Here is a 48,457-nt window from a genome sequence, read left to right on the forward strand (position 1 = left end):
GGCGTGTTTTTGATCACACTAGCAGCAGGCCTCTCCTTCGCTATTCCCCAGGTGATTATCGCGCGATTCCTTGGTCCTGAACTACCAGCGATTCTCGGCTCACTTGTGACCCTTGGCACGGTAATTCTGATTGCTAGCAAAATGAAGAAGAAAAACGCTGGTTTTGACTTTGCCAAGACCCAGGACGATACCGCGCAACCAAAGCTGACGTTCAGTAAGGCGCTGAACGCTTGGGCACCGTTCATTCTCGTGTTTACATTCATCATCCTAGCCTCCCCACTCGTCCCGCCAATTAACCAGGGGCTGAAGAGCATCACAACCTCTATTTCCATTTACCAGGGCACGGGGCATGCGCCATTAGTTGTGGATTGGCTTGGTAATCCGGGCACACTCATTATTCTCGCTACAGTAATAGGCGGTTTAATTCAGAAGTTGTCATTCGGCCAAATATTCCAGACACTTTGGCAGACAATCGTTCAGCTGCGCAAGTCTGCGGTAACCGTCATGGGAATTGTGGGTCTGGCCAAAGTAATGACGTACAGCGGCATGATTGGCTCCATCTCAACGTTCTTAGTTGCAACCACCGGGCCAATCTACCCGATTATCGCCCCAATTATCGGCGCCCTTGGCACGTTCATCACCGGTAGTGATACATCAAGTAACATCTTGTTCGGTCGCCTGCAGGTCGATGCCGCCAACTCACTAGGCGCCAACCCCTACTGGATCGCGAGCGCGAACATGGCTGGTGCCACTGCCGGCAAAATGATCTCACCACAGAGCATCTCGGTAGCCACGGCCGCCACCGGAATGGTTGGCGAGGAAGGAAATATCTTGAAACGGGTGGCAAAATACTGTTTCATCTACGTCGCCCTTATCTGTATCGTGGTTTACGGCGTGGGCCTAATTGCCCACTTGGTCTAAGCTTAAGCAACGCATAACCATATTAGAGTACAAACCAAAAAGACATTAACCAATCGGAATTAATTTCGATCAAGTTAATGTCTTTTATTATTAATTTTTTCGCTAAATAGAGTCGACTATTGTATTAGTACAACTAGGATTAAATTCCTGCAAAGAGATCGTTAAACGTCTCCGCCATCGTTGGGTGGGAATAGATTTGGTCACGGAGTGCAGTTGCTGGAATCTGCTGGTTCATCGCAAGCGAGATGAGATTGATAATCTCGTATGATTCTTCGTCGTAGATAGTTGCACCAAGAATCAGCTTCGTCTTCTTGCCTACGATAGCTTGGAAAATTCCTCTTGGATCGCCAATTACCTTATATTTCGGCGCGGTTTTGGTCAGAACAGAGACCACATCAACAGCCAAATTCTGTTCCTTCGCAGCTTTCGCACTCAGGCCAATGGTCGCTACTGCTGGGTGTAAGAAAGTTGTGTTTGGATAGATTGGGCGATTGGTCAACGTTCTTGTCTGATCGCCAAACAGTTGGTTATTGACAATTCTGTAGTCATCGAGTGAAATATAGGTAAACTGTGGTCCACCGTTCAAATCACCCAATGCCCAAACACCGGGTACATTAGTCTCCAGCTTCTCGTTCACAGGTACGCTACCGCGTGGACCAACATTTAGGCTGGTATTCTCAAGCACTAATTCCTTGGTATTCGGTGTTCTACCAGTAGCCACCAGCAAGCCGTCAACCACGAGCTTCTCACTTACGCCACCAACCTCATAGGTTAATTCGACTTGGTCAGCGACATCGCGTACTTGTTTCAGACCGGCACCAACACAAGTGGCACAACTGTCCAAGCCCTTCCAGGCGAACAGATTCATGAAGAGCACACTTTTAAATTAACAGCTCTTGGTAACAAAAAACTGCCAATCACCGGTCAGACCGTGACCCTATACTTACCACCACAAACAACATTTGTACCCCGCTCACTAAAGATTAACGGCCAAACTTACACGACTAACATCACCACCACTGGTAATAAAATCACTCTGCCAAACGGTTTGGTTAAGCTAAATGATGAGGTCAAGCTTGAGTTTGACTACAAGATGAATACGACCTTTAATTCGACTGTGCAGACTCACGTTGGTAGTTTCGACGGTAGCGTCACAAGTGGCGCAACAACAAAGCCAATTATCGCTTCCAGCAATACTAATACAATTACATATCCTGCTGAGGAATTGACCTTGCTAGAGGCTCCAAAGAGCGTGAACTTCGGCAGTCAAGAACTACCATTTCGGCGGACCACCTATAACGCTCAAGCTGCTGTAGGTGGTCGTAATATTGCTCCATCTCCTGCTAGTAGCCCGGTGAAGCCGTACGAAGGATATAGGCGCTTCTAGCACCGCAGACAGTAATATCCAGGTGAGGTACATCTTGGACAATTTCCAGCACCTTAGCAACCCGTGCCGCACTGAAGAAGTGAGTTTGATAGATGTGGTCCATCGACCTGATGTACGCGCCGTTCTCCGCAATATAAATGGTGTCTGGATATTCCGCAAAAAATGATTGGAGTTTATAATATTGGTTCCCGCTAGCAACCACAAACTTGATTCCCTGGGCCACCATCTGCTGGTGCACATCAGCAAATAACGATCTGTCGTATGTCTTGTCATCGCGCAGAAATGTCCCATCCATATCGGTGGCAATCAATTTAATCATCGCAGTTAAATCCTCTTCCAGCATCTAATTTACCTTCACATTACCAGATGGAGCTAGCTATGGTAACGGATAGTTGATACTTAGTTTCTTAGCTAGTGAGAAGGCGCGGAGATACTCCTCTTCCCATTCGTCATAAAAAAGCCCCCAAACTGGAGGCTTTTCTTTTAGGGATTTTTCCAATCAAGTATTCACCAACAACCCTTGCTCCTGTAGTTCCTCAACCTCAGGTTGGATGCGTTGGTACTTCTTGACCGTATTCTCGTAATCGACGAAATACAGCTTATACCAAGTCAGAAAAGTAAAGACAGTCCAGACCTGGCGCCGCTTCGAACCATCACCATGATAGTTATCATCGAGTAACTGCAGCACCTTTTCTTGGTCAAATATGTCATTGACAAATGGTTCTGCGAATAATTCGCGTATTTGTTTATAGTATTGTTCATCATGGAGCCATTCCTTGACTGGTACCGGGAAACCCAGTTTAGGTCTGTTAGACCATGATGCCGGCAATACGCTCTTACTTGCTTCGCGTAACGCATACTTGGTGTCATGGCTGTTCATCAGGTAGCTGGTTGGGATTGAGTTCGCAAGTTCTGCTACCTTGCGATCTAGATACGGCACTCGCAACTCCAATGAATGGGCCATCGATATTTTATCCGCTTTTTGCAAAATATCGTTCACCAAGAAGTGATGGAGGTCAATATATTGCATCTGCTTTACCGCATCAGCATCCTTAACCTTCACGAAATCTTTCTTGTAAAGGAGGTTTGTAGTTAATTTATTCCTATATGTCGGCTGGAGGATATCATTCGCATCCTTTGCAGTAAAGACCGTTGGGTAGTTCATGTCGTAAATCACGGATTGACCAACGAAATATTCTGACGGTTCCGCTAAGTTAGTATAGAAATTGACTTTGCCATGGAAATCAGACAGCTTACGAACACCACGGGCTAGCTTGCCTTTAATACCCTTAGGTAACTTCTTCAATCCAGCGGTGAAGACCTTGATGACAGAGCTATGTGTGTGCATCCCGTAGTTCACGTAGCCGGCAAATAACTCGTCGGCCCCCTCACCAGACAACGCCACAGTTACATGCTTGCGCGCCAATTTCGTTAGGTACCATAGTGGTACCACGCTTGGGTTGGCATCCGGTTCATCCATGTGATACTGCATCTCCGGAAAATCCCGGAAGGCCTCCGCACCACTAACGCGATCCTCGTAAAATTCGAAGTTTTTGAGCTTAGCTAAGTCCCGTGCGTTTTTGACCTCATCAAAAGTCCGGTCGTCAAAGCCGATGCTGAAAACCTTCTCCGGCTTCAAAACACTGGTAACATAGCTAGAGTCAATTCCCTCGGATAAGAAACTGCCCACGGGTACATCTGCGATATTATGGAGCGCAACGGATTCTTCGATTGAGTCCTGAATTCGCTCCACTGTCTCCTCGAAGCTCAGGCTGTTCTCAACGTAACTTGCATCCCAGTATTGGTTAATATCCATCTGACCATCTTTAAAGCTGAACCAATTTCCAGCAGGAAACTTGTGCACACCCTTAAAGAAGGTCTCGTTCAAATCGTTGTATTGATTCATCAAATATGGCTTCACAGCAGTCATATTAAGCTCTTTAACGAAACCAGGATATGCGAGAAATGACTTAATCTCGCTTCCAACAATTAGTTCCTGACCGTCTTGATAGTAGTAAAGTGGCTTAATACCAAAGAAGTCGCGTGCACCAAAGAGTGTCTTGATGTTATCGTCCCAAATCATGAAGCCAAACATTCCGCGAACCTTCTGCAACAAGCCGTCCATTCCATATTCTTCATAGCCGTGAAGTAAAACCTCAGTATCGGATTTCGTCGTGAACACATGACCAGCCTGGATTAATTCTTCTCTTATTTCTTGGTAATTATAGATTTCACCGTTAAACGTGATTGCACGCGAATGATCCTCATTATAGATAGGCTGCATTCCACCAGTTAAATCAATGATTGAGAGACGCCGAAAGCCAAGCGCCACCTCATCATTGGTATATTCACCAGAGCTATTAGGACCACGATGCTTAATCGTATCCATCATCTTATTAATTGCGGTTTTTTTATCATCAATTTCTGGATTCACAAAGCCGATTATTCCACACATATTTCCAACTCCGGTTTTATTTATTTAATACCCCTCGTTATTTGACGTAACTAGTTTCAGTATAATGTTAATTTGCAGTAATTTACAATTAAATTCTAAATACCCGACGAAAACTAGCTGCGCCATAGCCGAATACCTGCAGTATTTGGCGCTCTAAGTCGACATTCAGCACGTAACCGGTAGCCTCTGACGGATGGTCAATCTTCCTATCCCAGCGTTTGTTATAGGAAGTAGTGAGGGCATAACCCTTGCCCATCAGTGCACTACAGTTTAGGAGAATGTACTGAATACCGTTGATTTTGTACTGATCTTCGACGTGCCGGTGCCCACAGACATAGGCGAAGATTCGGCTGTCTGTAATCTGCGAGAAATCAAAACCGTTATACAGCTCAAACTCTTCTGGTACGTCACTAGTATGCAAGTGCCCCTTTGCCCGCTGATTATACGCTACCAGTAGCTCGTGCAACGTCCTACCATTGTATTTTAAGACGTTATTACCCTTGCGGTTAATGATATTCGCATGGCCTAACACCATAATCTCTTTGCCAGAGCTCTCCGATAGCACTTCGATTAGCTCCTCTATCTGATCTTCTCTTACTGCAAGCGTCAGTTTGGTGTCGTACTTTTTGATGCCATTCTCATTCACCAAGTAGGGTACGTCACTGGTGTTGATGAAAATAACCCGTAATTTACCGAAGTCAAAATAGCCCAAGCCATTTTTCTTCGTCACATACCTGATTGAAGGCTGGCGGTACATCGCTGGCCACATGATTGACTCAAATTCACCCTCAGAGAAACTGACGAAGCGGTCATTATGCTCATCGAACTTATCGTTGTCATCGTGGTTGCCCTTAACATTAATGTATGGTGTCTTATTACTAGCAAAAGCATCGCGGAGACCCACTAATCTTTCCGCAGAGACGAAGCCGGCATCGGAACCGTCAATCCAGTCACCTAGGTGAGCCTTCAGATCTAAGATACCACTACTTTCTAGGCGATTAAACTCCTTCACATGCTGCAAGCCATTGGTCCCATAAAAGTCGATGGCATCGACATCCTTGTCATGTGTATCGGTAATAACGCCAATATTGATAGAGTTTGCCGTAATCGAATCCTGTACCCGAGTCGCAAATGAATCAAGGTACTTTTCTACACGATAGCGTGTGCCTTTATTCACATTATAAAATGCCCGAAACCGGTGAATTCGCTTATCAAAGACCCGCACATACTCAGGGGTCAAATCCTGTGCACCGCTCGGAACAAGCGACTGCACTAATTCATCATTATTATTCTTGGTCACCACTAGCTGGAATTCCTTGCCATCAGGGGTGACCTCCGCTGAATCAACATTATAAACACCTGGCTTAGTGTAGTGCTGCATCTCATCAAATGGCACTGTTTTCTGCAATCCAAGCTTACGGCTTAAAGTACGCATTCTAATTAACATAGACGAATCATTCTTCCATAATTTCATAAATTAGCTCCTCTGCAGGCGGCTGGACGGCCGATAAATGATATGCCTGATGGATACTACTTTGTACTTGGTCATCATCGAAACTATTGGCATGGACGGTGACCAGTGGCTCACCTCGATGCACATAGTCCCCTACTTTCTTGTGGATCACTAGACCCACGCCCGGATCAATCTTATCTGTTTTCTTAAGCCGGCCACCACCCAGGTAGACAACCAGCATCCCTAGATCATTAGTATCAATTGCATTCACGTAGCCATCATCTAGCGCAGTAACCACAATCTGATTCTTGGCGTGGGGCATGAGTTGGTAGTTGTCAACAACGCGTACGTCTCCACCTTCTGCCTCAACCAGCTCCTTAAACTTAGCTAATGCACTACCGTCTGCAATCTTTTCCTGCAGGATCGTCCTCGCTGTCTGAATATCCTTTGCTTGCTCTGCCAGAACCAGCATGTACGCCCCTAACTCAATCGTTAGTTTCGTCGTATCCTCTGGACCCTGACCCTTCAGGATATCGATCGACTCCTCTACCTCAAGTGTATTGCCCACCTTCACACCGAGGGGCTGATTCATGTTCGTGATTAAAGCAACCATCTTGGTTTGATGCGCCTGACCGATATCTAGCAGCTGCTTAGCTAATGAACGTGCGTCATCGAAATCCTGCATAAAGGCACCCGAGCCGGTTTTGACATCCAGCACGAGAGCGTTGGTCCCAGAAGCCAGCTTCTTACTCATAATGGAGCTAGCGATTAACGGGATGGAATCCACGGTACCCGTCGTATCCCGCAGCGCGTAAATTTTCTTATCTGCCGGCGCAACATCCTGCGTGGCACTGATAATAGCTGTACCGATGGCCGATACCTGGTCAATAAAATCATCCTCGGTCAAATTAACATTAAAACCGGGAATTGCCTCTAGTTTATCAAGCGTCCCGCCCGTGTGACCAAGGCCACGCCCTGAGATCATCGGATTTTTGACACCAGCCGCCGCAACAAGCGGTGCGAGTGGAATACTAATCTTATCACCCACGCCACCGGTAGAATGTTTATCAACCTTGATTCCCGGAATTAAGCTCAGGTCGAGGACGTCACCGGAATGGAGCATGCTGTCGGCCAAAATACTGGTCTCCTTCGCCGTCATGCCGCGCAAATAAATGGCCATCAACAACGCGCTAGCCTGATAGTCCGGAATCTGACCTTTCGTGTATTCGGTAACGAAGAATTGCAGTTCTGCAGCTGTCAGTTCGTTCCCATCTCGTTTTTTCTTAATGATATCAAGTATCTGCATATTTTTACCAAAAAAGGTCCAGACAAACGTGTCCAGACCTCCCCTCTATTAAGCTTGGTGCTCCAATGCGTAAGTAGCTAATCCAAGCGACAAAATTGCGTCTTTAGAAACATGTTGTTTTAATGCCTCTACACCAATGACCGGCACAACCGCGCCAATCACTTTGAGTCCATAACTAAGAACGTGGAAGTCGACTTTACGGTCATACTTACCTTCCGCAAACGGATCCTCATGATTATAGGTGAAATTGATCTCGCCCTGATTGACGAAGCCGTCTACATGGTTGGTCAGAATTCTGTCAGTAGTTGCTTTAATGGGTTGGTCAAGATTCTGAAGCGTCAGTTTATGATCGGCTTCCTCCTCATAATACTGTTCCTGTGTTAGCTCAAAATACTCGTTGATTGGTCGATTGAGCACCTGCATATAATCAAGCACAGCATAGATGCGCTTACTATCAAGAAATTGTTGGTGTTTGATGATGGCCTCGGCTGAGATAGTTAGGTCGTCAGCTAACGTCATTACGTCTAAATTATCCATGTTTGCCTCCCAAATTACTGATTCCAGTATACCAAAGTGGGACTCAATTTGCAGTTATATTAGCGACTTATCTGCGCCCAAGTCTGTGTGGTCAAAATTAATTTGGACGGTGACGTCCCCTAGTTTCTTGCGCAAATCTTGATTAATTTCTACCAGCCATTCCTCGTCCGAGAACCGGGAATTCTCGGGCACGACAATGTCAAACTGCAGCAGGAAATCACCATTTTTCAACCGTTCAACGTGAAAATCATGAATCTTGAGCCCTGCATGGTAGCCGTTAATCGTCTCCTGACTAATAACGAAAAAACGGGAGAATTTCTTAGAATGGATGTCGATTGGATCAACGTGCACGACCATACTAATTGCATATTTGCGCTGGAAATCACGCTCAATGTGGTCGACAATCTCGTGGGCATAGTCTAAGCTAAAGCTACTATCAAGTTCGATATGCACGATTGCATAGACCATATCGGGACCGTATTGATGAATCATCAAATCATGGAAGCCCAGAATATGGTCGTATTCATCTAGTTGTTGAGTTATTTCTTCAATTAATGCATCATTCGGACGTTGTCCCATCAGCGAATCAATGAAATTCTTAATCAGTAGCACACTAGAGATCACAATAAATAGCGCCACAACAACACCAATGTAGCCATCCAAATTCAAATTGGTCGTCACAGAAATCACAATTGCGATTAAGATGCCAAACGTCGTGAGTGCGTCGTTTCTGGCGTCGCTCGCTGCGGTCATAATCGTCTTTGAGCCGACACTTTGACCGACCTTGCTGTAAATCAGGCGTTGCCACAATTTGATGACAATTGAAAGGAGTAATAATCCGACAGACCAGTAGTTGAGCTCGACAGCAACGGGATGGAGGATTTTCAAGATCGATGAATAGATAAACTGTAATCCAACGTACAGCATAATCATCGCAGTGATGAACCCGGCAATATCCTCAAAGCGTTGGTGGCCGTAGGGATGGCCCTTATCCGGTTGTTTCCCTGAAACGTAGAATCCAACAACAGTCATCACGGATGAAACGAAGTCGAACAGCGAATTGACGGCATCGGCAATAATCGCTACCGAACCCGAGATTAGTCCTACGAAAATTTTGATTGCGAACAAAAGGACGTTAGAGAATAGGCCAACAATGCCCACACTAACCCCGGCACGAACACGCGAATATAACTTATTTCGTGATTGCGCCTTTTGCGTAATTTTGTCTAAAATAAACTTAGTAAACATCGCTAATCCCCACGTCTTACTAACTTTAATTATATCATCACAACAAATGAAAGAAGATAATTATGACTACTAAAAAAAACGAATTAAGTTCAACTAAAGCACTAGTGCGCTGCTCCTGGGGTGCGACTAACGAACCATTAATGCAGGAATACCACGACCAAATTTGGGGTAAGTTCACCACCAACGATACTGAATTATTCGAGTATCTTACTTTAGAAATATTTCAGGCCGGTCTCAGTTGGTCAACTATTATTAATAAGCAAGCTGCATTCAAAACCGCTTTTGCCGGCTATGACTTAAGTCAGATTGCCGCTTTCTCAGATAAAGAGGTAGCGCGATTGTTAAATAATCCGGCAATTATTCGTAATCGCCTCAAGATTAACGCAACCATCAATAATGCAAGAATCGTGCAAGTTCTACAGCAAGAATATGGCTCCTTCAACGCCTATCTCCTATCCGTTTGGCCCGAGATTGTCGACAACCAACCAACAACCGACGAAGAGGTTCCCGCCATATCTGAAGCGGCGATTGCGTTAACCAAGCAACTAAAAAAAGCCGGTCTGAAATTTATCGGACCGACCATTACCTATTCATTTTTAGAAGCAACCGGAAGAATTAACGATCACCTCGTTAGTTGCTCGTTCAAGTACTAACCACTCGCACAAGCACTCTTCTCTAGTGCTCAGAAGCTAACCGTTCGCACAAGCACTCTTCTCTAAATGTGCTTCGCCTTGCAACACTCTCCGCACAACTTATCACCATTCAAGTCACTCTGTGACTTTCTGGTAATCTTGTTGTTGCTCGGTGTAACCCGCAAGTCATTGCACTCTTCTCTATATTAGTCTCTTTCTAATCGTCCCTGAGACATAGTCCACCAATGTGACCATTACAATAATACCCAACAAGATGATACCGACCCGACTCCAGCTTCTTGTCTGCAAAGCAAAGATGAGCGGTGTACCAATACCACCAGCACCAACAATACCAAGAATTGAAGCCGACCGAATGGCCAATTCAAATCTATAAAGTGTGTTTGAGACCAGTTCCGGTAATAACTGTGGCATTGTAGCGAACATAATGACGTTAAACTTCGAACCCCCCGTTGCTACAACGGATTCGTTTGGCCCATCCTCTAAGTTCTCTATTGCCTCACCGAAAAGCTTCGCAAGCATCCCCACAGAGTGGGTACCAACGGCAAGTACACCCGCAAATGCTCCAGGACCTACCGCCTTCGTAAACATTAACGCCAGTACGATTTCTGGGAAAGTCCGCACAAATGACAGGAAGAACTTACCCGAGCCAGAAACAAGCCAGTTAATCCTACTGTTCTTATTTCTCGCCGCCCAAAAGGCGAATGGCAAACTAATGATCGCCGAGATAAATGTCCCAAGAAAAGCAATTGCCACCGTTAGTAGCAGCGTAGTAATCAAGTCTTCACCATCACCGCGCCAGACGTAGCCCCAATCGGGATGAATCAAGCCCTCGAATATTGCTTGACTAACTTTAACAGCATTATCCTTAATCCCGTCAAAGGGGATGTCGGTAAATGACCAAATTAACAGAGCAGCGAGGACCACGATAACGGCCCAGTTTCTAATCTTACGGATTTTTGCTTTAGGTGGTTGTGGTAATAATTTCATTTCCATTATTTGATCAACGCCTCCCGCGAAATGTTACTTACATAATCGATCACCAGGACAACTGCGAAAATCACAAGTACAATTAATCCCGTTTGATCATAACGATAGAGACTAAGACTGCGTTGCAAGAACATTCCGATACCACCGGCACCGATGTAGCCAAGCACCGTTGAGGCACGAATATTTATTTCGAATGCATACAGGACGTAACTAATGAAATACGTCTGGATCTGAGGGAAAACGGCGTACTGAATAATCTGGAGCTTGTTAGCACCGGCGGCCGTCAGCGCCTCAATTGGACCCTCGTCAATCGTCTCGACAGCCTCATAGAACAGCTTACCCACCATGCCAAAAGTGAAGAACGCGAGCGAAATAATACCGGCAACCGGTCCGATCCCAACGATAGCGACGAATATCGCACCAAGAAGCAAGTCAGGGATTGTCCTGACAATATTGAGAATAAAACGAAAGATACTCGTTACGATTTTGTTCTTAACAATATTACGCGAGATGAGTAAAGCGTACGGAAATGCGAGTGCGGCGCCAATCACCGTACCCAGGATGGCCATCTTAATCGTCTCAATCAGCGGCGCAATCACATAGTATGAATAAGACCAGTCGGGGCGAGCCATTTCACCGAAAATCGCACCAAATTGGTCCAGATTACTAAAGAATTCGCCAAAATCTGCACCCGTTGCGCTGATCGAAACAAACAGCCCAATCACCATGACAGCCGTCAGAATCCACTTAGTCGGCCGCAGTGGCCGCTTAGGTAAAGAAATCTCAGGTTTATCCATTATGATTCCTCCACTTGACCCGCGTAGATTTCAGCGATTTGGGCATCGCTAGTCTCGCTCACAGGTCCGTCAAAAACGACCTCTCCGGCACGAATCCCAATAATTCTCGTCCCAAACTCTTTCGCAAGTTCTACGCTGTGGAGGTTTACGATCACAGTCATACCCAGCTCTTGGTTGATCTTTTTCAGGTCAGTCATCACTTTGTGTGTTGTCTGTGGATCAAGCGAAGCCACCGGTTCATCTGCCAGGATGATCTTCGGCGCCTGGCTGAGTACTCGGGCAATCGACACACGCTGTTGCTGCCCACCACTGAGCTCATCCGCCCGGTTATAAACTTTTTCTGCCATATCAACCCGTTGTAGAGCTTCATAGGCCCTTTGTTTATCTTCTTTAGAGAAGAGGTTGAACGTTGTCTTGTAGGCTGGGTAGTATGCCACCCTGCCAGTCAGCACGTTCCGCAAGACTGATGCTCGCTTCACCAGGTTGAAGCTTTGGAAAATCATGCCGATATCGCGGCGAATGTTTCTCAACGACTTACCACGCGCTTCCGTGATGGATTCACCATCGATTAAAATATTACCCTTCGAAATATCGTGTAGTCTGTTGATTGCGCGAAGCAACGTACTTTTGCCGGCACCGGAAAGGCCAACGATCACAACGAATTCACCGTGATTAATATTTAAATCAATGTCTTTTAGACCAACCGTACCATTAGGATAAATCTTTGTAACATGTTGAAGCTCAATAATCGGTTTTGCAGCGACGTCCGCCATTAGTTTTCCCCCAATAAATGTCAATAATTATCATTACTAATGATATCAAATTTTCGCCAAAATTATAGTGGCAAATAACTCTCATTTTGATTATTTACATACATAAAAACAGGTCTGTCGTAAACGGAACAATTTACGTCAGACCTGTTACTTTAATTTAATGGATTTATTGGCCGACTTTTTCGCTGTACTTACGTACGATGTCAAAGTTTGCATCCTTCGCCTTGACATAGCCTTCGTGGCTGTAAACCTCGGACACAATCTTGTGACCCGCTTTAGTCTTAGCAATCTTAATGAATGCATCGGCTAACTTGTCACGGAACTTATCACTCATGTCTGACCGAACACTGATAGTATCGTTTGGAATACCCTTAGTGAAGTAGATTGGGACAACTTTATCCATGATGTCAGGCACATCACTCTTCACAATGTTTCTAGCATCTTCGAAGACGAATGCTGCATCAACGTCACCGTTAAGTACTGCCATTACACCTTGATCGTGGCCCTTCACAGTGGTTAAGGTAGCATCTTTCTCGATATCAACGCCCTTTTCCTTTAATTCAGCAGCTGGGTAGATGTAACCAGATGTCGATGAAACATCTTGTGTTGCAATCTTCTTACCCTTCAAGTCCTTGATGTCCTTGATCTTGCTACCCTTCTTGACAATGATTTCTGACCGGTAGAAGTCAACGAGCTTGTCTGTCTGTTGACCACCCGGTTGCTTGATACCAAAGCGCTCAGCCTGGAGTAAGACATCTGCAGCCTTACGCTTGTGCGCCATCACGTAACCATCAGGTGGTAAGAATCCAACGTCAATCTTCTTTGAAGACATCGCTTCAACCATTGAGTTGTAGTCTGTTGAAACACTAACCTTCACAGGAATTCCCAATTCCTTCTTCAAAAGCTTTTCTAATGGGCGGGCTTTTGCTTCCAATGTGTTTGCTTGTGAGCTAGGTACGAACTGAACGGTTAAGGTCTTTGGTGTATAGCCGTCCTTCGTATCTTTGCTTTCGTTACTGCCATTCGAACATGCAGCAACCACGAACGCAACCAGCACAGTCAAAGTACCAAGAAGTACTTTCTTGAATGTCTTCATGTGTTAAATTCCTCCAAAAAATTTATATGTCATGTTCCAATGACCATTATATATCACGCGTACCACAATATGTAGTAATATTTCCATTCTAATAATCCCAGAGACGAACATTAGCAGTTAAACATCACTACAGCGATAAAAGAAGCTACCAAACTTGGGGGTTTGGTAGCTTCTTTACTTAAGTATCTTTTCATCGTTCTCTCAAAAACGGCAGCGATTACTTTTGTGAAAATTAGCGGTTAAAAAAGCCGTGTTATCGTTAAAAGATTACTATTTAACCTTATTGTTATCAAGGTCGGTTCTCACAATCAAGACATCGCTCAGAGCGTGCTGGTTCACGTATTCGGTGACCGAGCCCATCAGAACCCTCTCAACCGCATTTAGTCCAGTCGCACCCATGATAATCAAATCATTGTGGTGATCTTTGATGAAATCTACAGATATTACCCGCTTAGGACTACCATAACGTACGTGATAATCAACTTGTGCAAAACCGAACTTCTCCTGGGCAAAGCCAACCAGGTTCTGCAGGTAGGCTTCAGCATCCTGCGTCATTTGATAAATCGTGTCGCCGCCAATGAGTGAGTCCTGCATGTCACCCATAAACTGGCGCGTATCAATAATGTTCAATACGTCAACGTGTGTTTTATTAGCCATCGCGATTTTGATTGCTTTATCAAAGGCTCTCTCTGCAGTTTCAGAGCCATCGACGGGTACTAAAATATTCTGATAATCTGTTGTCATATCCATCATCTCCATTCGTAACTTCATTTTAGCATAGTTAATAGTTGCACCGCTTAATCCACAGCTAAAAATATTTTACACAAGTATCAACAAGAGGTGGATAATATAGTATAAGATAAGTTAGTATATATAGTGATGGCTATTAATAGCCAATAATTAGCTAGGTATAGGAGCGGGACAATGGAAAACAAATTAATCGGTATCAAGTCCGGTCGTAACTTTCGTGAGCTTGGTGGCTACCAAACATCTAATGGTAAGACCATTAAGATGCATAAAATACTGCGTAGCGGTCATTTGGCAGAGCTTGATGACGTTGATATTGGCCTCCTTAAGAACTATCAGCTGAAATACGATATCGACTTTCGTTCAAAGGAGGAGGTGGAGAAGGAACCCGATCGCGTGCCAGAAGGCGTGCAATACCTCTATAATCCCGTCTTCTCCAGTGACTTGACCGATAATTCGAAGAGTATTGATGAATTGTTGGAGGAGACCGATAGCGACCCAAATTTCGGCTTCAACAATATGATGCTTTCGTATGAAGATATTGTGACTAGTAGTGATGCGCAACACGCCTACCGGACCTTCTTCCAGTTTCTCTTAGAGAATACAGAGGAAAAAGAGACCCTGCTATTCCACTGCACCGCCGGTAAAGACCGTACGGGCATGGGAGCAGTCTTCTTACTGAATGCTCTCGGCGTGGACTTTTCTACCATTAAGCAAGACTATCTCATGAGCAACGTGACCACCAAGGAAAACTACGATCGCCTGACTAAATTAGTTCGCGATCGTGGTGGCAACGAAAATACCGTCCAAGCAGTGCAGGCACTGATGCGTGTTGATGAACGCTATCTCAATCACGCCATGAACATCATCAACAATAATTATGGTGGTTTGAACGAATATACTAAGAATATTTTCTGGATGGACCACGATAATATTAGTCAATTACGAAACATCTACCTGGCATAAATAAGTCAGGGTATTTTTTCACCCAAATATACTAATGGAGCGATACACATGGTAATTCCAAAGTACCTTAGAATAAAAAACGACTTAAAACAACAAATACTGAATGGCAAATTCGAATATGGCGACCTCTTCTACAGCGAGTCGGAATTAGAGAAGAAGTATCAGGTCAGCTCGATCACCGTCATCAGGTCCATTAAAGAGCTGGTCAAAGAGGGCTATCTGGTCCGCTATCAGGGAAAAGGCACATTTGTCTCACGTTCCAGGAAGCAAAGACCCGTGCGTCTAACCGACATCGAGGTCTTCACCGGCTCGTACGACCACGACAACGTCAAGGTCCTCTCGATCGTTAAGGGGAACAATTCCGAGATTCTGGAAGAAATGGGACTCACGCCACATGACAGCTACTACGAGTTCATCAGATTGAGGGAGGTTGCGGACATTCCGTTCATGCTCCACTACTCGTATATCCCCGCCCGCTTCGTGCGGGGTGACCTGAACGACAAGGAACGCTTCACCTCAATCTACAAGAGACTGGTTGAAGACTTCGGCATCCACCTCTTCGATGAGCCTTTTACCGAGGTGGACGAAATTGTGGCTCCCTCCTTACCCGAGGTAACGAACCTCTTGCACGTCGACAACAACCAACCCGTCGTCAAGCAGACGAAGAAGACCTTCCTCTCAGGCGAGGACAATGCCGTCGCGGAATACGTGATTGCCTACAAGAAATGGGGCTTCTTCAAGATCAAATATTCTACAATCGACGCATAGGTATATACCAAAAATATCAATTGGTCTGGTCCAAAGAGCTAATTTTCCTCCGACCATAAGAGAAAAGTTCCAAAAAAATATTTATTCAATATATCAAGTGCTTCAAAGCCCATCAAACGAGCCAAATGGCGGTTTGTCAGGGCTTTTTCTTTGCTAAATTTTGATGAATTGAGTTTTTTACGGGTAAAAATATATCATAAAAGCGGTTTCAATTTCCGAAAAACATATTACTATAATAAGTGAATCCGCGGTATTCGTGAATCAGTCAGCTCGAAATTCGGGTTTCATACTATTATTTCATTGGGAGGAAATAGATATGAGTATTATCGCAGTTCGTGTCGATGGCCGTTTAGTCCACGGTCAAGTGGCAAACTTATGGACAACCAAGTTGAACATTTCAAGAATTATGGTTGTTGACAATGATATCGTAAACAACGATATCGAAAAAAGTGGTCTTAAACTTTCTACACCAGCGGGTGTCAAGTTGAGTGTCTTACCAGTCGAAAAGGCTGTAAACAACATTTTGGCGGGGAAATACGACTCACAACGTTTATTCATCGTTGCACGGCGCCCACAAACCTTCCTAGATATGGCAGAAGACGGCGTACCGTTTGACACTATCAACGTCGGGAATATGTCTCAATCTGATGAGACTCGTTCCATTTCACATTCAATTAATGTGACCGATGACGATGTCAAAGCATTCGAAGCTTTAAACGCTAAGGGGATTAAATTAACTGCACAAATGGTTCCAAGTGACAACACCAACGACTTAATGAAGATGCTTAAATAATAAATAGGGGGAACTATAAATGATTTTATGGTGGCAGATACTTTTACTTACGTTATACGCAGGCTATCAAATTATTGATGAATTGCAAATCTATTCATCACTTTCTGCTCCTGTTGCTGCCGGCTTCGTTGCTGGCATCATCATGGGCGACGTCAAGAACGGATTAATCATCGGTGGTTCAATGCAATTGATGGTTCTGGGTGTTGGTACCTTCGGTGGTGCATCAAAGATCGATGCCAACTCAGGTACTGTCCTAGCTACAGCGCTCGCTGTTGGTCTAAAGATGGATCCACAACAAGCAATCGCAACGGTGGCCGTACCGGTTGCCGCATTGATGGTTAGTTTGGATGTTCTCGGTCGTTTTGCTAACACATACTTTGCACACAGAATCGATGCCAAAGTTAAAGCAAATGACTACAAGGGAATTGAAAGAAACTTCTTAATGGGTATTATCCCATGGTCATTCTCAAGAATGATTCCTGTTGGCTTGGCCCTAGCCTTTGGCTCCGGCTTAGTTAAACAAATCGTTAATTACCTGAATGGACCACTCAAATGGTTGGGTGATGGTTTAACCGTTGCTGGTGCCGTATTGCCAGCCGTTGGTTTCGCCATTCTGTTACGCTACTTACCAGTTAAGAAACACTTTGCTTACTTAATTCTCGGTTTCACATTCACCACGTTATTCACGACCATCTTTGGCTACATCCAAATGGCTACTGGTCAGATTAAGGGATTCACCGGTGTTATTAATGGTTTACCAATGCTTGCAATTGCCCTAATCGGTTTTGGTTTCGCCGCAGTTTCTTATCAGACAGGTCAGAAGATTGGTAACGCACCACGTGCAAACGGCTCAAATGACAATGATGAGGGGGAAATTGAAGATGACGAAATCTAACTACAAATTAACTGATAAAGACTTCCGTCAAGTTAACATGAGAAGTTTGTTCGGCTTCCAACTAGGTTGGAACTACGAACGGATGCAAGGATCAGGTTACCTGTACCACATCCTGCCACAATTGCGGAAGATTTACAGTGATGACACACCTGAATTAAGTGAAATGATGAAGATTCATACACAATTCTTCAACACTTCAAACTTCTTCAATACGATTATCACCGGGATTGACTTGGCAGTCGAAGAGAGCCAAGGAATTGAGGGTAAGGAAACAGTCTCAGGTTTGAAAGTTGGTCTGATGGGACCATTTGCTGCCATCGGTGACTCAATCTTCGGCTCACTCGTTCCAACTATCTTCGGTGCCTTAGCAGCATCAATGGCTGCTCAAGGAAATCCTACCGGTATCTTCATCTGGATTGCAGCTCAAATTGCCGTAATGGTCTTCCGTTGGGTCCAATTGAAGTTTGCCTATAAGGAAGGTGTCAACCTGGTTACTACCATGCAGGATAAGCTGAATGCTTTGACTGATGCTGCAACCATCATGGGTGTCTTCATGGTTGGTGCACTTGTAGCAACGATGGTTAACATTAAATTCGCTATCGTACCAAAAATCGGCGGTGTAACAATGGATATCCAGAACAACTTGGATATGATCTTGCCTCGTCTGCTACCAGCATTAGTTGTTGGTGGCGTATACTGGCTATTAGGTAAGAAAGGCATGACATCTACTAAGGCAATCTTTATTGTGTTAATTGTTGTCGTTGCCCTTTCCGCAGCCGGTATCGTTTCAAAAATGTAATTAATTAAAGGACAGAAATTAAAATGACAGAATTAGTATTGATTAGTCACGGAAACTTATGTGTTGAATTAAAGAAGAGTGCGGAGATGATTATGGGTCCACAAGAACATATTCACGCTGTTCCTCTCCTACCAGCCGAGGGTCAGGAAGATTTCCTCAAGAAGTTTGATGACTTAGTACAAGATTTTGATGACTACGTGGTCTTCTCAGACTTACTTGGTGGAACACCTGCCAATACAATCTCGAAACAGATCATGCTCGGTCGTGACATTCAATTGTACGCTGGCATGAATCTTCCAATGGTAATCGAATTCGTTAACAGTACATTAGTTGGTAACGAACCTGACTACATCGCAACAACTAAGGATAGTATCGTCAAGATCAATGATCTGCTGGCTGCTCAAGCTGACGATGATGACGAAGACGAGTAATAGTTTATTAGTCAAGCTAGAGGGGTCATTCAGCAAAGCTGGATGGCTCTTTTATTGTGGTAACCTTCATGAATGCAACACCCTGCACGCAACTTGTTACCATTCAAATCTATTCGACTTTCTGGCAACTTCTTTGCTGTTCGGGCGTTACCCGCAAAGTAATGCATTCTTTTTAAACGTGCTCTTCCTTGCAACACCCTCCGCACAACTTATCACCATTCAAGTCACCCAGTGACTTTCTGGTAATCTAGTTGTTGCTCAGGTGTAACCCGCCAGGAATCGCACTCTCAGTTATATTGACAACCGCTTCCAATAGGTTTAAATTGGTTAAGCATAATAATAAAATTTATGTTGAAAAGAACTAGTTCGTTAGATGATTAAAATTCGGGGGAATTTTCAATGAGTAAGGAAATTAAATTTGCTGCAGCCTGCGGCGCTGGTGAGAATGCATCCCACCAAATCAAGGATGCAGTTGAGACAGCAATGGCCAAGCGCGGATTTGCGGTGACTGTTGATGCATTTAAAACATCAGAGATTACACCTGATTTGCTCAGCAACTACGCTGGCTATTTAACGGTGGCCAACACAAAGCTCAACTTTGCACCAAAAGTACCTGTGGTTGATGCAGGCGCTGTATTATACGGCTTCGATGCCATGACAGAACCTGTTATTGACCAGATAGAAAAGTTATATAAAGCAACAAAGTAAGCCGCTTTCCTAAGTAAATGAAAAAGCCCGATTCAACTGAGAATCGGGCTTTTATTTACGATGAATTGAAAAATATTTCAGTAACTAAACCAATTGGAAAATTGTTCTAGCTTTAGCAATCACCATTCGTAAAGCACCACGCGGCAGTGATTCCAAGTACTGCGTCTCACGCACCTCATAGTCGATGGTGGTCAGTTGATCCAGAATGATTTTTCCTCTTGTTTGCAGCTCATCAGTGCCAAGACTGGACAAGTCAAGATAGAGTGGATAGGATCGTCTCGTTGTAGTAATTGGTGCAACAATTACTACATTGCTAGTCTGTGCAATCAAGTCGTGGCTAAGAACTAAGTAAGGACGTCGTCCAACCTGCTTGTGTCCAAAACGTGGTGCCGTATCTAACAGTAAAATATCCCCTTGTTTTGGTACTTTTACCATTCTTCATTACCTTGTGGCTGCCCCAAATCCCGCAATGTAACATGCTCATTTCGGTCCACACGATAGTCAGCAAAAAGCTCTTCGATTGTAAATTCTTCGACCGAATTTGCGGGTTCCACAATCAATTGCCTTCGGCCCAGCACTTCTCTAGGTGAGACACTTACCTCATCACCCACATCTACATGCAAGAAGTTGCTAAGATTCTTGGGTAGACGTAACCCACGACTATTACCCCACTTTCTGATTACTAGTCTTTCCATGGTATCCTCCTGCATAAGTTTAGTTCTATCCGCAAAACTAGTTATACATAATTATCCCGGCTTTAGCCAGTTAGCCAAACTTTTTATTTAAATATATCAGACAAAAACAGCAATCACTTCAATACAGTGATTGCTGTTTAACGTTTAAACTAAGTTACTCTAATTAAGCTTCGTACTTCTTGTCACCATCAATATAGGTTGCAGCAACGGTCATGTCTGGGTTTAAGACGATGAAGTCTGCATCTTTATCCGGTGCAATATAACCACAAACGTCGTCAATCTTCGCGCTCTTAGCCGGAACATAAGATGCCATCATCACAGCATCCTCAGGTGTAACAACATTCCAATCAACAATATTCTTGACACCATCCTTCATCTGCAGGATTGAACCAGCCAAGTTATCGCCATCCTTAAGTCTTGCCATCCCGTCTTTGACATAAACGGGGAATTCACCGAGGGTATAATCTCCATCTGGCATCATACCGGCCTTCATGCAATCGGTGATCAATGCAATATGTTCCGGACCCTTGGCGTTCACAAGCGCACGCACTACTGGTTCTTGGACGTGGTGCCCATCAGTAATCAACTCATCATCCATCAGACGAGTAGCCATTGCGGCGCCTGCCATCCCAGGGGCGTGGTGGCTCATTGGGCTCATTCCGTTGAATGTGTGTGTGAACATGCTTGCACCGGCTTCGATACATGCACGGGCCTGTTCATAAGTTGCATCCGAATGACCCAAGGCAACTACTGCACCGTCTGCAACGGCCTTTCTAGTAAATTCAGCAGCACCTTCACGTTCTGCAGCAATTGAAATCTTCTTCAGCATTCCGTGAGCAGATTCCTGCCATTTCTCGTATTTAACGATATCAGGATTGCTGAAGTACTTCGGATTCTGGGCACCCTTGTGCTTCTCTGTGTAGAATGGTCCCTCAAAGTGGATTCCGCGAATCTTAGCACCCTTGGCCTCGGTATAGTGTGCACCAATAATCTTGCAGACCTCATTTAAGTCATCGAAGCTTGCCGTCAAAGTTGTTGGTAACCATGACGTCACACCAGCCTTCAACAAGCCTTCAGACATTGCTTCGATTCCTTCCCAGTCCAAATCCATCACATCATGGCCCAAAAGTCCGTGAATATGTGTATCAACGTAACCAGGGGCAATCCACTTGCCCGGCTGCTCCACAATCTTGCCTGCCGGCTTGTTGTCCTCATGGTAGTAAACACCAAACTTACCATCGTCAGTCACTTCAAGGTAGCCACCGATTTCCGTAATGTTTTTTAAAAAGAACTTATCTGCATGAATATAGTAACTCACTATTACTTCCTCCTCAGGAATCTAAAAATTATTACTTGCACTTAATATTACTACACTAAACTAGTTAAATGGATGAATTGTGACACCCTTAACCACCCGGTTCACTGTGCCACTCGCCGATGGGGTATCTGGCGTGTTGCTAACCTTAATGGATGTCAGTAGCGACACCGTCTGGGCGACCATGACGTCTGCTAGCGCCAAGTACCCGTCTGGGAGGTCCGCCACGTCAAAATTAAACTGTGTGCCACTGAAATTATTGGCCTGTGGCATCCCCACCGAGACCACTACGGGCACAATCTCATCAGCCTTGATCTCCTCCATAATATCCACGTCATATTGGCGTGTATATTGCTCGTTGCTGACGAAGTCGAAGACCACTGTTTTGCCATCCAAGAATGACTTAGGACCATGCCTGAAGCCCATCGACGTATCAAAGATTGTTGCAACCTGCCCAGCCGTCAGCTCCAGAATTTTCAGCGCGGCCTCTTGGGTCAAGCCACCAAGGGTACCCGAGCCTAAGTAAGCGATACGGTTGAAATCTACATCAAGCAGTTGAGCGATCGTGTCCTCTCTCTTGATTACGCTCTCGCCGAGCCGTGCAATAGTATCGACGTACTCTTTCTTTGAGCTATCACCAGCTGTGTCAAAGACGAGCAACGACATGAGGCTCATGCAGGAGAAGCTACCCGTCATAGCAAAGCCCTTGTCGTTTGAACGCGCGCAGGCATCAACAACAACAGATTATTTACTTCGTTCTCCGCCTTTTGCGCTAAGTGGCCGTCTGGGGCGCACGTGATTGACACTTGGTAGATGGACCAAGTTTCGTGCCACAACTCAGGTTGTTGCTGAATCTCACGGGTCGTAATCACAGCGCCCATCTTAGTTAATTCTGCATCAGATTTACTAAACATATATGTCCCTCACGTCTATTTATTCTCGCCAGTCAACACCCGACGATTACTCTGTTTTGTGCGGTAAACAAAGTGATCGCCCCGTGCGACGGACTTAGTAAACTCGATTGGTACATTATGGTCGTTAATGGAACGGCGGTAAATGGTCAGACACGGATCATGCTCTGCAATCTCCAGCGCCTGCGCTTCCCTTGTGGTAACTGCTCCAGCTTCAATGTCCTCAAAGGCCATCACAACGGTCTCGTGAAAAGATTCTTTCATCACCACGTAGAGCGGCGTACCCGAAATCATCTGCATCGTTAGGTCAGGGAAATGCTCAATCGGGAGGTATGTTTCCTCAAAAATGAGGGGTTCATTATCCGCCATCCGTAATCTCGTCAAACAGTAAGCCTCCGCACCATCAGTCAGATTGAGTTGCTCACGCACCGGTTGTTCCGGGCGGATTAACTCTAGTGCAAGGTTAAAGGTGATTGGATTACGACCAGCATCCCTCATTTCTTGGGTGAAACTGTACATGGAACCCAGATCGGTCTGGTTGACTAAGCGGGGCGAGACGAAAGTTCCCTTCCCATGAAGGCGGTAGATAAGTCCACGCTGCTCTAAGTCATCAAGTGCTAAGCGAATCGTATTTCTACTAACCTCATATTGATCCATCAAAGTACGCTCCGACGGCAGCTTCGCATTACTCTCAAATTGTTCCCTAATCTTAGTTTGCAAATCGAGCATTACAAGTTGATACAGCGGTTTATTCATCATTATCACTTCACTTTTCAACTGGTTGGTACCACCTCTGTTAGTATATGAAGTTCCCACTCTAAAGTCAACCGTTTTCGCGCCACAAAATTATAAATAACGGATAACTCTAATATTTACTGAAGATTTAGAGATTTAACCGCGTAGGACACCGCTTTTAAGCTATAATGGAACTACTATGGAAAATCTATCAAGCAACTCCAAACAACCATTAAATACAATTCAGAAATTAATTCGATTGAAAAAGTCTGACACAAGCTACGACGGCGAATTCCTCTCCGGAGAGAAACTGCGAATTTCGTGGCTTTCAGAACAAATTCTCCGCGTACAGATTACCACAGGCGAATTACAGGACTATCCCATCCCTGACGAACCTGCGCACACGGCAAGGATGACAGTGCTGCCAGTAGAAGGTCCAGCCGAGGTCTTCAAAGCGAGTGAGCTGTTGGATACTGCCGAGAATTATCGGATTCGTTTTGGCCGCTACACGTTAATCTACAAGAAGGATCCAGCCGTCATGGCCCTCTATGATGAAGCCAAAAGTCGCTTTATTCTGCGCCAGGTGCTGCCCGTCAGTCTCACCCAGACAACCAGTACGGAAGTGTTGCATCAGGATACGAACGAATTCTACTTTGGTGGTGGCACGCAGAACGGGCATTTCAGCCACAAGGGCCACAAGATTAAGGTGGCTAACACGAATGTCTGGACAGACGGCGGCGTCTCCTCACCGAACCCCTTCTTCTGGTCCAATAGCGGCTTTGGTTTACTGCGCAATACTTGGCGTCCCGGCTTATACGATTTCGGTACAAATAGGAAGAACCAGACGGGTATCACACATAAAGATCCTACCTTTGATAACATCTATCTCCTGGGTGATTCCCCCGCCGAGATTCTCAAGCACTATTACGAACTAACCGGTCAACCCATCTTGTTGCCGAAGTTTGGCTTCTATGAGGCCCACTTGAATGCCTACAACCGCGACATCTGGGTGCAATCCGATTCGAAGAACGCCATCGAATTCGAGGATGGCGCAACATACGAGGAGTACCTCCCTCAGAAGGTGGCTGCCGATAAGGGCATTAAGGAATCACTCAACGGCGAGCACGATAATTATCAGTTCTCCGCCCGTGCCGTCATCGACAGGTACCAAAAGCATGACATTCCATTAGGCTGGTTCATTCCAAACGATGGCTATGGTGCAGGTTATGGCCAGACCGACACGTTCAAGGGTGACCTCAATAACCTGGAGGCTTTCGCAAATTACGCGAATAAACACGGGGTAGCACTCGGGTTGTGGGCCCAAAGCAACCTCCATCCAGTTGACCCCGCTAATCCCCAAAAAGGGGAACGGGATCTTAACGCCGAGATTAAGCAAGCCAATTTGGCGGCCTTAAAAACCGATGTTGCCTGGGTCGGTGCCGGTTACTCCTTCGGACTGAACGCATTGCAGGATGCCACGGTGGCTTTCACTACAGCTACAGCCGGCCAGACTCGGCCTTTTAGCCTCACGGTTGATGGCTGGGCTGGCACGCAGCGTTATGGCGCCGTTTGGACCGGTGACCAGATCGGTGGCGAGTGGGAATACATCCGCTTCCAGATTCCGACATACATCGGTACAAGTCTCTCGGGTCAGCCAAACGTTGGCTCAGACATGGATGGTATCTATGGCGGCGGTAATCCCGAGGTCAATGTGCGCGACTACCAGTGGAAGACCTTCACCCCTATCCAACTCAACATGGATGGTTGGGGAACCAACAGCAAGAATCCTTTCACTTTTGGCAAAAAAGCGACGCAGATCAATCGTGCGTACCTCAAGCTGAAATCACAGATGCTACCATACACCTATTCACTGGCCCATGAAGCACTGACGGGCAAACCAATGATTCGCGCGATGTTCCTCGAATTCCCTCACGAGAAGATTAACTACACCAAACTAGTCCAGTACCAGTACATGTGGGGGCCAAACTTCCTGGTCGCACCCATCTATACGGCTGAACAGAACAATGCCGGCAACTCACTCCGGCACAATGTCTACCTCCCAGATGCACACCAGATGTGGGTTGATTTCTTCACAGGCGAGAAGTACATGGGCGGAACTACGGTGGATAACCTCGTGTATGCCCACTGGCACACTCCGTTATTCGTCAAGGCCGGCGCCATTGTTCCGCTTACGCGCGCCAATAATAATCCAAACGAAATTGACCGTACTAACAGGATTTTCAACTTCTACCCTGCTGGTCGAAGCACTTTCACGTTAATCGATGACGACGGCAAGTCAACGGATTATCTGGAAGGTGCAGTAGCTAAAACCGAGCTAGAAAGCACACTCGTTGGCACAGAGCTGACCATCGACATCCACAAAACCACTGGTAGTTATGATGGTTTCGCCAAGGAACAAAGTACGCTGTTGAATATCCTCTGTGACAGACATCCAGGTGAAGTAACTGTCACATTAAACGGACAAGAGATTGATTTACCGGAGGTAGACAACCGCCTTTCATTTGACCAGGCAGAGATGGGCTACATGTACTGTGCTGAGTTTAGTCCATCTGAATACTTCGACCTTTTCAGCAGCAAAGTTAAGCAACAACACGCGCTACAAATCAAGCTACCACCACTCGATATCACGAAATACGCCCTGTCGGTAGACGTCAAGAATCTCACCTACGGTGCGAAGACAAGCTCCGCCCAGATTATCGATTCGGCCATGCGTGTTCCGCGCAACTTTGCGGTTGACTTAGCACAAACGGGACCAACATCACTGCACTTAGTCTGGCAACAACCTGAGCAAATCGATTCATTCGAAATTTTAGTTAACGGTCAACGCCACGTGAACATTAAAGGTAGTGACTTTACCGTAACGGAACTAGATTTCGACACGGTGTACAGCTTCAAGATTCGCAGCAAGCGATTGAACAAGGTCTCAGAATGGTCGGAACAAATCAAGGGGAAGACGAGTGCCGATCCGCTAACCAACGTAATTAAGGGTATCAAGGCATCTAGCAATGTCTTCGATCAACCAGAACGAGAGATTAAATACTTGGTCGATCAGAACCTAACAACCGAGTGGTCAACCGATCCAGAGACGGCGCTAGCAGACCCAGATAATGGCCAATTTACCGAGCTCACATTCGAGTTTGACCAACAATATCAACTAGATCACTTAGAATATGTACCAAGAACGGTAACGCAGCTTGGTGAACTGGAAGAGATTGCACTCAGCTTTAGTACAGATGGCCAGAACTGGTCCACTTTCGGTGCCCCAATCACATTCAGTGATGACGAAAAGGCTAAGGTTGTGCCACTAAATGGAACAAGGACCAAGGCAATTAAGTTACGTGTGTTGAAGTCGAAGGGTGATTTAGCGGCAGGTCGTGAGCTCTTCTTCTACCACTTATAAAATCAGATTAGATAAAAGAATTATTCTAGATGACTAATATAGCCACCTCCCGAGTTTGGGAAGTGGCTATATTTTTGTTCTGTTAGTTCCACAAGGCGACAAAAAAGTATTTTTAGTTTTCATTAATTTTATCATTGCATTATCATAGTTCAAATAGCATAATCGTATTATGTACAAATTAATCCAATAATATTTCGGTGAAGCTCATCCGATTGTCCTCCCTGAAATTACACAAATTAAGTTTAATATGATTTCTCACCAACAGATTTTAATTTGAATTATTGGAGGACTCTGCCTATAACTAGACATAGCACAGATTTATACACAAAAATAGTACGCCAAAACACTTTTAAAACAAACATTCAAGCTGGACTGACAACAACTCTTGTCGGTCGCAGTCCATATGATTGATCTCTTCTATTTTTTGTGGGACTGGTAGTCGTACTGGTCGATCACTGGTTAGATGACCGGCGGTAACCAGCAAGTTGCCACTAACCCACACGCCTAACCCGTCGCATATAGGCGAAAAAAAATAGCCACTTTCCCGGCATGGAAAGTGGCTATTGTGTCTTATTACTAGATTTTCTTACTTTGTCGCAAGTAAATTATAGCGTATCAAACCTTGAAAATGTCAAACAATGCCTTTCAAACATTCATCTCTCTTTTAATTTTATAGATAGTCATTCTGGAAACTCCAGTTTGTCGATATATTTCGACAATTGGAGTATTTTTTTTCAATAAGCTAACTACTTTTTCATATAATACTCGATACTTTGGATTTTTACTTGTTGCAGAATAAAGTGTGTTACTACCTTGATAGACTCCCCTAGCCTTGGATAGGTCAATTCCCTCACGTTGCCGTGATTTTATTTTTTTTCGCTCTTCTTCAGCTGTATATTTATATATTTCCATGACTAAGTTTGAAAGTAGCGCTTTTAAGTTCTTATCCTGAACACCATCAAAGGTTGGAAGATCAAGGATATTAATTACGGCACCTTTTGATCTAATTTCTTCAATTATAGTAGTTAAATCCTGGGAATTTCTCCCAAGTCTATCTAGACTAGTAACAACAACTTCGTCATCATCGTGAATATACTGCAACATTTCACGTAACTTAGGTCTGCTACGATCTTTACCTGATATCTTCTCTGCAAAAATCTTCTTTATTCCTAAACCTTCAAATTGTTTCAATTGTCGATCTAGGTTTTGATCAGTCGAACTAACTCTTGCATACCCAATTTGCATTTTTAATCCCCTTGCCGTTTGTACAACCCTGATTATACATTAAAATCAAAAATAAAAAAGCAGCTAAAAACCGCTACTTTTATAGTGTAATCTTGAAATCAAGATCAAATAAATATTTTGTCTATTCAGCCACACCCAGATTAGACGACAGTCCTCTAACTTTTATCTATCCGAGTCCTGATTACGTTGCTTTAACCGCTGAAGACGCTTTATTTTATCTCTTTTGGATATCTCTTCAGTTATTCCTAGCTCATCATGAAAATATTTGAGCGTGGTAAATTTAAACTTCGGAGGTAACTTACCACTTCCAACAATTGAGGTATAGTACTCATCAGCAAACCCATTTACTTTATTAATAATCATAGCTTTATTTTTGAGAATAAAGCTTACCTCTTTTGCGTTGACCTTTGGTTTTTTTATAATTAACATATCCAGACTCAGAGATAACTACCATTTTTGTTGTGTCAAGTCCTGGTGCATATCTAGAATCATTTCTCTGCTCCTATGTCAATAAATGGCACATCTTTTTCTAAACACTCGTTCTAATTCTGTCGGAATTAAACCAACTGATCTAATTTGAGGTTCGGATTACCAAGTCCTCAAAATTGGAAAAAGTTGTTTGAAAGGCAAACTCTCTCTTCAACAATGAGTGAAAAGCTTCAATTGGCCCATTATCATAAGGATAACCTTGTTTTGAGTATGAGTGGCTAATCTGATGCCGTTCAAGTAAAGTTTCAACTTCGTTGCTGGTGTACTGTGAACCCATGTCAGAGTGAAAATATTGTGGCTTTTGATGACATTCAAGCGCCTGATTAATCGTTTCTACAACTAACGTCGCCTCCATCTGACGACCAATCTTGAAAGCAAGAACTTGATGAACCTTTGGTTCGTAAATAGAACTGAGATAAACCCAGGTTCCTGGACGTAATTCCAAATAAGTAATGTCAGCACGCCATATCCTTGCATTGGGCTGGTGCTTGATTAAATTGGGGCGTTGTGAATGATCCACATGAGTGCCAGGTTTTTTAAATCGCCGATTCATTAAAGAGTGAATCTCCATTTCCCTCATTAATCGTAAAATTCGTTTTGACCCAACACAGATGCCTGACTTGCGAAGCACCATCGTTATTCGTGGATAACCATAGGCACGATAATTATTTTCCCAAATCATATGATACTCTTTTGAATCAGTCTCAGTATCCATACCTACACTGTCTATGATAAAATCTTTATTCTCATAAAAATTAACGGCATTAATATTATCTACATAGACTGAAAGTGTTAATTTGTCGTTTATTTGTTTTAGGTAATTAATTAATCGGCTACCAACACCTTGGTTTCTGTAGTTCATGTCAACAAATAATCCAGCTATGTAACCATCTAATTCGCCTAAAAAACCGATAGTTGTTTCATTATTCCTATACACAAAAATATTTGCTTCAGGCAACATTTTTTTAATGTGGTAGATTGTAAAATTAAACCGAACACTTGAATAAAAAGCCGCAGCGCCTTTAATGGTAATTGTCTAAAACAACCATAAAGGAACTGCGACTCATGACTAGTTTATCATCTCAAGAACGCACTGTCATTCAAACTTTACTCGAATTGAATTATTCTGTTCGTGCCATTGTGCGCTTTATTAAACGCTCTCCTTCAACCGTTTCGATTGAAATTCATCAAGTTACACCCTATAAAGATGAGATTGCTCATGCGTTGGCATATACCGAAAGAACACAAAATTGAAACAGTTAGCGCCAAAGAATTAGATCAAATTAATCATTGGATCAATGCGAGACCAATGAAAACACTCAACTGGCAATCACCACGAAAGGTTTTTCAGCAGTTTGCAGTGTTCGGTTAATTCTTGCAATCTACCAAATCCATTTGAGATTAATCAAGTATTTTTGATTTAGGAGTCTGGTCTAATGTTTACAACGTAATGCGATGTTTTGTCACAGAAATCTATTGTTAACTATTATCAATAAAACTTTATTAATAAGCTAACATGCTATACTTTGTGAAATGATGTTCATAAAACAAGCTGAATCATTTGATACCAAAACGATGAGCACAAGTGAATAAATCGTGAAAACGCTTGATATTAATTGTAAATTCGTATATAATTTTATTTGTCGGAATGAAAACGATTACAAAGCTTTCATGTTTAGGAGGAAAATAGTAGCATGTCAGACAATAAAATTTCGGCCGGATTAGCGGCATTGAAAGTTATGTCAGGGTGGGGCGTCCACACAATGTATGGGATTCCATCAGGTACTTTGAGTGGTTTAATGAATGCAATGGGTGATCCAGAAAACAAAATCAAATTCTTGCAGGTTAAACACGAAGAAGTCGGTGCTATGGCAGCTGTCATGCAGTGGAAATTTGGTGGTAAATTGGGTGTGGCCGTTGGGTCTGGCGGTCCAGGTGCAACGCATTTAATAAATGGTCTTTATGACGCGGCAATGGATAATATCCCAGTATTGGCTATTTTAGGCTCTAAACCAGTACGCGAGTTAAATATGGATTCGTTTCAAGAATTAAATCAGAATCCAATGTACGATAATATAGCTGTTTATAACCGTCGCGTCGCAACCGCAGAACAGTTGCCTCATCTTGTTGATGACGCCATTCGAACTGCAATTGCCAAACGTGGCGTAGCTGTACTAGAAGTACCGGCTGATTTTGGCTTTACAGAGATCGATGCTGACTCACTGTATTCGACGCCACTGTATTCATCAGGCGTAACTTATAAAGAATATAAGTCCGCACCAGTCGACGAATCAGATATTTCTGCTGCTGTCGATATTCTTAACCAAGCTAAGCGTCCAGTGATTTATGCGGGAATTGGCACGATGGGGCATGGATCAGCAGTTCAAGCATTATCTCGTAAAATGAAAGCGCCAATTATTACAACAGGTAAAAATTTTGAAACATTTGATTGGGATTTTGAAGGTTTCACTGGCTCCACTTTCCGTGTTGGTTGGAAGCCAGCTAACGAAGCTATTCTTGAAGCTGATAGTGTCCTGTTTGTTGGTACAAACTTCCCATTCTCCGAAGTTGAAGGCACTTTCCGAAACGTGAATAAGTTCATACAAATTGACAATAACCCAGCAATGTTGGGTAAGCGTCATCAAAATGACGTCGCTATTCTAGGGGATGCAGGTGAAGCGATTGCCGCCATTTTAGCTAAAGTATCACCCGTAAACGATTCACCATGGTGGCAGGCGAACGTGGCTAACGTCAAAAATTGGCGTGACTATATGAATAAACTTGAGCAAAAAACGGAAGGTGATTTACAGGCCTATCAAGTTTATAATGCTATCAATAAATACGCAGCAGATGATGCTATTTTCTCAATTGATGTCGGTAATGTCACTCAAATGTCCGTACGTCATTTGCACATGACAGACAAGAATATGTGGCGGACATCCCCATTGTTTGCCACAATGGGGATTGGTTTGCCAGGTGGAATTGGTGCCAAAAACACTTATCCGGATCGTCAAGTGTGGAACCTGATGGGAGATGGGGCATTCTCAATGACTTATCCAGATGTTGTTACTAACGTGCGCTATAAGTTGCCCGTCATTAACGTTGTATTTACTAATACAGAATACGGATTTATTAAAAATAAGTATGAAGACACGAATACGTACAATTTTGGTGTTGATTTCACAGATGTTGATTATGCTAAAATTGCCGAAGCGCAAGGTGCTGTTGGCTTGACTGTTAGTCGAATTGAAGATATTGATCAGGTGATGAAAGAAGCGCTTGATTATTACAATCAAGGTCGCGTAGTTGTGGTCGATGCAAAAATCACCAAAGACCGTCCTATTCCTGTTGAAACCCTAAAGTTAGACACTAATTTGTATAGCGAATCGGTTGTTGAGGCCTACAAGGAAAAATATGAAGCACAGGATTTAGTGCCATTCCGTGAGTACTTAGAAGCACAAGGTATGACGTCGAGATATATTAAAGACAATAACGACAATAAGTATAGTTTTTAATCTTAAAAAGTAATTTCGCCCGCGAAGTTGCTTTTTTTAATTGCAAAAATATGCTGTTTAATGCTTTTTTTGATAATCAGATGCAGACTAACTATTTAATGTTTATTTTATTTATATTTTACAATCTACCTATTCAAAAACTACTCGAAAAAGAAGGCGTCTCAGGAGAAAGCATCAACCTCTATATTCAAAAAAACGTAACAAAGATGAATTTGTTTTCGATTAGGAGTGGGTTAGGCATATTTTTGTATATACATATTTCTCATTTCATTTGGCGTTTGCCAGTTATTTGATTGTCTAATTCGTTTGTAGTTGTAGTAATTAACCCAATTTGATATTGCTTGTTCCAAATCTTGCTGAGTTTTATACCGATGATTCAATACAGTTCCCACCTTTAACTGATGAATTAGACTCTCTGTTGGTGCGTTATCACACGGAGATGATTTTCGGGACATACTTTGCTTAACTTTATATTTTTTTAGTGCTGAATGATATTTACCTGATTGGTATTGAGTCCCTTGATCTGAGTGTATAGTTGTCTTATATGGCACATCTTTAACCATTTCTAAGACGGGATTGAGCGACTCTAATACAAACTCGGTATTTGGATGAAGTGAGGTGCTGTAAGACAATATTTCTCCTGAAAAGAAATCGGTAAATAAAGAAATATAAATTCGTTCGTCGGTGGTTTGAGAGCCAAAGCGAGCTTCTGTAACATCAGTTCCAATCTTCTGTAGTGGCCTGTCGGTTGAGAATCTACCCTTGATGTGGTTCTTGCACTCTCCACCTTGACTACCTTCATAGCTGCTATATTTGGCTGTTTTTTTCTTGTATGAATGACTTAGTAAATCATTTTGAAACATAATTCTTAGAACCCTCTTGTGATTAACTGGGAGCTCTTCACGAGTCTCCCTAAGCTTGTTTACTAGCTGTGTTAGAGGTCGATAGCCCATACCCTCAGATTATTTATCAGTAGCCCTGATGGCTTTGATGTCTTCAATAATTGAGTAATCAGAATCAAAGTGTGCTCCATAATTTCGTTTTCGTGCATCAAAGTAACTGCTAGAACTCATTTTGGCAATTTTAAGTAACATGGATAATCTGTATTTGGGCCGCAGTGAATCTATTGCCTTGGCTCTTTCCTGGTTTGATCCATTACGGCCTTCAATTTTTTTAAGTAGGCATTCTCGGCTTCTAAATATTCTAGACGTTTTTTGAGTTCTTTGTTTTCTTCCGAAGGTGTTAACTTCTTCTTTTCAGTCATCGTGGGATCTCTCTTCCTGCGGTCAGAAAAGCCTTCGTATCCATGAAGGTCGTATTGATGTTTCCATTGCCAGATGGTACCTGCATTTGGGATATCAAAGTGATCGGCGGTTTCTGGATACGATGCTTTGTGCTTTTCCAACCAAGTTATGACTTTCATTTTGAAGGAAGAAGAGTAACTTGGCAATTTCTTTTTCCTGGTAATTCCATCAAGACCATGTTTATTCCATAAACGAAGCCAATTTAGCACGGTTTCTGCCTTTGAAATACCCAGAATGTGAGCAACAGTTGTTGAACCAAGACCGCTATTGTAAAGTCTGATAGCTTCAATTTTTGTTTCAATTTTATATTTGGCCATAAAAACCACTTAAGTTGTTTTTCTCCAACTTAAGGGGTTCAGTTCACATGCTGAAACTGGCATGGCTATTTTTCTGGACTCAAAGCACGTATAAGCGGACTCCAATTGGATATCCAAAGACTCAAGAGAGTGGATAGTTGGGCCTGAAGGCGCGTAATAATCAGTCTGATGTCTCTATTTTTAATTTGGTCATTATATTCTTGGCTATAATGATTTATTTCGAAATAGATTAGGATATTACCTAGTCCAACTTCTCTCTAACAAAAAATCCCCTCATCCGCATTTCTGCTTCAAAGGGGAGTCATTCATTTAATTAATAGTATTCTATTCTGTTCTTTCGTCTTTCTTAAACATAAATGCTAACGCAACTCCAATTCCGATGAAGACTAATCCAATGATTGAAACCATTGGAGAGTTTGTTTCTCCTGTAAGAGGTAAATTGTCTTCTTCACTGTCTGTAGCTGCGTCTTCTTTAGTTGAATCATCTGTGTCCGATCCGTCTGCTTCTTCTCCGCCAACTCCTGGTGTATCAGTTCCTGTACCAAGGCTTTCTGATCCAATATCAGCAACAATTGCTTCTAGCGCTGCAATTCGAGCGAGTAAGTCTGCAATTTCGGCATCCGTTACGGAGTCTAATCCACGTAATCGTTCATATTCTGCACGGATTACGTTCAACTCTTCAACGAGTGCCGGGTTGTTTGTGGTGATTTCATCAATTGCTGTTTCTAAATCTTCTAAGCGATTTGCAATTTTATCTAAGCGCTCGTCGCCTGGTGTTTCAGGCTCAACTGGCTCTTCTGGATCAACTGGTTCTTCTGGATCAATTGGCTCTTCTGGATCAACTGGTTCTTCAACCGTGTCACCTGCAACTAAGATAACTGTACCGCCATCCGCGTTCCCAGGGATGTCGATCGTTACTGTACCATCTGCTGCGACTACGTAAGTTACGTCATTATATACATCAATAACTTCTGAACCAGCCGCTAATCCTAGTGCAAACGTTGATTCTACTGCATCTTCATTCGTGTTTAACCCAACAAATATTTGTTCATTACCGTACGTACGAGCAAACACTGAGTAGCCTGTTTCGTTTGTTCCAGCTACATGTTGACGTGTTCCTTTTGAGAAGACATCTGAGTAGGCGGCACGAATATTTAATAGTTTCTTGTAGTGCATTAACATGTCGTTCTCGTCGTTTGCAATACTCCAGTCAAGGTTGTAACGGTTAGCATATTCATAAATGCCATTATCTTCGTCTGCTTTTAGACCTGACTGCCCAAGTTCTTCACCGTAGTAAATAACAGGTTGTCCTTTAGCGGTCATTTGCAAGGCAGCAGCAACTTTGAATAGTCCTTCGTTGCCGGCAGCACGCGTAACTAAGAATCCGTCCTCGTCATGACTACTTAAAAATTGTCCCATCATCGCTGTGTTATCGATCAGACCGTTTCTAGTAGCTAACTCTGCTTCAATCTCATCAATATTTCCGTTGATGAACCGCTCTGCTTGCCCTTTAAAGTTAAAGTCTAGTAGAGAGTCCATACGACCTGAACGTAGCTGGTCTCCAGTGTTATTCACACTTGCGCCATACCATTCACCAATCATCTTGAAGTCTGGTTTGATTTTTGTTAATTCATTTTTGAATGCATTCCAAGTTGTGTTATCCACATGTTTAACCGTATCAACTCGGAAGTAATCAATTGTATTGTCCTTGTCTGTTGTAAACTCTTGTAACTTCGTAATCCAATCAATTTGCCATTGAATCACTTGTTCGCGAACCGCTGGATCTTCTGTTCTGAAATCAGGTAATCCTGATGATTCACCAATAATATCGTCTCCAGCAACTGGATTATCACGAATCATACCGTCAAATTGTTCCGCATCATTCATGCCATATCCCGCATGGTTCAACACCACATCAACCATAATCTTCATGCCACGTTCGTGTGCTGAGTCAACTAAATTTTTCAGTGTTTCAACATCACCTAAGTGTTCGTCAATCTTTGTGAAATCTTTTGCCCAGTAACCATGGTATCCGTAGCGTTTGTCGCCATTCGCCATGTCCATACCTTCATCAATATTATCGACAATTGGTGTAATCCAGATTGTGTTAATACCTAATTCATCTAGATAATCCAAGTTGTTAATAATACCTTGGAAGTCTCCTCCGTGGTAGCTTTCAGAAAGTTCTGAAGTCATACCATCTGGATTGTCGCCATCACTAAATCGGTCTGTCAGCATAAAGTAAATTCGTGCTTCATCCCAGTCAAAGTCTGCATCGTCTGTGATTTGACGCGGTTGTACTTCAACATCTACAGACGTGTTGTGTTTGTTTCCAAACTCATCAACCAATACGATGTCTAATGTTTTCACACCTGGAGTTATTGATTGATCAACCGCAATAGTGTGTTCCATTAATTCCGTATCGATTGCCACTTGTGCTGGTCCGCCTACTGGTGTTAAGTCGATGTAAGCTGCTCTTAACTCATAGTCATCTGATACTTCTGAAGCAATCGTTACCACTGCATTTTCATTGTATGAAATAGCTTTTCGATTGATCGATGTTTCAGCTGTAACAGTCGGCTGCGCAAATAATAATGTTGAGTGACCATCTTCGTTTGTGTTGTATGGATCTACAACTTCTTCCGTCTTTCCATCAACTGTTACGAGGAACGTATAGTCATAATCCCCTGGTTCAATATTATCAATCGTATAGTACCAGTACTCGTTTACTTCGTCATATTCCATATCGTAAACATCTGCGTTGTCATTTGCAGTGATTTTCAATTGTACGTTTTCAATTTTATCCATGTCACTTGTTAAGAATAATTCTGGATCACGGTAAAAGAACGTAGCGTTCCCATCTTCTAAAACTGGACCATCGATAGATGGAACGGCAAAATATTCACCTTTTCCTTCTTCGATTGTTACTTTTGAAATCATTTCCCCTAAAGGAATGTCAATATAACGGTCTTCATTAAATGGATCTTCTTCTACCCAGTCACCTTTACGAATCTTAAATCCTATTTTAGTCGTAGAATAACCAACTGGGATTCTTACAACGGCACCTTTGTCTGTAATTTCATCGAAGAGAATCTCGTTATCTTTAACGCCTGTTCCCCACACCCATAAATTCCAGTCTTCGTAGTCATTATTCTTACGAACATACGTTAACTCGATGTAGCGTTGATCTAATAATTCAACATCATCTAGTGAGTAGTAAACTTCTGGGTTTCCACCGACAATCCAAACCTCAACAGACTTTTCACCTTCTGGAATCGTAATCACTCGATCTGCTTCTTGAGAGTCCCAGTTTCCTAAACGAGTAATTAAATTCAATTTATCTGAAGCAAAGCTCACAGTTGATTGTACATAACCACCTGTTGATTCTTCGCCAAATGCATAAGCACTTCCGTCGACATCTGCCGTCCACAACCATAAGCCCCAATCCGCTTGTTGCCCATCTGGACGCATGTAGTTGATGGTATATTCGTACATTTCATCTGCGACAAAGATTGTGTGCGTTGCTTTATCTCCATCAAAAGTAGCATCAATTATAATTTCAGTTGCTGGTGAAATATCTTCCGAAATCGTTACCTTGTTGCCAGCGATTGTAACACCAGCGATTTCAGTTGCTAATGCAAAGTCTGCATCTACTACTTCTTTTTCGCCTTCGTCATTCACATAAGTGGCTGTTAATGTAACAGTAGCACCTGGTTCAACGTCCTTATCTCCTTCGATAATTAAACCTGGAAGGATTAATTGGTTATTTCCATCGTTACCAGCGATTATATCGTTAGCTGGATCGTTTATCCAGTTATCACCATTCACAACGAATTTATATTCATAAACACCTGGTGTTACGTCAACCGTAACTGACCAAACATCGTCCTCGCCTTTTTCCATTGAGAAGGCAGTTGCTTCCCAACCGTTAAAGCTTCCAGCAACATTGACAGTCTCTGTTGTTTCGTCACCTTCATAGCTAAATGTCACGGTGCCATCTTCATTAATTACTGGTGATTCACCGTAGTCCGTTTCTTCTTCAGTTGGTTCCTCTGTTTCATTGTCTTCTGTGTCTGTACCTTCTTCTGGTACTACAGGTTCGTCTTCAGAATTTTCTGTATCTGAATCTGCTGCCGGCGTTTGGGATATCGCCACGTCGGTTTTCGTCGGCTGGTCAGCAGCTGGGTCGATGCTTGGCACCTGGTCCGTTTCGGCAACGGTTCCCGATTGTTCCGCGTTGGTTGTACCAGTTGTCGTTGTCGTTGCCGGTTTCGCAACCGATTGCACGGCCGTCGTGGTTGTTTGAGTATTTGACGGCGTATCCGCTTGCACTGTCGTGGTCGACAACCCCATACCGATTCCCATGGCTAAGATCGCACTTGACGCATACAGCCACTGTTTCCCGTGTTTCCACATCCGCCAATTTTCCTGAACAACATCCTGATTATGCATATTCTGCAACCCCCTAATAATATTCTGTTCACCCTTGAATCTAAACCTAGACCCATTGATGCTCATACCACTATGCTAATGGAAACGTTTCCATAACGCAAGCATTTTTCGAGAGCGTAAAATATCTTGTGTAAATGCATAAAAGATTTCTGAATTGTATAGAAATAGGGAATGCCTTCCCTTATGATATTTAGTAACCACAGAAAACATCACAGGAGGCATTCCCCATGAATGAACTTACCACAGAAATTATCGCTGCACTAGCCCAAAAGCAAGATTTGGACGAAGTTTTTCGTCACCACCTCGAAATTGCGATTAACCAGCTGCTTCAAACCGAATTGGCAGAGTTTTTGGGTTACGAACGCTACTCATACGCTGGGATTAACCTACTCCGCCAGTTCATCTAAATTAATTATTCGGTCAAAGAGCTTTGCTTCCGCCGGCGAGACCCGGTGGGCTACCTCAATAACGGTCTTATTGGTATTCAAAATAACACCCTGAATACGTCTTGCTAGACCTTCATCCAAAGAACTCGTAGGCTCATCCGCAATCAAGATTGGTCGATTGCGCAACAGCGCCCGTGCAATTTCTACCCGTTGCCTTTGGCCACCGGAGAGACGACTACCTTCCTCGCCGATTGTAGAATCAAGTCCAATCTGATCGACCAAATCGTCCAGGCCAGCTGACTTAATTGCTTCTAATACCTCACCATCTGAGGCATTGTATCCAAGCGTGATATTGAACCTCAAAGACTCGTCTAGTAACAATGGAGTCTGGTGAATAAAACTAAAATAGCGATGCGCCTGCTGCCAATTTCCGGCTAAGTTCATGCCGTCTATTTTAAATTCACCACTAGCAATCTCCTGTTCACCGGTCAAGATATTCAGTAACGTAGATTTTCCCCAACCAGATGGTGCTGTTAGTAATATTTTCTCGCCTCGTTTAATCTGCAAATTCAAATTTTTAATGACCGTTTTTTGATTATACTTAACAGTTACGTTTATCAGGTTAAGTTGCCTAAATTGCTGATCTTCAAGCGTAGTATTCATGCTATCTTTAACACCGCTTAACCGCCGCTTAGTTGTGCCGAGAAATTTCTGCCACATCGGGTTGGCCGCCGAGATATCATTCAAGTCATAGAAGAAATTGACGACCGGATTAATAAATTGATTAGCTAAGTTATCAATCATAAACAGGATTCCAAGGGAGATCTCGCCCCTTGTAACTAGGATTACGCCGAGGATTGACGGGAGAATATTGCTGAATAAGAAGGCAGAGGTTTCCACTGATCGGTTGGAAATATCACGGAGAAAATTCATTTGAAATAATGATTCTTCAAGGGAAACAGCCGCCCTCTTGAAACGATGCCAGATATTACCTTCTACATCGTACAGCCGTGCCGTTGGCGAGATTAGTTCACTATCCTTCACGATATTCGTGTACGTACTGTTCTGCTCTGCCCAGATCTGCGACTTACCTTCAATTTTTTTAGTGAATATGCGCTGTACTAAGCCCGGAATCGCAGAAACAACTAGGTACACAATTGTGAGTACTATCGAGCCAAACAACGCCGCAATAATCGCCGCAGCGAATTGCAGTACATTGGTAATGGCATCGAGCTCCGAAAGGATCTTACTTGTCTCAATCTGCTTGACGTCATTTGTAAAGAACGAGGTGTCGAGCTTCTGCTCTTGCTTGGCCTGATAGATCAGATACTTACTGGACAGCCGCTTAATCTCCACGTTGATATCTTTGATAATTAGGTCGGAAAAGTATTCATGTGCGATACCAGCAAACAAGAAGAGCAGCAAACCGACCGTGGCCACTATAGCCACCTGCAACAGGCTGCCTTTTGGCTGAACCGCATAATTAGTAATCACCTTAACCAGATTTGCGATGAAGACTACCTGAAGTGATTTGATGATGGAAAAGACGATGAATAATATGATATTACTTTTCTTTGCATATTTTATTGCCATGGAATCATACCTTTCTGTTAAGTGAAGCTTCCTGTACCACCAAGAGGTACCTCGATTTTTGGATGAAAAAAGACTTTCTCACTGTAAATAGAGAAAGTCCTTAAGTACGCTGATTAACGATTTGAAACAAGCGAGAGCAGTGATTACATTACTAACGCTTAGTCATACAGAAATATTCTCTAGTTGTAAAATGAATAGCTAAATTGAGTAAAGTTTCATTGTTCATGATGAGCCTCCCAGAATATTTACAACTAGATTAAAGGTACGATTAGAAAATTAAGTAAATAACTTATATTTTATATTGTATACATATGTTTTGAGAATACAAGTTTTTTTGTAGGACACACCCGACTGATTATCGTCAATTAACTCAGTCAGCTGCCAAGACTTGGCTCAGCCACTCGGTACTCAGCCTTAACCAATGTGCCAAGTGCTGATCCACTAATTGCGCATTCCCTGCCTCACCAATCCGCGGTTTGGCAGTTGCGAAACCATGGACCTTGCCATTAAAGAAATGCGCCTCGCTAACTACACCATTGGCCTGCAATGCGTTGAAATAGCTAATTCCATTTGACACGGGGACCACGGGGTCGCCAACAGCATGGAAAACAAACGTAGGTGGCGTCTGTTTCGTCACTCCAGCAGCAGTATTATGGAACAATACCTCACTTGGAATCGCCTTTTGCTGTTCTGGTGTCAGTTCAAAGGACAGCTGTTCGATATCAATGAACGGGTAACCCAAGATTGTCGCAGCCGGTAGCGCATTCGCCGGATCAAGCGCAAATATCTGTTGCATCCCCTCATCGAGGAGCATTGCGTTAACGGCGCTAGCGACATGGCCACCCGCCGAGAAGCCTGCCGTGACAATTTGATTGGCAGAAACACTGTAAAGAGCCGCATTCTCCTTGAAATATTGCAGCGTCTTAATCACAGACAGTGCTGCGGCCGGATAAACCGGGTGTTCACCATCCACCAGCTGATAATAAACCACGGCCACCTCGTAACCCTGATTCATATAGGCTAGAGCCAGCGGCTCTATTTCCTTCAGAGAATAATGAGTAAAGTAACCACCCGGGCTAAGCACTATCAACGGAAATTCCACATTCTGATTCTCCGGATTGATGCTCGAAAGCCCAAAGAAGTCCACTTTAAATTCCTGATTAAGCTGGTTTTGGAGCGTTAATTTTTTAATTTCCATCCTTGCTACCTCGTTTCTTCTATTATTTTACTATTTATTCGCATCATTTGGTAAGCAACAGCCCAGCTATTTCCTTTTCTCGCCCAGCCACACCAATCGAACAACAATCTTCCAAACGGTGACGCGTTCATTTTACTTATTTTTAGTGTATGATAAAAGTATCGCGAAAGGAGCAATACAAATGACAAGTTTAACTTCAACATACAAATTACAAAACGGTGTAGAAATTCCCATCGTTGGTTTCGGGACATGGCAGACGCCAGACGGCGAAGTTGCACGTAGCAGTGTTGAGATGGCCTTAAGGGCCGGCTACCGTCACATCGACACGGCCGAAGCATACGGTAACGAGGAGAGTGTTGGTCAGGGGATTATTGATTCCGACGTGGCTCGCTCAGATATCTTCCTTACATCAAAGCTTTGGAACTCATACCGTGGCTACGACGAGACCATTGCAGCATTCAACGATTCACTGAAGAAATTGAAGACTGACTACCTCGATTTATTCCTGATTCACTGGGCCAACCCCATCAAGTTCCGTGATCATTGGCAGAAATCAAACGCCGAGTCATGGCGCGCAATGGAAGACCTCTACGAAGCAGGCAAAATCAAGGCGATTGGCGTTTCAAATTTCCGGACACATCACCTAGAGGAGCTAAAGAAGACAGCGAAGGTGCTGCCACTGGTGAACCAAATGTTCCTAGCACCTGGCGAATTGCAGCCGCAGGAGACCGCTTATGCCAAGGAACACAACATCTTGCTCGAGGCATACAGCCCACTTGGTACCGGGAAGATTTTCACAGACCCAACTATGCAAAAAGTAGCGGCAGAAACTGGTAAATCTGTTGCTCAGGTAGCCATTAAATGGTCGCTTGCGCATGGCTTCCTACCACTACCGAAGTCCGTCCACGAGGAGTACATCAAAGAGAACGCTAATATCTTCGACTTCGAACTTACCGAGGAACAGGTAAAGACAATTGACGCACTTGATGGCGTTGTTGGTAAAGCAACAGATCCAGATACCACCAACTTCTAACCTGAAAATATACTAATCCACCGCATTTAATCACTGTAGTGGATTTTTATTTTGCAAGCACATTTCTTTTAAAGACTTAGCGTATTTTAATAAGATTAATTAGAGGGAATAAAGTGACATGGAGAGTTTTTAATTAATTCGGGCAATTAGGAGGTTAAACGAATGCCCTGGAATATGCAAGACTATCCCAATTCATTTAAGAACTTACCCCAACTAGTCAGAAAGAAAGCAATCGATATCGCGAATGCGTTGCTTGCTGACGGTTATCCAGATGACTGGGCCATCCCGATTGCACTCAGCCAAGCGAAGAAATGGCACGATGACGCGATCGAGCAGGAACTGGCAGAATTTAAGCGCGAACCCAATCCGAAGAAAACCGACAGGCATCAGTCAGACAAGGATAACAGCAGATTACTTGATGCTGATACTGAGGTTAAGCCAAGTGAGAACGGCTGGAAGGTCCAGACAAAGGGTGCAAAACGCGCTAGCGACACATTTGATAAGAAGACCGCTGCGGTCAAACGTGCTAAAGAAATTGCTGCCAACAAGGAGAGCGCGTTCCAGGTATATGGCAAGGATGGCAAGAAGCAGCGCACAATCGACATGTAAAAAGACGCCGAACAACATGAATTGTTCGGCATCTTTTTTTGGTATAAACAGAGGATCGATTTAATTTTACTTACTTAATCTATACTTGCGCTTGTTTGTTAATAAACTATTTAATCTTAGGGTCTGTGAGTCGTCGACCTGTGCGGTCATAGAACCGACGACTGTACCGGTTCTTGTGGTTATCATAAACTACCACCCGGTAGAATGCATAGACCGTAATCACCGTCGAAATCGCCTGAACCATGTTGTTCTTCGTCAGTAGCCACGCCGCATTCACAGCAACTACAACGAGGGCCCACAGGAATAAGTTATTACGGCGCTTTTGTTCGAACGCTGCAACCTTTTCGTCAGCATTATTGGGAGTATTTCTTTCTTTTGTGGCTTTCATTGTAGTATTCCCTTTCATAAACAAATCTGATGTTATTGTGTTTCCTAACTTGTGTGTATTACTTCTTAAATGTGTTTCCAAAGACAAAGAACTCCGGTTAATTTCCATTTGCTATAATCCTAAAACCAGGATTATCAACAAATGTTCCTTAATCCTCATTCTTTACCTGTCTTTGGGCACTACTTATTAGTTCTTTGCTGCTGCATATTCAGCATTACGTTTCTTCATCTGACGTGAGTACCACCAGAAGATTAAGATGTAAGCTGCAATTGCTGCTGCAGCATAGAGAATGAACATGCCACCAGACTTAGATGCGTTACCTACTAGGTATGCAAGGAATTTCTCGATAGGACCTTCCATAGTAGTATGTGAGATCAAAGTTCCTGATGCGAGACCTTTAGGGAATGCCCCAACGGCCTTAGCTGTTGCTGTAACGAACGGTGCTGATAATGTACCAGCCCAGAGGAAGATTGGTAATTCAATTGCGCCGATGATGATCATCCGCAGGATCCGGCCACGAGTTACAACCAACAATGCTGGTGTTACACCCATGGCAATGATACCACCAAGTGGTAACAAGCCGTTACCCGGTAAGATCAATGATTCAAGTAACATGATAGGTGCTAAAACATTTGCTGCTGCCCAAACTTCTGAACGACCAGCGATAAATGGCCAGTCAAGTCCGATGTTGAAGGTACGGCCGTTAAGACGCTTGCTAGCAAAGTCTGTGATACCTTGTGAAAGTGGTTCTACGGCTGCGATGAACCATGAACCGATAATTGAGAATAACTCCATGCACGTTGCAGCTGTTAATGAGAGTGTGAAAATTTCTTGGACACTTGAACGTGAAAGTAAACCGATGAAAATACCAAGATAGATACCGATTGCAAACCGACTACCCCAGAAACCAATTTTTTCGTTCAGTTTAGCTGAATCGAAGTCATACTTGTCTAGTTTGTAGAATAATTTATCGAAAATCTTGTTGAAGACCATGATGATCGGATTCATCATGTAGTTCATGTGCGTCGTGGTCATTGGGTTATCATCTGGTGCATCCAACAAGTCACTGAAAGTTGGTTTCATCAAGTCTGAGTTGATAATCTTCATGATACCAATTACGATAACGAGCAGTGTAGCTAACCAGAGTGGTGCGCCACAGTACTTCGCGAACAAGCCAACGAATGCGAGGTGCCAAACATCGAAGATATCTACGTCCAGCGTGTTGGTTTTGTTCATAAACAACATAATGATGTTAACAATAATCAGAATCAACAGGAAGAACAGCGTATATGGTGATCCCCAGGTGATTGTTGCAAGTGGTGCCCAACCAACATCGGTGATGTTCAAGCTTAAGCCAGTATTCTTAACGAAACTGTCTAGGGCTGATTGGAAAGTAGTTGTCAACATGTTGATGACACTACCGATAGCTGTCAAGGCAATGGCTAATTTAATACCACCCTCTAAAGCTTTCGAGAATTTAACTCTGAAAATTAATGCGATTAAGGTCAAGACGATCAGCATCAATGGTGCTGCGCCCAGGTCAATCAAGGGTTTGAAGACCGTGTTTGCGAAGTTAATAATAAAATCCATTTTTTATTCCTCCAAGAATAATAGGTGCTCCGTCGCAGTTCTAATTGTGTTCCCCAAAGCAAAGCGCTCACCCTAGCTTATTTGCCTACGGAATTCGCTACGCTTTTCCTTAACAAACTTCGCTAGATGCTTGTGCTCTACCCGCTTTGGTTCACAACTTGTTTAATTGTGTTCCGTCGAACAGCTTGCTTACCTAACTAGCTCGTTTTTAGTCCTGCTACGCAGCCCCTCAACAATCTTCGTTAGTGGTCACAAGCTAACCGTTCACCGTCACAACTTCAACTTTAGTTCTTTTCAATTTCCTTCACAGCGGCCTCTACCTTATCGTAAACCGGCTTTGCCATCGTTGGAATTCTGTAAAGAATTGGGCCAGCATCAACAACCGGAATACTTGGTGTAAATCCAAGATCGGTTTTTGCGATTGGTGTAAACAGGTCATATTTAGAAATCATATCCTTGTTGACATCCTTAACCATCACTGCATCGACCACAACATTGTGGCCACGTGATTTCATCTCTTTCTCAAGTGCATCCTTGATTTGGTGTGATGAATTTACTCCTGCACCACAAGCTGCTAATACCTTAACTGTTTTTGCCATTTGTATTTCCTCCTACTAACAAATTTATATCTGGTGAAACCTGGTTTGTTATGTGGTTCATTAGATATCTTCTTTAAAGTGTGTTGCCAAAAATTGATAAATCGCGGTGGTATCTTCACTTGCGAAAAGCTGTTGCAAGTCGGCTACCGGCGTCTGACTCAAGAAGTCCATAATCTGCGCCAATACGTTTGCCTGCCCTTCCGGATCGTTGTTCAGGATCATGAAGAGAAACTTAACCGACAATTCCTCGTCGGGTAAAATCATGTTCTTAAACGTCACCTCTTGGGTTAATTTAACCGGCACAATCAATCTCGCATTGACGAATTCGCCTTCTGTGTGTGGGATAGCCACGTTGGCCAGCTCGGTGGAGATAGGCGTGATGTCAATTCCCGTTGGGTAATTATTCTCACGTTCCTTCAGGTTGCATAAAAAATCATCTTTGACATAGCCCGCTTGCAGCAGTTGCCGTGCAACGTCTTCAAATACAGCGTCCCGCGATGTTTCCTTACTAATAAATACAGCATCTGGTGCAAACAGCGTCTTCTTCATAGTGTCGATAATCCTACCACCTTTCTAAAAGTAAAAAGCGTTAATAGCAGAAAACTCTTGTTACTTTATGTTTTTATTTGTTTGTTTTCTACACGCTTAATTAAAATATAAGCGCTTACAAAAGTCAACACTTTTTATGAAATCACTTTCATTATTTAATAAACCGCGTAATATAAGTCTTGTTTATACATTAATGGTATAAATCAATTAAACATTAATGCAAAACAATTTCACAAAAGAGCACATATTTTGCCTATTCAACAATTGAATTTAATAGTTTTAAAAAAGTGTAATTTTCTTATATTTATCGGGCATAAACGGCTATTTAGCGCAAATGTAGGCGGTAAGCTTTTGTTGACACCTTATTGTTCATGTGCTATTTTGAAATTGTTCAATACTTACATTAACAAACAAAAAGAAACATTGTAGGGGTGATTACTATATTAAAGAACGAACGACTGCGCGAGATTACGCGGCTCGCTAATCAACGTGGCGTTGTTAGTGTTAACGATATCAGTAAGCACTTGAAGGTCAGCTCGATGACCATCAGGCGTGACCTAGATGAATTAGCAACCGACAACAAGATTATCCGCGTCCACGGCGGCGCACAGAGTGTCAACTTTCAGGTCGGCTCAAAGGAACTCAGCCACACACAGAAACGCGCATTGAACAAACCGGAGAAAGCACAGATTGCAAAGATTGTCAGCAGCATGATTAACGATGGTGAGACAATCTTTCTCGGTACCGGGACGACGAACGAGCTCGTTGCCCAATACTTGAAGGTTAAGAACGTGCGTATTATCACCAACAGCCTGCCAGTCTTTGAAGGATTCCGTCGCACACATCCGGAGATTGACATTGCACTTGTTGGTGGGAAATTACGTGAATATTCTGGCGCTTTCATCGGTAGTTTAGCGAACAGCTTGATTGAGCAGCTTCACTTTCAGAAGAGCTTCATCAGCGTGAACGGCGTCAACAATAACAAGGTGACCAACTCCAATCCCGATGAGGGACAGATGCAGAAGCTGGCGCTTGACCGTTCGGATCAGAAGTACATTGTGGCCGACCACACGAAGTTCGACCAGGAGGATTTCTACACCTTCTACGCGCTGGATAATGTAGATGGACTAATCACCGATGCAAGTGTTCCGAACGAGTTTGTTAAGAAGTATGAAGGCTACACAAGGATTATCAAATAAAAGGAGAATAGGCATGCAAGTAGTTATTGGAGCAGATAAAGACGGATTTCAGTTGAAAGAAGCAGTGAAAAAGTATTTGTTGGACAAGAAGTATCAGGTAATAGACGTGACTGAAGATAAGCCAGCTGAAGATTTTGTTGAATCTTCACTAGCCGTGACCGATAAGGTATTGTCTGGTGAGGCTAGCAAAGCCATCATGTTTGACGAATACGGTGTCGGCTCAGCAATGGCCAGCAACAAGGTGCGCGGAATGGTCACAGCAAACGTCGGTGATGAGAATACAGCACACATGACCGCCGAGCACAACGGTGCAAAGGCAATCTCAATCGGCTCCGGTGTCGTTGGTACACAAAAGGCAGTAGAGATTGTGCAACGCTATCTCGACACAGAGTACGCCGGCGGTCGGCACCAAATCAGATTAGACATGCTCAGCAAGATGATTTAATTTTACGAAAAGGAGAATAAACTACTATGAGAATCGCTATTGGTAATGATCACATCGTAACCGATGTTAAACAGAAATTATCTGACTTTTTGAAGGCTGAGGGCCACGAGGTCATCGACGAAGGCACCTACGACTTCACCAGAACACACTACCCTATCTATGGTAAGAAGGTCGCAGAAGACGTAGCAGAGGGCCACGCAGACCTTGGGGTCGTGCTTTGCGGGACCGGTATTGGTATCAGCACTGCAGCCGACAAGAACGAGGGCGTGCGTGCAGCAATGGCAAATGATGTTACATCCGCTAAGTACGCCAAGGAGTACCTGAATGCCAACGTATTGGGCTTCGGCGGTGCAACTGTTGGCGAGCACTTGGCAGAAGACATGATTAAGGCATTTATGGCTGCTGAATACAAAGAGACTCCCGAGAATGCTAAAATTATTGAGAAAATCAATAACATTGCAAAGCCAGATCCTGATCAAAAAGACAACCCACACTTCTTCGATGAAGAGCTGGAGAAGTGGAATGAAGGATATTATCACGATTAAACCAAGTTGTGACGGCAACGGGTAACTCTTGAGTACTAGCGGAACCTGACGAAGTCTCACACAGTGAGGAAAGGCTTGTTAGCTAGACGCAGAGAGTTGTTGCACGGAACACGATTATAAGTTGTGACAAAAAGCGTTTAGACCACGAACATCTAGCGAAGATTGGCGAGGAAGAACGAAGTGAATTCCGTTGGCAAATAAGCT

44 protein-coding genes and 6 pseudogenes (1 of these 50 running past the window's edge) are annotated in these 48,457 nt (G+C 43.4%); 20 read left to right on the forward strand and 30 right to left on the reverse strand.

Features of this window, described 5'->3' with window-relative positions:
- Window positions 1–921: the 3' portion of an L-lactate permease gene (locus FC62_RS03925; RefSeq protein ID WP_056945921.1), read on the forward strand. 636 nt of this gene lie to the left of the window's left edge; the window shows 921 of its 1,557 coding nt (coding positions 637–1,557); its start codon lies beyond the left edge, outside the window; it ends in the stop codon at window positions 919–921.
- Window positions 922–1,060: 139 nt separating this feature from the next.
- On the opposite strand, the gene FC62_RS03930 is transcribed toward FC62_RS03925, so the two are convergent.
- Entirely contained in the window at window positions 1,061–1,765 is a 705-nt protein-coding gene (locus tag FC62_RS03930; RefSeq protein WP_056945920.1) for an FAD-dependent oxidoreductase, read from the reverse strand.
- Between FC62_RS03930 and FC62_RS03935 the strand changes: the two genes are divergently transcribed.
- Window positions 1,724–2,308 carry a hypothetical protein gene (locus FC62_RS03935; RefSeq protein ID WP_056945919.1) on the forward strand — a complete coding sequence of 195 codons (585 nt, stop codon included), beginning with the start codon at window positions 1,724–1,726 and terminating at the stop codon, window positions 2,306–2,308. The two genes, FC62_RS03930 and FC62_RS03935, sit on opposite strands and share 42 nt — an antisense overlap.
- Here FC62_RS03935 and FC62_RS03940 read toward each other — a convergent pair.
- From FC62_RS03940 to FC62_RS03965, 6 genes are all read right to left on the reverse strand, one after another.
- On the reverse strand, window positions 2,265–2,627 hold the full coding sequence (locus tag FC62_RS03940) for an HAD hydrolase family protein (RefSeq protein ID WP_141322600.1): 363 nt from the start codon (window positions 2,625–2,627) through the stop codon (window positions 2,265–2,267). The two genes, FC62_RS03935 and FC62_RS03940, sit on opposite strands and share 44 nt — an antisense overlap.
- Window positions 2,628–2,807: 180 nt before the next feature.
- Complete coding sequence (gene asnB / locus FC62_RS03945; RefSeq protein WP_056945917.1) at window positions 2,808–4,763, reverse strand: asparagine synthase (glutamine-hydrolyzing); 1,956 nt, start codon at window positions 4,761–4,763, stop codon at window positions 2,808–2,810.
- An 88-nt stretch (window positions 4,764–4,851) separates the two neighbouring features.
- Window positions 4,852–6,237 carry a metallophosphoesterase gene (locus tag FC62_RS03950; protein ID WP_056945916.1) on the reverse strand — a complete coding sequence of 462 codons (1,386 nt, stop codon included), beginning with the start codon at window positions 6,235–6,237 and terminating at the stop codon, window positions 4,852–4,854.
- Window positions 6,218–7,522 carry a thymidine phosphorylase gene (locus FC62_RS03955; protein WP_056945915.1) on the reverse strand — a complete coding sequence of 435 codons (1,305 nt, stop codon included), beginning with the start codon at window positions 7,520–7,522 and terminating at the stop codon, window positions 6,218–6,220. Before FC62_RS03955 ends, FC62_RS03950 begins: the two co-directional genes overlap by 20 nt.
- Window positions 7,523–7,570: 48 nt before the next feature.
- The gene (locus FC62_RS03960; RefSeq protein WP_054746302.1) at window positions 7,571–8,059 is read right to left on the reverse strand and encodes a hypothetical protein; all 489 of its coding nucleotides are present in this window, start codon (window positions 8,057–8,059) and stop codon (window positions 7,571–7,573) included.
- Window positions 8,060–8,113: 54 nt separating this feature from the next.
- Entirely contained in the window at window positions 8,114–9,307 is a 1,194-nt protein-coding gene (locus FC62_RS03965; protein ID WP_056945914.1) for a cation diffusion facilitator family transporter, read from the reverse strand.
- A gap of 62 nt (window positions 9,308–9,369) precedes the next feature.
- Between FC62_RS03965 and FC62_RS03970 the strand changes: the two genes are divergently transcribed.
- Window positions 9,370–9,960 (forward strand): DNA-3-methyladenine glycosylase I, encoded by a 591-nt coding sequence (locus FC62_RS03970; RefSeq protein ID WP_056945913.1) that lies wholly within the window; start codon window positions 9,370–9,372, stop codon window positions 9,958–9,960.
- A 180-nt stretch (window positions 9,961–10,140) separates the two neighbouring features.
- Here FC62_RS03970 and phnE (FC62_RS03975) read toward each other — a convergent pair whose 3' ends face one another.
- The 5 genes from phnE (FC62_RS03975) to FC62_RS03995 form a co-directional block, all read right to left on the reverse strand.
- Entirely contained in the window at window positions 10,141–10,953 is an 813-nt protein-coding gene (phnE, locus tag FC62_RS03975) for a phosphonate ABC transporter, permease protein PhnE (protein ID WP_056945912.1), read from the reverse strand.
- Window positions 10,953–11,744, reverse strand: coding sequence for a phosphonate ABC transporter, permease protein PhnE (phnE, locus tag FC62_RS03980; RefSeq protein ID WP_056945911.1), 792 nt, complete (start codon window positions 11,742–11,744; stop codon window positions 10,953–10,955). The genes phnE (FC62_RS03975) and phnE (FC62_RS03980) overlap by 1 nt, the downstream gene beginning before the upstream one ends.
- Window positions 11,744–12,517: a phosphonate ABC transporter ATP-binding protein gene (gene phnC / locus FC62_RS03985; protein WP_056945910.1), complete on the reverse strand. Its 774-nt coding sequence runs from the start codon at window positions 12,515–12,517 to the stop codon at window positions 11,744–11,746. The genes phnE (FC62_RS03980) and phnC overlap by 1 nt, the downstream gene beginning before the upstream one ends.
- Before the next feature lie 166 nt (window positions 12,518–12,683).
- Window positions 12,684–13,613: a phosphate/phosphite/phosphonate ABC transporter substrate-binding protein gene (locus tag FC62_RS03990; protein ID WP_054746298.1), complete on the reverse strand. Its 930-nt coding sequence runs from the start codon at window positions 13,611–13,613 to the stop codon at window positions 12,684–12,686.
- 270 nt (window positions 13,614–13,883) lie between these two features.
- Window positions 13,884–14,357, reverse strand: a complete 474-nt coding sequence (locus tag FC62_RS03995) for a universal stress protein (protein WP_054746311.1) — start codon at window positions 14,355–14,357, stop codon at window positions 13,884–13,886.
- Window positions 14,358–14,537: 180 nt separating this feature from the next.
- Here FC62_RS03995 and FC62_RS04000 point away from each other — a divergent pair, with 180 nt between their 5' ends.
- The 7 genes from FC62_RS04000 (at window position 14,538) to FC62_RS04030 (ending at window position 19,720) form a co-directional block, all read left to right on the forward strand.
- Window positions 14,538–15,326, forward strand: a complete 789-nt coding sequence (locus tag FC62_RS04000; protein ID WP_054746297.1) for a tyrosine-protein phosphatase — start codon at window positions 14,538–14,540, stop codon at window positions 15,324–15,326.
- A gap of 48 nt (window positions 15,327–15,374) precedes the next feature.
- Window positions 15,375–16,094 (forward strand): GntR family transcriptional regulator, encoded by a 720-nt coding sequence (locus FC62_RS04005; RefSeq protein WP_056945909.1) that lies wholly within the window; start codon window positions 15,375–15,377, stop codon window positions 16,092–16,094.
- A gap of 316 nt (window positions 16,095–16,410) precedes the next feature.
- Window positions 16,411–16,887, forward strand: a complete 477-nt coding sequence (locus FC62_RS04010) for a PTS sugar transporter subunit IIB (protein ID WP_056945908.1) — start codon at window positions 16,411–16,413, stop codon at window positions 16,885–16,887.
- A gap of 19 nt (window positions 16,888–16,906) precedes the next feature.
- Window positions 16,907–17,782 (forward strand): PTS mannose/fructose/sorbose/N-acetylgalactosamine transporter subunit IIC, encoded by an 876-nt coding sequence (locus FC62_RS04015; RefSeq protein ID WP_054746296.1) that lies wholly within the window; start codon window positions 16,907–16,909, stop codon window positions 17,780–17,782.
- Window positions 17,769–18,581, forward strand: a complete 813-nt coding sequence (locus FC62_RS04020; RefSeq protein WP_054746295.1) for a PTS system mannose/fructose/sorbose family transporter subunit IID — start codon at window positions 17,769–17,771, stop codon at window positions 18,579–18,581. The genes FC62_RS04015 and FC62_RS04020 overlap by 14 nt, the downstream gene beginning before the upstream one ends.
- A gap of 23 nt (window positions 18,582–18,604) precedes the next feature.
- A complete protein-coding gene (locus tag FC62_RS04025) occupies window positions 18,605–19,012 on the forward strand; it encodes a PTS sugar transporter subunit IIA (protein WP_054746294.1) in 408 nt (135 codons plus the stop codon).
- A gap of 399 nt (window positions 19,013–19,411) precedes the next feature.
- Window positions 19,412–19,720, forward strand: a complete 309-nt coding sequence (locus FC62_RS04030) for a PTS sugar transporter subunit IIB (RefSeq protein ID WP_054746293.1) — start codon at window positions 19,412–19,414, stop codon at window positions 19,718–19,720.
- Between the two features lie 84 nt (window positions 19,721–19,804).
- Here the strand turns inward: FC62_RS04030 and FC62_RS04035 are convergent, their stop codons facing one another.
- From FC62_RS04035 to FC62_RS04060, 5 genes and pseudogenes are all read right to left on the reverse strand, one after another.
- Entirely contained in the window at window positions 19,805–20,155 is a 351-nt protein-coding gene (locus FC62_RS04035; protein WP_054746292.1) for a type II toxin-antitoxin system PemK/MazF family toxin, read from the reverse strand.
- Window positions 20,149–20,415 (reverse strand): AbrB/MazE/SpoVT family DNA-binding domain-containing protein, encoded by a 267-nt coding sequence (locus FC62_RS04040; RefSeq protein WP_054746291.1) that lies wholly within the window; start codon window positions 20,413–20,415, stop codon window positions 20,149–20,151. Before FC62_RS04040 ends, FC62_RS04035 begins: the two co-directional genes overlap by 7 nt.
- Before the next feature lie 163 nt (window positions 20,416–20,578).
- Entirely contained in the window at window positions 20,579–21,733 is a 1,155-nt protein-coding gene (gene nagA / locus FC62_RS04045; RefSeq protein ID WP_056945907.1) for an N-acetylglucosamine-6-phosphate deacetylase, read from the reverse strand.
- Window positions 21,734–21,793: 60 nt separating this feature from the next.
- Window positions 21,794–22,644: pseudogene (locus FC62_RS04050) on the reverse strand (AgaS family sugar isomerase).
- Window positions 22,645–22,659: 15 nt separating this feature from the next.
- Window positions 22,660–23,400 (reverse strand): GntR family transcriptional regulator, encoded by a 741-nt coding sequence (locus FC62_RS04060; RefSeq protein WP_236693773.1) that lies wholly within the window; start codon window positions 23,398–23,400, stop codon window positions 22,660–22,662.
- A 175-nt stretch (window positions 23,401–23,575) separates the two neighbouring features.
- On the opposite strand from FC62_RS04060, the gene FC62_RS04065 reads away from it, so the two are divergent.
- Window positions 23,576–26,797: a TIM-barrel domain-containing protein gene (locus FC62_RS04065; RefSeq protein WP_056945905.1), complete on the forward strand. Its 3,222-nt coding sequence runs from the start codon at window positions 23,576–23,578 to the stop codon at window positions 26,795–26,797.
- 645 nt (window positions 26,798–27,442) lie between these two features.
- Here FC62_RS04065 and FC62_RS04070 read toward each other — a convergent pair.
- The 4 genes and pseudogenes from FC62_RS04070 to FC62_RS08340 all read right to left on the reverse strand — a co-directional run.
- On the reverse strand, window positions 27,443–28,042 hold the full coding sequence (locus tag FC62_RS04070; RefSeq protein WP_056945904.1) for a recombinase family protein: 600 nt from the start codon (window positions 28,040–28,042) through the stop codon (window positions 27,443–27,445).
- Between the two features lie 162 nt (window positions 28,043–28,204).
- Complete coding sequence (locus FC62_RS04075) at window positions 28,205–28,471, reverse strand: hypothetical protein (protein ID WP_056945903.1); 267 nt, start codon at window positions 28,469–28,471, stop codon at window positions 28,205–28,207.
- Window positions 28,472–28,613: 142 nt separating this feature from the next.
- Window positions 28,614–29,213 (reverse strand): annotated as a pseudogene (locus tag FC62_RS04080) (IS3-like element IS1163 family transposase); the annotation flags it as partial.
- A 60-nt stretch (window positions 29,214–29,273) separates the two neighbouring features.
- A pseudogene (locus FC62_RS08340) lies at window positions 29,274–29,492 on the reverse strand (GNAT family N-acetyltransferase); the annotation flags it as partial.
- A gap of 104 nt (window positions 29,493–29,596) precedes the next feature.
- Here FC62_RS08340 and FC62_RS08510 point away from each other — a divergent pair.
- The 3 genes and pseudogenes from FC62_RS08510 to spxB all read left to right on the forward strand — a co-directional run.
- Window positions 29,597–29,773: pseudogene (locus tag FC62_RS08510) on the forward strand (helix-turn-helix domain-containing protein); the annotation flags it as partial.
- Between the two features lie 48 nt (window positions 29,774–29,821).
- Window positions 29,822–29,920: pseudogene (locus FC62_RS08515) on the forward strand (IS30 family transposase); the annotation flags it as partial.
- Between the two features lie 305 nt (window positions 29,921–30,225).
- Window positions 30,226–32,046: a pyruvate oxidase gene (spxB, locus tag FC62_RS04090; RefSeq protein ID WP_056945902.1), complete on the forward strand. Its 1,821-nt coding sequence runs from the start codon at window positions 30,226–30,228 to the stop codon at window positions 32,044–32,046.
- A gap of 233 nt (window positions 32,047–32,279) precedes the next feature.
- Here the strand turns inward: spxB and FC62_RS04095 are convergent, their stop codons facing one another.
- From FC62_RS04095 to FC62_RS04105, 3 genes are all read right to left on the reverse strand, one after another.
- The gene (locus FC62_RS04095; RefSeq protein ID WP_082611537.1) at window positions 32,280–32,999 is read right to left on the reverse strand and encodes an IS3 family transposase; all 720 of its coding nucleotides are present in this window, start codon (window positions 32,997–32,999) and stop codon (window positions 32,280–32,282) included.
- A 170-nt stretch (window positions 33,000–33,169) separates the two neighbouring features.
- Window positions 33,170–33,667 carry a helix-turn-helix domain-containing protein gene (locus FC62_RS04100; RefSeq protein ID WP_056945900.1) on the reverse strand — a complete coding sequence of 166 codons (498 nt, stop codon included), beginning with the start codon at window positions 33,665–33,667 and terminating at the stop codon, window positions 33,170–33,172.
- A gap of 324 nt (window positions 33,668–33,991) precedes the next feature.
- Window positions 33,992–38,119: an alpha-amylase family glycosyl hydrolase gene (locus FC62_RS04105; RefSeq protein WP_056945899.1), complete on the reverse strand. Its 4,128-nt coding sequence runs from the start codon at window positions 38,117–38,119 to the stop codon at window positions 33,992–33,994.
- 227 nt (window positions 38,120–38,346) lie between these two features.
- Here FC62_RS04105 and FC62_RS04110 point away from each other — a divergent pair.
- Window positions 38,347–38,505 (forward strand): annotated as a pseudogene (locus FC62_RS04110) (transposase); the annotation flags it as partial.
- Here the strand turns inward: FC62_RS04110 and FC62_RS04115 are convergent.
- Both FC62_RS04115 and FC62_RS04120 read right to left on the reverse strand, forming a co-directional pair.
- Window positions 38,506–40,098: an ATP-binding cassette domain-containing protein gene (locus FC62_RS04115; protein WP_056945897.1), complete on the reverse strand. Its 1,593-nt coding sequence runs from the start codon at window positions 40,096–40,098 to the stop codon at window positions 38,506–38,508.
- A 370-nt stretch (window positions 40,099–40,468) separates the two neighbouring features.
- Complete coding sequence (locus FC62_RS04120) at window positions 40,469–41,296, reverse strand: alpha/beta hydrolase (protein WP_056945896.1); 828 nt, start codon at window positions 41,294–41,296, stop codon at window positions 40,469–40,471.
- 181 nt (window positions 41,297–41,477) lie between these two features.
- On the opposite strand from FC62_RS04120, the gene FC62_RS04125 reads away from it, so the two are divergent.
- Together FC62_RS04125 and FC62_RS04130 are read left to right on the forward strand one after the other, a co-directional pair.
- Entirely contained in the window at window positions 41,478–42,329 is an 852-nt protein-coding gene (locus tag FC62_RS04125; RefSeq protein WP_054746461.1) for an aldo/keto reductase, read from the forward strand.
- 162 nt (window positions 42,330–42,491) lie between these two features.
- Window positions 42,492–42,938, forward strand: coding sequence for a DUF2188 domain-containing protein (locus FC62_RS04130; RefSeq protein WP_054746460.1), 447 nt, complete (start codon window positions 42,492–42,494; stop codon window positions 42,936–42,938).
- Window positions 42,939–43,044: 106 nt separating this feature from the next.
- Here FC62_RS04130 and FC62_RS04135 read toward each other — a convergent pair whose 3' ends face one another.
- The 4 genes from FC62_RS04135 to FC62_RS04150 all read right to left on the reverse strand — a co-directional run bounded on the left by FC62_RS04135 (window position 43,045) and on the right by FC62_RS04150 (window position 46,064).
- Entirely contained in the window at window positions 43,045–43,326 is a 282-nt protein-coding gene (locus FC62_RS04135; protein WP_054746459.1) for a hypothetical protein, read from the reverse strand.
- Window positions 43,327–43,512: 186 nt separating this feature from the next.
- Window positions 43,513–44,916, reverse strand: a complete 1,404-nt coding sequence (locus tag FC62_RS04140; protein ID WP_056945895.1) for a PTS galactitol transporter subunit IIC — start codon at window positions 44,914–44,916, stop codon at window positions 43,513–43,515.
- 284 nt (window positions 44,917–45,200) lie between these two features.
- Window positions 45,201–45,515 (reverse strand): PTS sugar transporter subunit IIB, encoded by a 315-nt coding sequence (locus tag FC62_RS04145; RefSeq protein ID WP_054746458.1) that lies wholly within the window; start codon window positions 45,513–45,515, stop codon window positions 45,201–45,203.
- 60 nt (window positions 45,516–45,575) lie between these two features.
- Entirely contained in the window at window positions 45,576–46,064 is a 489-nt protein-coding gene (locus FC62_RS04150) for a PTS sugar transporter subunit IIA (RefSeq protein WP_056945894.1), read from the reverse strand.
- A gap of 431 nt (window positions 46,065–46,495) precedes the next feature.
- Here FC62_RS04150 and FC62_RS04155 point away from each other — a divergent pair, with 431 nt between their 5' ends.
- The 3 genes from FC62_RS04155 to lacB are packed head-to-tail and all read left to right on the forward strand — an operon-like array spanning window position 46,496 to window position 48,253.
- Window positions 46,496–47,263 (forward strand): DeoR/GlpR family DNA-binding transcription regulator, encoded by a 768-nt coding sequence (locus FC62_RS04155; RefSeq protein ID WP_236693774.1) that lies wholly within the window; start codon window positions 46,496–46,498, stop codon window positions 47,261–47,263.
- Between the two features lie 13 nt (window positions 47,264–47,276).
- Window positions 47,277–47,708 (forward strand): galactose-6-phosphate isomerase subunit LacA, encoded by a 432-nt coding sequence (lacA, locus tag FC62_RS04160; RefSeq protein ID WP_054746457.1) that lies wholly within the window; start codon window positions 47,277–47,279, stop codon window positions 47,706–47,708.
- A gap of 26 nt (window positions 47,709–47,734) precedes the next feature.
- On the forward strand, window positions 47,735–48,253 hold the full coding sequence (gene lacB / locus FC62_RS04165) for a galactose-6-phosphate isomerase subunit LacB (RefSeq protein ID WP_056945893.1): 519 nt from the start codon (window positions 47,735–47,737) through the stop codon (window positions 48,251–48,253).
- Window positions 48,254–48,457: the final 204 nt, after the last annotated feature.

It is taken from the genome of Amylolactobacillus amylotrophicus DSM 20534, assembly GCF_001434555.1.
Taxonomy (GTDB): Bacteria; Bacillota; Bacilli; order Lactobacillales; family Lactobacillaceae; genus Amylolactobacillus; species Amylolactobacillus amylophilus.

Excerpts from the sequence above, each read along its gene's own strand:
- FC62_RS04030 (WP_054746293.1), top strand. The coding sequence starts at position 19,412 with ATGAGTAAGGAAATTAAATTTGCTGCAGCCTGCGGCGCTGGTGAGAAT.
- FC62_RS03970 (WP_056945913.1), top strand. The coding sequence starts at position 9,370 with ATGACTACTAAAAAAAACGAATTAAGTTCAACTAAAGCACTAGTGCGC.
- FC62_RS04105 (WP_056945899.1), bottom strand. The coding sequence starts at position 38,119 with ATGCATAATCAGGATGTTGTTCAGGAAAATTGGCGGATGTGGAAACAC.
- FC62_RS04075 (WP_056945903.1), bottom strand. The coding sequence starts at position 28,471 with ATGTTAATTATAAAAAAACCAAAGGTCAACGCAAAAGAGGTAAGCTTT.
- FC62_RS04095 (WP_082611537.1), bottom strand. The coding sequence starts at position 32,999 with ATGGGCTATCGACCTCTAACACAGCTAGTAAACAAGCTTAGGGAGACT.
- FC62_RS04100 (WP_056945900.1), bottom strand. The coding sequence starts at position 33,667 with ATGGCCAAATATAAAATTGAAACAAAAATTGAAGCTATCAGACTTTAC.
- FC62_RS04135 (WP_054746459.1), bottom strand. The coding sequence starts at position 43,326 with ATGAAAGCCACAAAAGAAAGAAATACTCCCAATAATGCTGACGAAAAG.
- FC62_RS03950 (WP_056945916.1), bottom strand. The coding sequence starts at position 6,237 with ATGAAATTATGGAAGAATGATTCGTCTATGTTAATTAGAATGCGTACT.
- FC62_RS04035 (WP_054746292.1), bottom strand. The coding sequence starts at position 20,155 with ATGGTAAAAGTACCAAAACAAGGGGATATTTTACTGTTAGATACGGCA.
- FC62_RS04020 (WP_054746295.1), top strand. The coding sequence starts at position 17,769 with ATGACGAAATCTAACTACAAATTAACTGATAAAGACTTCCGTCAAGTT.
- FC62_RS04040 (WP_054746291.1), bottom strand. The coding sequence starts at position 20,415 with ATGGAAAGACTAGTAATCAGAAAGTGGGGTAATAGTCGTGGGTTACGT.
- FC62_RS04125 (WP_054746461.1), top strand. The coding sequence starts at position 41,478 with ATGACAAGTTTAACTTCAACATACAAATTACAAAACGGTGTAGAAATT.
- FC62_RS04065 (WP_056945905.1), top strand. The coding sequence starts at position 23,576 with ATGGAAAATCTATCAAGCAACTCCAAACAACCATTAAATACAATTCAG.
- FC62_RS04025 (WP_054746294.1), top strand. The coding sequence starts at position 18,605 with ATGACAGAATTAGTATTGATTAGTCACGGAAACTTATGTGTTGAATTA.
- lacB (WP_056945893.1), top strand. The coding sequence starts at position 47,735 with ATGAGAATCGCTATTGGTAATGATCACATCGTAACCGATGTTAAACAG.
- FC62_RS04000 (WP_054746297.1), top strand. The coding sequence starts at position 14,538 with ATGGAAAACAAATTAATCGGTATCAAGTCCGGTCGTAACTTTCGTGAG.
- FC62_RS03955 (WP_056945915.1), bottom strand. The coding sequence starts at position 7,522 with ATGCAGATACTTGATATCATTAAGAAAAAACGAGATGGGAACGAACTG.
- FC62_RS04145 (WP_054746458.1), bottom strand. The coding sequence starts at position 45,515 with ATGGCAAAAACAGTTAAGGTATTAGCAGCTTGTGGTGCAGGAGTAAAT.
- FC62_RS04005 (WP_056945909.1), top strand. The coding sequence starts at position 15,375 with ATGGTAATTCCAAAGTACCTTAGAATAAAAAACGACTTAAAACAACAA.
- FC62_RS04130 (WP_054746460.1), top strand. The coding sequence starts at position 42,492 with ATGCCCTGGAATATGCAAGACTATCCCAATTCATTTAAGAACTTACCC.
- FC62_RS04120 (WP_056945896.1), bottom strand. The coding sequence starts at position 41,296 with ATGGAAATTAAAAAATTAACGCTCCAAAACCAGCTTAATCAGGAATTT.
- FC62_RS03990 (WP_054746298.1), bottom strand. The coding sequence starts at position 13,613 with ATGAAGACATTCAAGAAAGTACTTCTTGGTACTTTGACTGTGCTGGTT.
- lacA (WP_054746457.1), top strand. The coding sequence starts at position 47,277 with ATGCAAGTAGTTATTGGAGCAGATAAAGACGGATTTCAGTTGAAAGAA.
- FC62_RS04015 (WP_054746296.1), top strand. The coding sequence starts at position 16,907 with ATGATTTTATGGTGGCAGATACTTTTACTTACGTTATACGCAGGCTAT.
- FC62_RS04060 (WP_236693773.1), bottom strand. The coding sequence starts at position 23,400 with ATGATGAATAAACCGCTGTATCAACTTGTAATGCTCGATTTGCAAACT.
- FC62_RS03995 (WP_054746311.1), bottom strand. The coding sequence starts at position 14,357 with ATGACAACAGATTATCAGAATATTTTAGTACCCGTCGATGGCTCTGAA.
- asnB (WP_056945917.1), bottom strand. The coding sequence starts at position 4,763 with ATGTGTGGAATAATCGGCTTTGTGAATCCAGAAATTGATGATAAAAAA.
- FC62_RS04150 (WP_056945894.1), bottom strand. The coding sequence starts at position 46,064 with ATGAAGAAGACGCTGTTTGCACCAGATGCTGTATTTATTAGTAAGGAA.
- FC62_RS03965 (WP_056945914.1), bottom strand. The coding sequence starts at position 9,307 with ATGTTTACTAAGTTTATTTTAGACAAAATTACGCAAAAGGCGCAATCA.
- FC62_RS04140 (WP_056945895.1), bottom strand. The coding sequence starts at position 44,916 with ATGGATTTTATTATTAACTTCGCAAACACGGTCTTCAAACCCTTGATT.
- phnE (WP_056945911.1), bottom strand. The coding sequence starts at position 11,744 with ATGGATAAACCTGAGATTTCTTTACCTAAGCGGCCACTGCGGCCGACT.
- phnE (WP_056945912.1), bottom strand. The coding sequence starts at position 10,953 with ATGGAAATGAAATTATTACCACAACCACCTAAAGCAAAAATCCGTAAG.
- spxB (WP_056945902.1), top strand. The coding sequence starts at position 30,226 with ATGTCAGACAATAAAATTTCGGCCGGATTAGCGGCATTGAAAGTTATG.
- FC62_RS03960 (WP_054746302.1), bottom strand. The coding sequence starts at position 8,059 with ATGGATAATTTAGACGTAATGACGTTAGCTGACGACCTAACTATCTCA.
- phnC (WP_056945910.1), bottom strand. The coding sequence starts at position 12,517 with ATGGCGGACGTCGCTGCAAAACCGATTATTGAGCTTCAACATGTTACA.
- FC62_RS03940 (WP_141322600.1), bottom strand. The coding sequence starts at position 2,627 with ATGATTAAATTGATTGCCACCGATATGGATGGGACATTTCTGCGCGAT.
- FC62_RS04115 (WP_056945897.1), bottom strand. The coding sequence starts at position 40,098 with ATGGCAATAAAATATGCAAAGAAAAGTAATATCATATTATTCATCGTC.
- FC62_RS04010 (WP_056945908.1), top strand. The coding sequence starts at position 16,411 with ATGAGTATTATCGCAGTTCGTGTCGATGGCCGTTTAGTCCACGGTCAA.
- FC62_RS04070 (WP_056945904.1), bottom strand. The coding sequence starts at position 28,042 with ATGCAAATTGGGTATGCAAGAGTTAGTTCGACTGATCAAAACCTAGAT.